Source organism: Pigmentiphaga humi (assembly GCF_900606115.1).
Classification (GTDB): Bacteria; Pseudomonadota; Gammaproteobacteria; order Burkholderiales; family Burkholderiaceae_B; genus Pigmentiphaga; species Pigmentiphaga humi.
The window spans coordinates 56,005-113,675 of the sequence record NZ_UWPJ01000039.1 but is presented as its reverse complement, the minus strand read 5'-3'; the positions used below and the strand labels follow the sequence as shown (position 1 = coordinate 113,675).

The 57,671-nt window shown below is 67.1% G+C and carries 48 protein-coding genes (2 of these 48 only partly in view); 16 read left to right on the top strand and 32 right to left on the bottom strand.

Going from position 1 to position 57,671, the window contains the following annotated elements; all coding sequences use genetic code 11:
• Positions 1–194, top strand: partial view of a VOC family protein gene (locus tag PIGHUM_RS22175; RefSeq protein WP_124081893.1) — the final stretch only. The gene continues 220 nt to the left of window position 1, outside the view; 194 of the gene's 414 nt are visible here — the last part of the coding sequence; its start codon lies beyond the left edge, outside the window; its stop codon occupies positions 192–194.
• Between the two features lie 28 nt (positions 195–222).
• Here the strand turns inward: PIGHUM_RS22175 and PIGHUM_RS22170 are convergent, their stop codons facing one another.
• The 16 genes from PIGHUM_RS22170 to rpsB all read right to left on the bottom strand — a co-directional run bounded on the left by PIGHUM_RS22170 (position 223) and on the right by rpsB (position 16,119).
• Complete coding sequence (locus tag PIGHUM_RS22170; RefSeq protein ID WP_124081892.1) at positions 223–1,017, bottom strand: TrmH family RNA methyltransferase; 795 nt, start codon at positions 1,015–1,017, stop codon at positions 223–225.
• Positions 1,014–1,652, bottom strand: coding sequence for a ribonuclease HII (gene rnhB, locus PIGHUM_RS22165; protein ID WP_124082022.1), 639 nt, complete (start codon positions 1,650–1,652; stop codon positions 1,014–1,016). Before rnhB ends, PIGHUM_RS22170 begins: the two co-directional genes overlap by 4 nt.
• Before the next feature lie 37 nt (positions 1,653–1,689).
• Positions 1,690–2,814 carry a lipid-A-disaccharide synthase gene (gene lpxB, locus PIGHUM_RS22160; RefSeq protein WP_124082021.1) on the bottom strand — a complete coding sequence of 375 codons (1,125 nt, stop codon included), beginning with the start codon at positions 2,812–2,814 and terminating at the stop codon, positions 1,690–1,692.
• Positions 2,815–2,855: 41 nt separating this feature from the next.
• Positions 2,856–3,644: an acyl-ACP--UDP-N-acetylglucosamine O-acyltransferase gene (gene lpxA, locus PIGHUM_RS22155; protein WP_124081891.1), complete on the bottom strand. Its 789-nt coding sequence runs from the start codon at positions 3,642–3,644 to the stop codon at positions 2,856–2,858.
• Between the two features lie 14 nt (positions 3,645–3,658).
• A complete protein-coding gene (gene fabZ / locus PIGHUM_RS22150; RefSeq protein ID WP_124081890.1) occupies positions 3,659–4,105 on the bottom strand; it encodes a 3-hydroxyacyl-ACP dehydratase FabZ in 447 nt (148 codons plus the stop codon).
• A gap of 55 nt (positions 4,106–4,160) precedes the next feature.
• A complete protein-coding gene (gene lpxD, locus PIGHUM_RS22145) occupies positions 4,161–5,279 on the bottom strand; it encodes a UDP-3-O-(3-hydroxymyristoyl)glucosamine N-acyltransferase (RefSeq protein WP_124081889.1) in 1,119 nt (372 codons plus the stop codon).
• A gap of 43 nt (positions 5,280–5,322) precedes the next feature.
• Positions 5,323–5,898 carry an OmpH/Skp family outer membrane protein gene (locus PIGHUM_RS22140; RefSeq protein ID WP_124081888.1) on the bottom strand — a complete coding sequence of 192 codons (576 nt, stop codon included), beginning with the start codon at positions 5,896–5,898 and terminating at the stop codon, positions 5,323–5,325.
• 136 nt (positions 5,899–6,034) lie between these two features.
• A complete protein-coding gene (gene bamA, locus PIGHUM_RS22135) occupies positions 6,035–8,329 on the bottom strand; it encodes an outer membrane protein assembly factor BamA (RefSeq protein WP_425466749.1) in 2,295 nt (764 codons plus the stop codon).
• Positions 8,330–8,444: 115 nt separating this feature from the next.
• Positions 8,445–9,776 carry an RIP metalloprotease RseP gene (rseP, locus tag PIGHUM_RS22130; protein WP_124081887.1) on the bottom strand — a complete coding sequence of 444 codons (1,332 nt, stop codon included), beginning with the start codon at positions 9,774–9,776 and terminating at the stop codon, positions 8,445–8,447.
• 36 nt (positions 9,777–9,812) lie between these two features.
• Entirely contained in the window at positions 9,813–11,030 is a 1,218-nt protein-coding gene (dxr, locus tag PIGHUM_RS22125) for a 1-deoxy-D-xylulose-5-phosphate reductoisomerase (RefSeq protein WP_124081886.1), read from the bottom strand.
• Positions 11,027–11,878: a phosphatidate cytidylyltransferase gene (locus PIGHUM_RS22120; RefSeq protein WP_124081885.1), complete on the bottom strand. Its 852-nt coding sequence runs from the start codon at positions 11,876–11,878 to the stop codon at positions 11,027–11,029. The genes dxr and PIGHUM_RS22120 overlap by 4 nt, the downstream gene beginning before the upstream one ends.
• 4 nt (positions 11,879–11,882) lie before the next feature.
• Positions 11,883–12,665, bottom strand: coding sequence for a polyprenyl diphosphate synthase (uppS, locus tag PIGHUM_RS22115; RefSeq protein ID WP_124081884.1), 783 nt, complete (start codon positions 12,663–12,665; stop codon positions 11,883–11,885).
• Between the two features lie 73 nt (positions 12,666–12,738).
• Entirely contained in the window at positions 12,739–13,299 is a 561-nt protein-coding gene (frr, locus tag PIGHUM_RS22110) for a ribosome recycling factor (RefSeq protein ID WP_124081883.1), read from the bottom strand.
• Between the two features lie 31 nt (positions 13,300–13,330).
• The gene (gene pyrH / locus PIGHUM_RS22105; RefSeq protein ID WP_124081882.1) at positions 13,331–14,062 is read right to left on the bottom strand and encodes a UMP kinase; all 732 of its coding nucleotides are present in this window, start codon (positions 14,060–14,062) and stop codon (positions 13,331–13,333) included.
• Positions 14,063–14,251: 189 nt separating this feature from the next.
• A complete protein-coding gene (gene tsf, locus PIGHUM_RS22100; RefSeq protein WP_124081881.1) occupies positions 14,252–15,133 on the bottom strand; it encodes a translation elongation factor Ts in 882 nt (293 codons plus the stop codon).
• 239 nt (positions 15,134–15,372) lie between these two features.
• Positions 15,373–16,119, bottom strand: a complete 747-nt coding sequence (gene rpsB / locus PIGHUM_RS22095) for a 30S ribosomal protein S2 (RefSeq protein WP_124081880.1) — start codon at positions 16,117–16,119, stop codon at positions 15,373–15,375.
• 478 nt (positions 16,120–16,597) lie between these two features.
• Here rpsB and map point away from each other — a divergent pair, with 478 nt between their 5' ends.
• The 4 genes from map (at position 16,598) to gstA (ending at position 23,418) form a co-directional block, all read left to right on the top strand.
• Positions 16,598–17,410 (top strand): type I methionyl aminopeptidase, encoded by an 813-nt coding sequence (map, locus tag PIGHUM_RS22090; protein WP_124081879.1) that lies wholly within the window; start codon positions 16,598–16,600, stop codon positions 17,408–17,410.
• Positions 17,411–17,423: 13 nt separating this feature from the next.
• Positions 17,424–20,024: a [protein-PII] uridylyltransferase gene (locus tag PIGHUM_RS22085; protein WP_124081878.1), complete on the top strand. Its 2,601-nt coding sequence runs from the start codon at positions 17,424–17,426 to the stop codon at positions 20,022–20,024.
• A gap of 213 nt (positions 20,025–20,237) precedes the next feature.
• The gene (locus PIGHUM_RS22080; protein WP_246013434.1) at positions 20,238–22,757 is read left to right on the top strand and encodes a glycogen/starch/alpha-glucan phosphorylase; all 2,520 of its coding nucleotides are present in this window, start codon (positions 20,238–20,240) and stop codon (positions 22,755–22,757) included.
• Positions 22,758–22,815: 58 nt separating this feature from the next.
• Positions 22,816–23,418, top strand: coding sequence for a glutathione transferase GstA (gene gstA, locus PIGHUM_RS22075; RefSeq protein WP_124081876.1), 603 nt, complete (start codon positions 22,816–22,818; stop codon positions 23,416–23,418).
• A gap of 119 nt (positions 23,419–23,537) precedes the next feature.
• Here gstA and PIGHUM_RS22070 read toward each other — a convergent pair whose 3' ends face one another.
• The 4 genes from PIGHUM_RS22070 to smc form a co-directional block, all read right to left on the bottom strand.
• Positions 23,538–24,311 carry an S-methyl-5'-thioinosine phosphorylase gene (locus PIGHUM_RS22070; RefSeq protein WP_124081875.1) on the bottom strand — a complete coding sequence of 258 codons (774 nt, stop codon included), beginning with the start codon at positions 24,309–24,311 and terminating at the stop codon, positions 23,538–23,540.
• A 34-nt stretch (positions 24,312–24,345) separates the two neighbouring features.
• Positions 24,346–26,403, bottom strand: coding sequence for an NAD-dependent DNA ligase LigA (gene ligA / locus PIGHUM_RS22065; RefSeq protein WP_124081874.1), 2,058 nt, complete (start codon positions 26,401–26,403; stop codon positions 24,346–24,348).
• Between the two features lie 136 nt (positions 26,404–26,539).
• Positions 26,540–27,628 (bottom strand): cell division protein ZipA C-terminal FtsZ-binding domain-containing protein, encoded by a 1,089-nt coding sequence (locus PIGHUM_RS22060; protein WP_124081873.1) that lies wholly within the window; start codon positions 27,626–27,628, stop codon positions 26,540–26,542.
• 72 nt (positions 27,629–27,700) lie between these two features.
• Positions 27,701–31,231, bottom strand: a complete 3,531-nt coding sequence (smc, locus tag PIGHUM_RS22055; protein ID WP_124081872.1) for a chromosome segregation protein SMC — start codon at positions 31,229–31,231, stop codon at positions 27,701–27,703.
• A gap of 172 nt (positions 31,232–31,403) precedes the next feature.
• On the opposite strand from smc, the gene queF reads away from it, so the two are divergent.
• Both queF and lplT read left to right on the top strand, forming a co-directional pair.
• Positions 31,404–31,823, top strand: a complete 420-nt coding sequence (gene queF, locus PIGHUM_RS22050) for a preQ(1) synthase (protein WP_124081871.1) — start codon at positions 31,404–31,406, stop codon at positions 31,821–31,823.
• A 199-nt stretch (positions 31,824–32,022) separates the two neighbouring features.
• Positions 32,023–33,330, top strand: a complete 1,308-nt coding sequence (gene lplT / locus PIGHUM_RS22045; protein WP_124081870.1) for a lysophospholipid transporter LplT — start codon at positions 32,023–32,025, stop codon at positions 33,328–33,330.
• A gap of 6 nt (positions 33,331–33,336) precedes the next feature.
• Here lplT and PIGHUM_RS22040 read toward each other — a convergent pair whose 3' ends face one another.
• From PIGHUM_RS22040 to PIGHUM_RS22025, 4 genes are read right to left on the bottom strand one after another with little or no spacing between them, the layout of a single operon-like run.
• Positions 33,337–34,221, bottom strand: a complete 885-nt coding sequence (locus PIGHUM_RS22040; protein ID WP_246013432.1) for a uracil-DNA glycosylase — start codon at positions 34,219–34,221, stop codon at positions 33,337–33,339.
• Positions 34,211–34,741, bottom strand: a complete 531-nt coding sequence (rimI, locus tag PIGHUM_RS24290) for a ribosomal protein S18-alanine N-acetyltransferase (protein WP_124081868.1) — start codon at positions 34,739–34,741, stop codon at positions 34,211–34,213. The genes PIGHUM_RS22040 and rimI overlap by 11 nt, the downstream gene beginning before the upstream one ends.
• On the bottom strand, positions 34,738–35,514 hold the full coding sequence (gene tsaB / locus PIGHUM_RS24285) for a tRNA (adenosine(37)-N6)-threonylcarbamoyltransferase complex dimerization subunit type 1 TsaB (protein WP_124081867.1): 777 nt from the start codon (positions 35,512–35,514) through the stop codon (positions 34,738–34,740). The genes rimI and tsaB overlap by 4 nt, the downstream gene beginning before the upstream one ends.
• Before the next feature lie 46 nt (positions 35,515–35,560).
• On the bottom strand, positions 35,561–35,962 hold the full coding sequence (locus PIGHUM_RS22025; RefSeq protein WP_124081866.1) for a hypothetical protein: 402 nt from the start codon (positions 35,960–35,962) through the stop codon (positions 35,561–35,563).
• A 121-nt stretch (positions 35,963–36,083) separates the two neighbouring features.
• Between PIGHUM_RS22025 and ompR the strand changes: the two genes are divergently transcribed.
• Genes ompR through PIGHUM_RS22010 form a run of 3 tightly spaced genes read left to right on the top strand, consistent with a single transcriptional unit; the run spans position 36,084 to position 38,791 of the window.
• Positions 36,084–36,812, top strand: a complete 729-nt coding sequence (ompR, locus tag PIGHUM_RS22020; RefSeq protein ID WP_124081865.1) for an osmolarity response regulator transcription factor OmpR — start codon at positions 36,084–36,086, stop codon at positions 36,810–36,812.
• Positions 36,813–36,833: 21 nt separating this feature from the next.
• Positions 36,834–38,192 (top strand): ATP-binding protein, encoded by a 1,359-nt coding sequence (locus PIGHUM_RS22015; protein ID WP_124081864.1) that lies wholly within the window; start codon positions 36,834–36,836, stop codon positions 38,190–38,192.
• Between the two features lie 47 nt (positions 38,193–38,239).
• Positions 38,240–38,791, top strand: coding sequence for a redoxin domain-containing protein (locus tag PIGHUM_RS22010; RefSeq protein ID WP_124081863.1), 552 nt, complete (start codon positions 38,240–38,242; stop codon positions 38,789–38,791).
• A 41-nt stretch (positions 38,792–38,832) separates the two neighbouring features.
• On the opposite strand, the gene PIGHUM_RS22005 is transcribed toward PIGHUM_RS22010, so the two are convergent.
• Together PIGHUM_RS22005 and PIGHUM_RS22000 are read right to left on the bottom strand one after the other, a co-directional pair.
• Positions 38,833–40,371 (bottom strand): M28 family peptidase, encoded by a 1,539-nt coding sequence (locus PIGHUM_RS22005; RefSeq protein ID WP_160142391.1) that lies wholly within the window; start codon positions 40,369–40,371, stop codon positions 38,833–38,835.
• A gap of 100 nt (positions 40,372–40,471) precedes the next feature.
• Positions 40,472–42,703 (bottom strand): RelA/SpoT family protein, encoded by a 2,232-nt coding sequence (locus PIGHUM_RS22000; RefSeq protein ID WP_124081861.1) that lies wholly within the window; start codon positions 42,701–42,703, stop codon positions 40,472–40,474.
• 81 nt (positions 42,704–42,784) lie between these two features.
• Between PIGHUM_RS22000 and PIGHUM_RS21995 the strand changes: the two genes are divergently transcribed.
• Positions 42,785–43,636, top strand: a complete 852-nt coding sequence (locus PIGHUM_RS21995) for a M90 family metallopeptidase (RefSeq protein WP_124081860.1) — start codon at positions 42,785–42,787, stop codon at positions 43,634–43,636.
• A gap of 24 nt (positions 43,637–43,660) precedes the next feature.
• On the opposite strand, the gene PIGHUM_RS21990 is transcribed toward PIGHUM_RS21995, so the two are convergent.
• The 6 genes from PIGHUM_RS21990 to PIGHUM_RS21965 all read right to left on the bottom strand — a co-directional run bounded on the left by PIGHUM_RS21990 (position 43,661) and on the right by PIGHUM_RS21965 (position 50,573).
• A complete protein-coding gene (locus PIGHUM_RS21990; protein ID WP_124081859.1) occupies positions 43,661–44,008 on the bottom strand; it encodes a RidA family protein in 348 nt (115 codons plus the stop codon).
• Positions 44,009–44,166: 158 nt separating this feature from the next.
• Positions 44,167–45,066 (bottom strand): alpha/beta fold hydrolase, encoded by a 900-nt coding sequence (locus tag PIGHUM_RS21985; protein WP_124081858.1) that lies wholly within the window; start codon positions 45,064–45,066, stop codon positions 44,167–44,169.
• 183 nt (positions 45,067–45,249) lie between these two features.
• Complete coding sequence (locus PIGHUM_RS21980; RefSeq protein WP_124081857.1) at positions 45,250–47,652, bottom strand: DNA internalization-related competence protein ComEC/Rec2; 2,403 nt, start codon at positions 47,650–47,652, stop codon at positions 45,250–45,252.
• Between the two features lie 110 nt (positions 47,653–47,762).
• Positions 47,763–48,593 (bottom strand): TatD family hydrolase, encoded by an 831-nt coding sequence (locus PIGHUM_RS21975; RefSeq protein WP_124081856.1) that lies wholly within the window; start codon positions 48,591–48,593, stop codon positions 47,763–47,765.
• 38 nt (positions 48,594–48,631) lie between these two features.
• A complete protein-coding gene (locus PIGHUM_RS21970; protein ID WP_124081855.1) occupies positions 48,632–49,312 on the bottom strand; it encodes an ABC transporter ATP-binding protein in 681 nt (226 codons plus the stop codon).
• Positions 49,305–50,573: a lipoprotein-releasing ABC transporter permease subunit gene (locus PIGHUM_RS21965; protein WP_124081854.1), complete on the bottom strand. Its 1,269-nt coding sequence runs from the start codon at positions 50,571–50,573 to the stop codon at positions 49,305–49,307. The genes PIGHUM_RS21970 and PIGHUM_RS21965 overlap by 8 nt, the downstream gene beginning before the upstream one ends.
• 127 nt (positions 50,574–50,700) lie before the next feature.
• Between PIGHUM_RS21965 and PIGHUM_RS21960 the strand changes: the two genes are divergently transcribed.
• From PIGHUM_RS21960 to PIGHUM_RS21940, 5 genes are all read left to right on the top strand, one after another.
• Complete coding sequence (locus tag PIGHUM_RS21960) at positions 50,701–51,837, top strand: hypothetical protein (protein WP_124081853.1); 1,137 nt, start codon at positions 50,701–50,703, stop codon at positions 51,835–51,837.
• Positions 51,816–53,531, top strand: coding sequence for a single-stranded-DNA-specific exonuclease RecJ (gene recJ, locus PIGHUM_RS21955; protein ID WP_124081852.1), 1,716 nt, complete (start codon positions 51,816–51,818; stop codon positions 53,529–53,531). The genes PIGHUM_RS21960 and recJ overlap by 22 nt, the downstream gene beginning before the upstream one ends.
• Positions 53,532–53,583: 52 nt before the next feature.
• Positions 53,584–54,688 (top strand): peptide chain release factor 2 gene (prfB, locus tag PIGHUM_RS21950; RefSeq protein ID WP_124081851.1). Its coding sequence is split into 2 segments (ribosomal slippage): positions 53,584–53,664 and positions 53,666–54,688, totalling 1,104 coding nucleotides; the frame shifts between segments, so codons are not numbered across the junction.
• 40 nt (positions 54,689–54,728) lie between these two features.
• Entirely contained in the window at positions 54,729–56,258 is a 1,530-nt protein-coding gene (gene lysS, locus PIGHUM_RS21945; protein WP_124081850.1) for a lysine--tRNA ligase, read from the top strand.
• Between the two features lie 171 nt (positions 56,259–56,429).
• Positions 56,430–57,671: the 5' portion of a serine hydrolase domain-containing protein gene (locus PIGHUM_RS21940; protein WP_124081849.1), read on the top strand. It continues 90 nt past the right edge of the window; only the first 1,242 of its 1,332 coding nucleotides appear in the window; it begins with the start codon at positions 56,430–56,432; the stop codon falls past the right edge of the window.

Genomic DNA, 57,671 nt, shown 5'->3' with positions numbered 1-57,671 from the left:
TCATCCTGCAGTTGGACGACTGGCAGGCCTTGGCCGGCCGGCTGCAGGCCGCGGGCACGGCGTTCGTGCTGGAGCCGCAGGTGCGCTTCCAGGGCCAGCCGGGCGAACAATCGACCATGTTCTTCCTGGACCCGTTCGGCAACCCGATCGAGGTCAAAGGGTTCAAGAGCTTCGAATCGGTGTACGCGGCCTGAGGCCGCGCCCGGCCACCCACCCTGGCGGTCAGTCGGCCAGGTAGCGCCGCCGCTGCTCGAACAGGCAGACCGCCGCCGCGGCGGCCACATTGAGCGACTCGGCGGCGGGTTCCTGCGGGATGCGCACCCGCCAGGCCGCGGCGGCCTGCAGGTCGGCCCGCACGCCCTGCCCTTCATTGCCGAACACCCAGGCGGCCTGCCGGGGCAACGGCACCTGGTAGAGGTCGACGGCGTCGTCGAGGGTCGTCGCCGCCAGCGGCACGGCGAGTCGTTCCAGCAGCGCACCCAGGTCGACCCGCTCGTGGATGGCCAGCGAGAAATGCGCGCCCTGGCCCGAACGCAGCACCTTGGGCGACCATGCGAAAGCCGTTTCTTCCGAGAGGAAGACGCGGCGCACGCCCGCCGCCGCGCACGTGCGCAGGATGGAACCGACATTGCCTGGGTCCTGGATGCGATCGAGCAGCACGCAAGACTCCGTCACCCGCTCCGGCATCGGCGGCGCCGGGGTATCGATCACGAAGACCACGCCCTGCCCGGCCTGGACCTGCTCCAGGTCGTCGATCAGATTGCCGTCCAGCCACACCTGCAGGTCTTGCGGCACCTGCTCGCGCAAAGCCCGCACTTCGGCGCTGGCGCGCTCGCCCTCGAGGCGCCGGGTGTCGAATAGCGCCTGGCGCGGCAACCCCTGCCACTGCAAATAGGCTTCGCACAAGTGCACGCCTTCGAGCAGCGACATGCCGGCGTTGCGCCGCGCCTGGCCGTGCTGGGCGAGTTTCCGCAGCGACTTGAACAAAGCGTTGTCGCGCGAGGCAATGCGTTTCACGGGTAGGAATCCGTATCGCGCAGCAAGCTTCTGCGCACCGGCTCGAAGCTGCGCCGGTGTTCGGGGCAAGGGCCGTGTTCGAGCAGGCAGCGCAGGTGATGGGGCGTGCCGTATCCCTTGTGCCGGTCGAAGCCGTACATGGGGTAGACCTCATGCAGACGCACCAGCTCGGCGTCGCGCGCGGTCTTGGCGAGAATAGACGCCGCCGAAATGGCCTGCACCTGGGCATCGCCGCCGATGACGGTCTGGACCCGGCAGGACAGCGCCGGCGCGCGGTTGCCGTCGATCTGCACCAGGTCGGGCGGCAGCGCCAGTCCCTCGACCGCCCGGCGCATGGCCAGCATGGTCGCGTTCAGGATGTTCAGGGTGTCGATCTCGACGACGCCGACGCTGGCCACGCACCAGGCCCGGGCACGCTCGCGTATCAGCGGCGCCAGCTCGTCGCGGGCCTGCTCGGACAGCACCTTGGAGTCGTTCAGCCCATCGATGGGACGCTCGGGATCCAGTACCACCGCCGCCGCATAGACCGGCCCGGCCAGCGGGCCGCGGCCGGCTTCGTCCACTCCGGCGACGATCATGGACAGCAGCGCCGCCGCATCGAAGACGCCCGCCAGGTCCGGCCCGGGCGACTCCATCGCAGCCCAGCCGAAATCGGTCTGCACCCAGCCCTTCTCAGCCATGGCCCGCCACCTCCAGAATGGCCTGGCTGGCTAGCGCCGGCGTATCGCGCACGAGGTCGTCGTGCAAGGCGCCGAAACGCGTCTCCAGGCGCTGCCGGGCGGCGTCGTCGGTCAGCGCCTGCCAGGCCGCGGCGGCCAGCGCCTCGGGCGTGGCCGCATCCTGCAGCAGCTCGGGAACCACAGTCTCCCGGCACAGGACGTTGGGCAGGCCGACCCAAGGCAGGTAGGCCTGCCGGCGCATGATCCACCACGACAGCCTGGGCAGCACGTACGACACCACCATGGGGCGCTTGAACAATGCGGCTTCCAGGGTGGCCGTGCCGCTGGCCACCAGCACGGCGTCGCAGGCGGCGAGGATGTCGTGCGAGCCGCCGACTACGACGTGCAGGTTGTCCAGTCCCCCCAGTGCCTGGGCGTGGGCTTCGAATTCCCGCTGGCGCTCGGCATTGGCCATCGGCGCCCAGAAGCGCAGCGCAGGGTCGCGCGCCTGCAGCAGCCTGGCGGCAGCCAGGAAGCGCGGGGCGAGGTGCCGGACTTCGCCCGCGCGGCTGCCCGGCATCAGCGCCAGGACCCGGTCCTGCTGCGCGATGCCCAGGCGGGCGCGGGCACCGGCGCGGTCGGGCACGCGGGCGATGACGCGCGCCAGCGGATGGCCGACGTAGGTAACCGGCACGCCGGCGTCCTGATAGATCTTTTCTTCGAACGGGAACACCACCAGCATGTGCGAGACGGCAGCGCGAATGGTGTTGATGCGCTCGCCGCGCCAGGCCCATAGCGAGGGCCCGATGAAGTGCACGGTGGGAATGCCGCCCTCGCGCAGGGCCCGCTCCAGGCCGAAGTTGAAGTCGGGCGCGTCCACGCCGACGAAGGCCGCCGGCCGCTCGGCCAGCCAGCGTTCGCGTACCGCGCGGCGTATGCCCAGCAGTTCCGGCAGGTGCATCAGCACGTCGGCATAGCCGTTGACTGCGAGCTTCTGCATGGGATACCAGGCGTCGAACCCGTGGGCCTGCATCTTGGGCCCGCCGATGCCGGCCAGGGCGTAGGCTGGCGCACATTCGCGCAAGGCCTGGACCACGGTGGCGGCCAGCAGGTCGCCCGACGGTTCGCCCGCCACCATGCCGATGGAGGGCTGGCCCGCTGATGACACGCCCGCCTCCGTCAACGCACGATACCGCGCGTGGCGGTATCGAGGAAATCCAGCAGGGTCTTCAGCGGAGCATCCAGCTCGGGCTCCTGCGCTCGCCTGGCCTGGAGCGCGGCGCGCGCCTCATCCAGCGTCAGTCCCTGGCGGTACAAGGTCTTGTAGGCTGCGCGCAAGCCCGCTATCTGCGCGGAAGTGAAGCCCCGCCGCTTGAGCCCTTCGACATTGATGGCCGCCGGGCGGGCAGGACTGCCTGCGGCGGTGACGAAAGGCGGCAGATCCTGCAGCAGCGTCGCATGGACGCTGGTCATGGCGTGCGCGCCGATCTTGACGAACTGGTGTACGCCGGTCATGCCGCCCAGGATGACGTGGTCGCCGATGTGCACGTGTCCCGCGAGCTGCGTGCCGTTGGCCAGGATGACGTGGCTGCCCAACTGGCAATCGTGCGCGACGTGCACGTAGGCCATGATCCAGTTGTCGTCGCCCAGGCGCGTGACACCGGCGTCCTGGACGGTTCCTGTGTTGATGGTGCAGCTTTCGCGAATGGTGTTGCCGTTGCCGATCTCCAGCCGCGTGGGTTCGCCGGCGTATTTCTTGTCCTGCGGCGCCGCGCCGATGGAGCACGACGGGAAAAAGCGGTTGTCCCGGCCTATCGTGGTATGGCCGTCGATCACGCAATGCGGGCCTACTTCGGTGCCGGCGCCTATGCGCACGCTGGAGCCGACGATGCTGAAGGGGCCTATCGTCACGCCGTCGTCCAGCTGGGCGGCCGGATCGACGATGGCTGTGGGGTGTATCCTCGCCACGCTCGACTTCCGCCTCAGGGCTCGAGCACGCGCATGGTGCACATCAGGTCGGCTTCGGCGGCCACCTGGCCGTCCACCAGGGCCTTGCCGTTGTACTTCCAGATGCCGCGCGAGCTACGCTCGACGTTGACTTCGAGGCTGAGCTGGTCGCCGGGCACGACCGGCCGCTTGAAGCGCGCGCCGTCGATGCCGACGAAGTAGTACACGGTGTTGTCGTCGGGCTTCTTGCCGGCCGCGGTGAACGACGTGATGGCGGCAGCCTGGGCCATGGCCTCCAGGATCAGCACGCCCGGCATGACCGGGTGATGCGGAAAATGGCCGGTAAAGAACGGTTCGTTGAACGATACATTCTTGATCGCGCGAATCGATTCCCCGGGTTTGACGTCGATGACCCGATCGATCAGCAGCATCGGGTAGCGATGCGGCAAATGGTCGAGTATCCCCTTTATGTCCATTTCCATACGAATTTCCAATGTGCTTGGTGCGTGGCGGCCGCCACCCGCGTCCGCCCGCTTTCTACTTCTTTTCGAGAGCCTTGAGGCGCTTGGCCATCGTCGCCAAATGCCTGACTGCCACCGCATTGCGCTCCCACTGCGCATGCTCGGTCATCGGAAAGAAACCGGTGTACTGGCCCGGCTTGTCGATGTTGCTATGCACCGGCGTAGCAGCCGAGATGAAGACATCATCGCCGATTTTCAGGTGCCCGCCTATCATGGCGGCCCCGCCGATGGAGCAGCGCTCGCCCACGGTCGTCGACCCGGCGATACCGACACACGCCGCCATCGCGGTGTGATCGCCGATCCGGCAGTTATGGCCGATCATGATCTGGTTGTCGATCTTGACGCCATTGCCGATGAGCGTGTCGTCGAGCGCGCCGCGGTCGATCGTGGTGTTGGCGCCGACCTCGACGTCGTCGCCCAGACGCACGCCGCCGAATTGCGGGATCTTGGTCCAGGCGCCCTTGGCGCGGGACGGATCGGGCGCGAAGCCGAAGCCGTCGTCGCCGAGCACCGCACCCGACAGGATCACGCAGCGCGCGCCCATGCTGACCCCCCGGTACAGCGTGACACGCGGATGGAGCACCGAATCGGCGCCGATGCGGCAGCCGGGGCCGACGTAGCAGCCGGCGCCTATGCTGGCCCGCGGGCCGACGGCGGCGCCGCTCTCGATCACCGCCAGCGGCCCCACGTGCGCACTGGGGTCGACGCTGGCGTCGGGCGCCACGACCGCGGACGGATGGATGCCGCCTGCCGGCAGCGGATGAAGCTGGCTTTCGAACCACTGCCCGATCCGGGCGAACAGCAGATACGGGGCGTTACAAATGATCAGGATCAAGGCTTCGCCGGCGCGCCCTGCCTCGGCCAGCATGGCGCGGTACGCCTGGGCGACCTCGGCCGTGACCAGCACCGCAGCCGCCTGGGCCTCGGCAAGCTGCGCCTGGTAGCGCGGATTGGCGACGAAGCTGATTTCCTGCGGCCCTGCCCGCTCGAGGTTGGCGATGCCTGCGACGCGTATCTCGCCGGCAGGCACTTGCGCGCCCCCCTGCTCGATCGACCACGTCAGGCCGCTGGTATCGGTTTCCTCGAGCAGCCGTTGCAATACCGGCGCCTTGGACGGGTCAAGCAATATGGGCATTCGGAACTCGCGCGAACGGCAGGAACGGAAAACGGCTGCGCAATTACTTGGCGCCGCCGTTCAACGCTTTGAGCACCTTGTCGGTGATATCGACGCGCGGGCTGACCACGACGGCTTCCTGGAGGACCAGGTCGTAGTTTTCCTGCTCGGCGATCTGCTTGATCACACGGTTGGCTCGCTCGAGAATCTGCGACAGTTCCTCGTTGCGGCGCTGGTTCAGGTCCTCTTGGAACTCGCGGCGCTTGCGCTGGAAATCCTTGTCGAGGTCGCTCAGCTCGCGCTGGCGGCGGGTGCGGTCGGACTCCGACATCACCGCGCCGTCCTTGTCGAGCTGTTCGGACATGGTGCGCAGGCGCGCCGCCAGATCCTGCAGGTCGGCATCGCGCTTCTTGAAGTCGGCTTCGATCTTGGCCTGCGCCGCCTTGGCCGGGGCGGCATCGCGGAAGATGCGCTCGGTGTTGACGAAGCCTATCTTGACCGGAGCCTGCGATGCAGCCTGTGCATGAGCCGCGCCGACTGCAGCGCTGGAAAGTACCAGCGCCGCCAGCACCCGGCCGGCACCCCTGACAGCGGAAGAGGCGGTCAGACTGGTGGCAGATGTCGAAAACTTGCGGATCATTTAATTCTCGCTAGGAAGGTAGTCGTATATTTTGCCATCAATGGCGCGGCCCGTAGCAACCGATCGGCGCCCTGCAGTGGAAATGGTTGTAGCAGAAAACTTCCGGGCGGGCTCGCCTGCCGCGCCCGGCGTAACATCAGAAGCCGGTACCGATCTGGAACTGGAAGCTTTGCGTCCGGTCGTTGGATTTCGCGTTCAGCGCCTTGCCGAACGAAATCTTCAGCGGCCCGATGGGCGATTGCCAGCTCAGGCCGATACCCGCCGAGTAACGCAGCTGGCCGAGGTTGATGTTTTCGTCGTCGGCGTAGACGTTGCCGGCGTCGGTGAACAGGAACCAGCGCAGCGTGCGGTCCTGCTGGGTGCCGGGGAACGGCAGCAGCAGTTCGGCATTGGCGATCACGCGCTTGGCGCCGCCCAGGCTGTCGCCGTTCTTGCTGTCGCGCGGGCCCAGGCCGCCGCCGGCGTAGCCGCGCACCGAACCGATGCCGCCTGCGTAAACGTTCTTGAGCAGCGGATAGGGGCGGCCGCCAAAGCCCTTGCCGTAGTCGACCTGGCCGTTCAGCGCCAGGGTCAGGCTGCGGGTAATGGGCCAGAAGTACTGATGCTGGTAGCTGCCCTTGTAGTAGCGCAGATCGCCGAACAATGAGGATTCGGCCGCGGCGCGCTGGTAGGTGCCGCGCGTCGGGGCAAGCGCGCTGTCGCGCTTGTCGTTGCTCCAGCCCACCGAGAAGATGACGGCGTTGCTGCGGCCGCCGAACGTATTGACGTAGTCGATGTAGCGCTGCGGGCTGCTGTCGTACAGCTCGATGTCGTTGGCTTCCAGCGTGGCGCCGAAGAACACGCGCTGGGTCTCGGTGAACGGCACGCCGAAGGTCATGCCCGCACCCATGGTCTTGATGCGGTAGTCGCCGGTGTTGATCGACAGCGGACGCAGCGTGCGGTAGTAGACGCTCGTGGAACGGCTGATGCCGTCCTGCGTGAAGTACGGGTTGGTCTGGCTGATCGCGATCGTGCGATAGGTCTTGCCGGTGTTGATCTCGATACCCGCGGTGGTGCCGCTGCCGAAGATGTTGTCCTGGCTGATGCCCGCCGTCAGCACGACCTTGTCGGTGCTGCTGAAGCCGGCGCCCAGGTTGATCATGCCCGTCGGCTTTTCCTGCACGGTCACGTTGACGTCGACCTGGTCGGGCGTGCCCGGCACCGGCGGCGTTTCGAGGGTCAGGTTCTGGAAATAGCCCAGGCGGTCGATGCGGTCGCGCGACAGCTGGATCTTGCCGGCGTCGTACCAGGCGCTCTCGAGCTGGCGCATTTCGCGGCGGATCACCACGTCGCGCGTGCGCGTATTGCCGCCGATGTTGACGCGGCGCACGTAGACGCGCCGGTTGGGATCGACGAAGAAGGTGATGGAGGCGGTCTTTTTCTCGCGGTCCACCTGCGGCGTCGCGTTGACGTTGGCAAAAGCATAGCCCAGCTTGCCCAGGTGGTCGGTGATGGCCTTGCTGGAGCTGTTGACCTTCTCGGCCGAGAAGGTCTCGCCGGCCTTGACCGCGATCAGCTTGTTCAGGTCCTCGTCCAGGCCGAGCAGGTCGCCGGCCAGCTTGACGTCGCTGACCGAGTACTTCTCGCCTTCGGTGATCGACAGGGTGATGAAGATTTCCTTGCGGTCGGGCGAAATGGTCACCTGCGGCGAATCGACGTTGAATTCCAGGTAGCCGCGGTTCATGTAATAGGACCGCAGGGTCTCGATGTCGCCCTGCAGCTTCTGGCGCGAATACTGGTCGGCCTTGGTGTACCAGGTCAGCCAGCCCGGCGTGGTCAGCTGCAGCTGGTCGAGCAGTTCGCTCTCGCGGATGGCCTTAGCGCCGATGATCTTGATGCCGGCGATGTGGGCGACGTCCCCTTCGAACACGTCGAAGGTGATGCCCACGCGGTTGCGCTCGAGCGGCGTGACCGTCGGGACGATCTCGACCGAGTACTTGCCGCGCGCCAGATACTGCCGCTTGAGTTCCTGTTCAGCGCGCTCGAGCAAGGCGCGGTCGAAGATGCGAGCCTCGGCGAAGCCCACTTCGGCCAGCGACTTGAGCACGTTGGCCGATTCGAACTCGCGCATGCCGTTGAAGGAGATCGATGCGATCGCAGGCCGTTCGTCCACGATCACCACGACGACGTCGTTCTCGACCTCGATGCGCACGTCGCGGAAGAAGCCTGTGCCGTAGAGCGCCCGCACCGCCTGCGTGGCCTGCTCTTCGGTGAAGCGCTCGCCGACCTTGACCGGCAGGTATCCGAACACGGTTCCAGCTTCGGTGCGCTGGATACCCTCCACCCGGATGTCCTTGACGATGAAGGGATCGAAAGCATAGGCCAGCGGGGTGATCGCCATGGCCAGCAACATGGACAGCAGACGCGGCATGCGCCGGGTGCGGTTGGTCATTCGTAATCCCGGATTTCTAACTGATTGAGTGAATTGCGAAACCGCGACGCGGAGCGCGCCCCGGCTGCGGAGCCGCGGACCGCGAAAGGGGCGAGGCGAAAGTCGCTCATGAATCCTAGGTCAGCAGTCGCGTAAAGTCGTTGAACAAGGCAACGGCCATCAGCACCATCAGGATGCCGAAACCGGCGCGCTGCCCCACTTCCATCCAGCGTTCCGGAGGCGGGCTGCCCCGGATGATCTCGACGAGATAATACAGCAGGTGCCCACCGTCCAGCATGGGTATGGGCAGGAGGTTGAGCACGCCCAGGCTCACGCTGACCAGCGCCAGGAAGGCGATGTAGGCCTCCAGCCCGATTCTCGCGGTCTGGCCGGCATAGTCGGCGATCGTAACCGGACCGCTCAGGTTGCGCAGGGAAACGTCGCCGACCAGCATCTTGCCCAGCATGCGCAGCGAGAACCAGGAAACTTCGGCAGTGCGCTGGGCGCCCATCGCCAGGCTTTCCAGCGGACCGTGGCGCACCGTGATCAATTGGACGTCGCCGCCGATCTGGGCGCCGATGCGACCCACCGCGCGCCCCTCGACCTGCTCTTCACGCGGCAGCACGTCCACCGACACGGCGGCGCCGTCGCGCAGCACCGCCAAGCGCAGCGGCAGGCCGGCGTGCTCCTGGATCAGCCTGATCAACTCCGGCGCCGAAAGCCCGTCCCGGCCGCCCACGCCGACGATGCGATCGCCCTCGCGCAGCCCCGCCTCGGCAGCGGCGCTGCCCGCCAGCACGCCGCGGACCACGGGCTTGGGCGCGGCCAGTTCGAAGCCTTCGCGGCCCAGCACGTCGCCTTCCATATTGCCCAGATCGGCGCGGGAGAAATCCACGCTCCGGATCCGCTGTTCGCCCGAAGCGGTCTGCACCTCGACCTCGGACCGGGCCCGGTCCGTCATTCCCTTGAGCAGCATCCAGCGGGCATCGCCCCAGGTCGCCACGACGGCCGAGTCGATCGACACGATGCGGTCGCCGGACTGGATGCCGGCCATGGCCGCCGGGGTGCCGGATGCGGGGGGGCCCAGCACGGCCGCCGGCTCCTTCACGCCGACCATGTTCAGCGTGGCGTACAGCAAGGCGGCCAGCGCCAGGTTGAACACCGGGCCGGCCGCGACAATGGCGATGCGCCTGGCCACCGGCTGGGCATTGAACGCCCGGCCGCGCTCCGCGGCGGGAACGTCGCCTTCGCGTTCGTCCAGCATCTTGACATAGCCGCCCAGCGGAATGGCCGACAGCGCCCACTCGGTGCCATGCCGGTCGGTACGGCGGCACAACACTTTGCCGAAACCCACCGAGAACCGCAGGATGCGCACGCCGCAGGCGCGCGCCACCAGGTAATGGCCCAGTTCGTGGATCACTACCAGAATACCCAATGCGACGGCGAACGCCGCCAAAGTCAACAACATGGAAATCTCCTTGCCGCAGCGCCGCCGCGCACCGGCTCAACGCGCCCCTGTCACGCCCAGCCGGGCGAGCGTTTCGCGGGCCCGTTCCCGCGCCTGGGCGTCGAGATCGAGCAGACCGTCGAGCGAGCCCAGCGCATCCCCGGCGCGCGGCCAGTCGCCAGCGAGCACGGATTCGATGATAGCCGCGATTGCCGTATAGGGCGCCGCACCCCGCAAAAACGCTTCGACCGCGATTTCATTGGCAGCGTTCAGCGCCACACAGGCGCCCTGCCCTGCCCGCAACGCCTCGAAAGCCAGCCGCAGGCAGGGAAAACGCGCCAGATCGGGGGTTTCGAAGTCCAGCCGGCCGTGGCGAGCAAGATCCAGCGGGCTGACGCCGGCAGGCGTGCGCTCGGGGAAGGCCAGTCCGTAGGCGATGGGCGTCCGCATGTCGGGCTGTCCCAATTGGGCCAGTACCGAGCCGTCCTCGTATTCCACCATGGAATGGACCACGCTCTGCGGATGGATCAGGACTTCGATGCGCTCGGCGGGCATGGCGAACAGCCAATGCGCCTCGATGACCTCCAGCCCCTTGTTCAGCATGGTGGCCGAATCGACCGAGATCTTGCGTCCCATGGACCAATTGGGATGGGCGCACGCCTGCTCGGGCGTAACCCCGGCCAACTCGCCCAGCGGCCGGATACGGAACGGACCGCCCGAAGCGGTCAGGAGCAGCCGCCGCACGCCCGGCGCGGGCGCAGCCGGCGCCGAGGCCCTGCCGGCATGCGGCAGGCATTGGAAAATGGCGTTGTGCTCGCTGTCTATGGGCAGCAGTTCGGCGCCGCTGCGGCGCACCGCATCCATGAACAGCCTTCCGGCCACGACCAGCGCTTCTTTGTTGGCCAGCAGTACGCGCTTGCCCGCCTGCGCGGCGGCAAGCGCCGATGGCAGGCCGGCGGCGCCGACGATGGCGGCCATGACGGTATCGCTGGCGGAATCGGCCGCGGTATCGGCCAAGGCCTGCGCGCCGACACGGATCTCGGGCAGCCTGGCGCGTCCCTGCCAGGCTGCGGCAAAGCGCGCACGCGCCGCATCGTCCGGCACCACGACCACCGCGGCCTGGCTGGCGGCGGCCTGCGCGGCCAGTTGTTCCATCCTGCTGTGCGCGCTCAGCGCATGGACGCGATAGCGCTGCGGGTGACGCGCGATGACGTCGAGCGTGCTGACGCCGATCGAACCGGTCGCCCCGAGGACGGTAACTGTGCGGAAACTCATGAGAGCAGTACGGCCAGCGGCAGCACCGGGATCAAGGCGTCGATGCGGTCCAGCACGCCGCCATGGCCCGGCAGCAGGCGGCTGGAATCCTTCACGCCGGCACGCCGCTTGATCAAGGATTCGAACAGGTCGCCGGCAATGGACAGGACGGCCAGCACGATGGCTACCGCCAGCGCCCCGGCCCAGCCCCAGCGCGCCACCAGGGCCGCGCCGAAAGTGGCGGGGAAACAAGCGCTGCCCAGCACGAAAACGACCGACCCGGCCACGCCGCCCAACGCGCCCTCGCGCGTCTTGCCCGGACTGATGTGCGGCGCCAGCTTGCGCTTGCCCACCGCGCGGCCGACGAAATAAGCGGCGATGTCGGCGATCCAGACCAGCGCCAGCAGCGTCAGCAGGAATACCACCCCGCGCCCGAATCCCGCGATCAGCGCCGACCAGGCCGCCAACAGGGCGAACGGCGCGAGCAGGGTCAGCCAGGGATTGCGCGGATCGGCTTCGGCGCTGGCGCGCAGCAGCATGGGCACGAGCACGAACATCCACACCAGCGATACCGCGATCCACAGGCCACGCCAGAACAGCGCGCCTTCTCCCGCCGCCAGGTCGGCCGGCCCGGCATGCCAGCGCCAGGCCGCCAGCCCGGCACCCAGCGCGACACCGGCAAGCGCCGCGGGAAGATTGGCCCGCGCCACGCCCCCGCGCGGCGCCAAGGTCAGGCGCCACCATTCCCAGAGTGCGCATCCGACGAACAAGGCCATTAGCAATTCGAACGGCAGCGGGTTGCCGAGCGACAGCACGCCTGCCAGGACGATCAGCAGGACGACGGCGGTGATGACGCGTTGTCCGAGCATGGGTTCAGCTACCGTTGGAAACGTGGGGAGCCGCCTGGGCCCGCACCTGCGCGCTGGTGCGGCCGAAGCGGCGCTCGCGGCCACGATACGACTGGCAGGCCAGGTCGAGCTGGGCCGCATCGAAGTCGGGCCAATAGCAGTCGGTGAAATACAGCTCGGTATAGGCGAGCTGCCAGATCAGGAAGTTGGAAATGCGCTGTTCGCCGCCGGTGCGGATGAACAGGTCCGGCTCGGGGGCGTAGGCCATCGCCAGGTAGGGAGCCAACGCCGATTCGTCCAGCAGTTCCGGCCGGGCGGCCAGTTCGGGCCGTGCCGCCAGCAGGCGGCGCGTAGCCTGGAGGATATCCCAACGGCCGCCGTAATTGGCGGCGATGGTCAGCGTCAGGCGGTCGTTGTCGCGAGTGCGCGCCTCGACGTCGGCGATCAGTTCGCGCAATCGCGGTTCGAAGGCCTCGATGTCGCCCACCACCTTGAGCTTGATGCCGTTGCGGGCCAGCCTGGTGACCTCGCGCTCGAGCGCATGCACGAACAGCCGCATGAGCAGCGAGACTTCCTCGGCCGGACGGCGCCAGTTCTCGGAACTGAAAGCGAACAGCGTCAGGTATTCGATGCCGCGCACGGCGCAGGCCTCGACCACCGCGCGCACTGCATCGACTCCTTTCTTGTGGCCGGCCACGCGCGGCAGGAAGCGCTGCGTCGCCCAGCGGCCATTGCCGTCCATGATGATCGCCACGTGCCGGGGCACGGCGTCGGCTTGCGGCACGCCAAGGGTGGTACTCAATCCCATATGCAGCAAACCTTGAAGTGGGTCGCACCGCAAAGCGGTGCGGGGCGCGGACGATAGACGGACAAGAGCGGTCTCAAACCGTCATGATCTCCGCTTCTTTCTGGCTCACGAGCTTGTCGATCTCGGCCACAAAGCGATCCGTGAGCTTTTGCACGTCGTCCTGGGCGCGGCGTTCCTCGTCTTCGGAAATGTCCTTGTCCTTGACCAGGCGCTTGAGCTGTTCGTTGGCGTCGCGGCGCAAGTTGCGCACGGCGACCTTGGCGTCCTCGCCCTCGCTCTTGACCACCTTGGTCAGTTCGCGGCGGCGCTCTTCGGTCAGCGGCGGCATGGGCACGCGGATCAGATCGCCCATGGACTGGGGATTCAGGCCCAGATCGGACTCGCGGATGGCCTTCTCGATCACCTGGGCCATCTTCTTTTCCCAGGGCTGCACGCTCAAGGTGCGGGCATCGATCACGCTGAGGTTCGCGACCTGGCTCAGCGGCACCATGGAGCCGTAGTAGTCGACCTGGACGTGGTCCAGGATGCCGGCGCTGGCGCGGCCCGTGCGGATCTTCGACAAATTGGCCTTGAGCGTCTCGATGGACTTGCCCATTTTGGTTTCGGCGTTTTTCTTGACGTCGGAAGCGCTCATCGCGGTCTCCTGCTAGATTCTGAACAGTCGGTCAAACATGCACCAGCGTGCCTTCGTCGTCGCCGGAAACGACGCGCTTCAAGGCACCGGGCTTGTTGATCGAGAAAACCTTGATCGGCAGCTTCTGGTCGCGGCACAGCGCGAACGCGGTCGCGTCCATGACTTCGAGCCGGCGCACGATGGCCTCGTCGAAGCTGATGCGGCTGTAGCGCGTGGCGGTAGGATCTTTCTTCGGATCGGCCGAATAGATGCCGTCGACCTTGGTTGCCTTCAAGACGATTTCGGCGCCGACCTCCGCGCCGCGCAGCGCGGCGGCGGTGTCGGTCGTGAAAAAGGGATTGCCCGTACCCGCGGCGAAAATGACGACCTTGCCCTCTTCCAGGTAGCGCAGGGCCTTGGGGCGGATATAGGGCTCGACCACCTGCTCGATGGTCAGCGCGGACTGCACGCGGGCATCGATGCCGCGGCGCTTGAGCGCGTCCTGCAGCGCCAGCGAGTTCATGATGGTCGCCATCATGCCCATGTAGTCGGCGGTGGCGCGGTCCATGCCCTGGGCACCGGGCGCCACGCCGCGAAAAATGTTGCCGCCGCCGATCACCAGAGCCAGCTCGACGCCCAACTCGGCCACTTCGGCGATTTCCTCGACCATGCGGCCGATGGTTGCGCGGTTGATACCGAACGCATCGTCACCCATAAGGGCTTCACCCGACAGCTTGAGCAGTACGCGCTTGTACGCCCCCGTTTTCGCATCAGATGCGTTCATTTCCACCGTCATACGTACTCCCGCGCAATCTCAGCCTGGTCCGGCATACTCGTCGCCCCGATTCGCCCGCGGCGAACGCCCCGGCAGGAGCGGAGGAAACCCGGGGCGCCCGGCATTCCTCTGGATACTACCGGAACAGCGTGAACGGCACGTTTAGCCGCTCCTCCCGCTGTTCCGCACCACTTTTGCTCAGCTCCGGGCGGCAGCGGCCTGGGCAGCGACTTCAGCCGCGAAGTCGGTGGTCTTCTTCTCGATGCCTTCGCCCACGACGTACAGCACGAACTGCTGCACGGCCGAGTTCTTGGCCTTGAGGATCTGCTGGACCGTCTGCTTGTCGTCCTTGACGAACGGCTGAGACAACAGCGTAACCTCTTTCAGGAACTTCTGGATCGAACCGTCGACCATCTTGGCGACGATCTCGGCCGGCTTGCCCGATTCGGCAGCCTTCTGCTCGGCCACCGAACGCTCGCGCTGGATGTCGTCCTGGGAAACGCCGGAGGCATCCAGGGCCTTGGGCTTGGTCGCGGCCACGTGCATGGCGAGGTCCTTGCCCAGGGTGTCGTCGCCCGAATACTCGATCAGCACGCCGATGCGGCCGCCGTGCACGTACTGGGCCAGCTTGTTCTCGGTCGCGATGCGGGTGAAGCGGCGAACGCTGATGTTCTCGCCGATCTTGCCGACCAGGGCGGTACGCACCGACTCCACGGTGCCGTCACGGAAGGCCAGCTCGGACAGCGCGGCGACGTCGGCCGGCGCAGCCTTGGCGATCAGTTCGGCGATGTCGCTGGAGAACTGGACGAAATCGTCGTTCTTGGCAACGAAATCGGTCTCGCTGTTGACTTCGACGGCAACGCCGGTCTTCTGATCGGGCGACACATACACGGCCACCAGGCCTTCAGCGGTGACGCGGGCGGCAGCCTTGCTGGCCTTGCTGCCCAGCTTGACGCGCAGGATTTCCTCGGCCTTGGCCAGATCGCCATCGGCTTCCGTCAGCGCCTTCTTGCACTCCATCATGGGGGCGTCGGTCTTCTCGCGCAGTTCCTTGACCATTGCTGCGGTAATAGCGGCCATGATTACTCCTGACATGCGCCGCCCCAGACGGACGGCGACAAAAATTATTTAAAAACAAGGGGCGAAGCGCCCCTGTAGAACCATCACCCGCAACCCTGAGGCTGCTCCCCCAGACGTCCCGCAATCAAAAACAACGCCACAACACAGCGCTGCTTTCAACCCAGGGCACCGCGGATCCGACTTTGCCGGTCCGCCAGTGCCGCCCCCTGGGGGGCGCGCGTAAGCGCGTACGGGGGGCCTTATTCCTCTTCTACCTCGACGAACTCTTCGTCGCCTTCGGTCACGGCATCGACCACGCCTTGCAGGGCCTGGTCACGGCCTTCCAGGACGGCATCGGCCACGCCGCGGGCATACAGCACGATCGCCTTGGAGGAGTCGTCGTTGCCCGGGATGACGTGGGCCACGCCGTCGGGCGAGTGGTTGGTATCGACCACGGCGACGACGGGAATGTTAAGCGTCTTGGCTTCGGTGACGGTGATCTTGTGGTAACCAACGTCGATGATGAAGATCGCGTCCGGCAGGCCATTCATGTCCTTGATGCCGCCGATGGACTTGTTCAGCTTGTCCATTTCGCGCTGGAACATCAGCGCTTCTTTCTTGCTCATGCGCTCGGTGGCGCCTTCGGCCTGCATGGCTTCCATGTCTTTCAGGCGCTTGATCGAGGTCTTGACCGTCTTGAAGTTGGTCAGCATGCCGCCCAGCCAACGGCTGTCGACATAGGGCATGCCGCAGCGCTGGGCTTCTTCGGCGATGATTTCGCGGGCCGCGCGCTTGGTGCTGACGAACAGGATGGTGCCGCCCCGAGCCGACAGCTGGCGCACGAACTTCAGCGCATCCTGGTACAGGGCCAGGGTCTTCTCGAGGTTGATGATGTGGATCTTGTTGCGATGGCCGAAGATGTAGGGGGCCATCTTGGGGTTCCAGAAGCGGGTTTGGTGGCCGAAGTGGACACCGGCTTCCAGCATTTCGCGCATGCTAACGGACATATGAGCTCCGAGGGTTAGGTCTTGCGCCGCATCAGCACCTGCCGCGCTGCTTCCCTATGATCCTGGAAGAGCGAACCGGCCGGCACCCTGGATGACACGGCGCGCGATTGGTCAACGATTGTTTGAAAAACGCTTTGAAAACTCTCTTCCGAAAAGAAGAAAGCCTTTAATTCTACTATTTTCCGGGCACGGTGCTCAAGCCGCCCTCTGTAACGCAACGCCATCCCGCACATCGTCGGCATATTTTGTTACACAAAACATGCCGACGATGTGCCGACTCCCTTCCGTTCGCCCCGATTCGCGCAAATTTGCCCGGCCGGGCATCGCTTCCGGCCGCTGCATCGTGGAAAATAGCGGATGTAATCGTTCCCGCCGGGCCTGCCGGCCTCGGCGCCCGCCTCCGGCCGGGCCCAGGCGCGCGACCCACCCGGGACGAACGGCGGCGACGCCTCGCCGCCCTGCATTGGACAACCGAACCATGACCATCAGTATCAAGACCGCCGACGAGATCGAGAAAATGCGGGCCGCCTGCCAAGCCGCCGCCAGCGTGCTCGACTTCATCGCCCCCCACGTGAAACCCGGCGTCACTACCGGCGAGCTCGACCGTCTGTGCCTGGAATACATGACCGACGAGCTCGGCGTGAAGTCCGCCACCATTGGCTACGCGCCCCCCGGCTACCCGCCGTTCACCGGCGCCATCTGTACGTCGGTGAACCACCAGGTGTGCCATGGCATCCCCGGAGCCAAGGTGCTCAAGAACGGCGACGCCCTGAACATCGACGTCACCATCATCAAGGATGGCTGGCACGGCGACACCAGCCGCATGTACTTCGCAGGCGAGCCGTCCGTCCTGGCGCGCCGCCTGTCCCAGGTCACCTATGAATGCATGTGGCTGGGCATCGAGCAGGTCCGCGCCGGCGCCTGCCTGGGCGACATCGGCCATGCCATCCAGAAACACGCCGAGAACCACGGCTACAGCGTGGTGCGCGAATTCTGCGGCCATGGCATCGGCCAGGTTTTCCACGAAGATCCGCAGGTGCTGCACTACGGCAAGCCGGGCACCGGCCAGCAGTTGCAGGCCGGCATGATCTTCACCATCGAACCGATGATCAACGCGGGCCGGCGCGAGATCCGCGAATTGGCCGACGGCTGGACCATCGTTACCCGCGACCACAGCCTGTCGGCGCAGTGGGAACACACCGTGGTCGTGACCGACGCCGGCTACGAAGTCCTGACGGTATCGCCCGGCATGCCGGCGCCGCCCGCCTTCGTCGACGCCAAGGCGGCCTGATCCCCGAGTCCCCATGCCCACCGCCCTCGTAAATCCACCCGTACAGCGGGACCTGCGGGAACTGCGCGACACCATGCGCGCGCAGCGCGAGCAGGCCATCGAGACCTACCGTGCCAACCTGCGCGCGGACAGCCTGCTCACCGAGTTGCGCCGCATCGTCGACCGCACGCTGGTCGCGCTGCTCGAGATCAATCCGCTGCCGTCGGGCGCGGCGCTGGCCGCGGTGGGGGGCTATGGCCGTGGGGAACTCTACCCTTATTCCGACGTCGATGTGCTGGTGCTGCTGCGCCAGCCGGCCGACGCCGAGGACGAGGCCCGCATCGGCGGCCTGATCACCGCGCTCTGGGACATCGGCCTGGAGCCTGGCCACAGCGCACGCACCATCGAAGAATGCATGGCCGAGGCAGCGCGCGACATCACGGTCGAGACCGCTCTGCTCGAGGCCCGCTACTTGGCCGGCAGCCATGCTTTGATGCGCCGCTTCGAGACGGCCATGCAAGGCCGGCTGGACAAACGCGCATTCTTCCACGACAAGCTGCTGGAAATGCAGCAGCGGCATACCAAGTACAACTACACGCCCTACGCGCTCGAGCCCAATTGCAAGGAATCTCCCGGCGGGCTGCGCGACCTGCAGGTGATACTCTGGATGGCGCGTGCCGCTGGCTTCGGCAAGACCTGGGCGCAGATCGCCCGGGCCGGCCTGCTGACCGCCGACGAGGCGCGCCACCTGCGCCGGGCCGAGCAGGCATTCAAACGCCTGCGCATCGAACTGCACCTGCTGACCCGGCGCCGCGAAGACCGCCTGGTATTCGACGTGCAGCCGGCCATGGCCAAAGTCTACGGTTTTGCCGCAGGCGGCCCGCGCCGCCCCAGCGAAATGCTGATGCAGCGCTATTACTGGGCCGCCAAGCTGGTCACCCAGCTCAACACCATCCTGGTGCAGAATCTCGAAGAACGCCTGTTCTCGAGTCCGGACCAGCAGGCCCAGCCCATCGACGAGGATTTCTGCAGCCGGCACGAACGGCTGGACATGTATCGGGACGACGCTTTCGAACGCAAGCCCGTGCTGCTGCTGCGCGCGTTCCTGGTCATGCAGCAGCGTCCCGAGCTCAAGGGCATGTCGGCCCGCATGCTGCGCGCCATCTGGCATGCCCGCCGCCTGATCGACGCCCAGTTCCGGCGCAACCCGGTCAACCGCCACCTGTTCCTGTCCATCCTGCAGCAGCCGCGAGGCATCGTGCACGAATTGCGGCGCATGAACGACCTCAGCATCCTGCCGCGCTACCTGCCGCCGTTCCGGCGCATCGTCGGCCAGATGCAGCACGACCTGTTCCACGCCTATACCGTGGATCAGCACATCCTGATGGTGGTGCGCAACCTGCGCCGCTTCACGATGCCCGAGCATGCGCACGAATACCCGCTGTGCAGCCAGTTGATGGCCAATTTCGACCAGCCCTGGCTGCTCTACGCCGCCGCGCTGTTTCATGACATCGCCAAGGGCCGCGGGGGAGACCATTCCGTCCTGGGCTCGGCCGAGGCGCGCAAGTTCGCGCGCGCACACGGCCTGGGCAAGGAAGACGCCGAACTGCTCGAGTTCCTGGTGCACGAACACCTGACGCTGTCCTCCGTGGCGCAAAAGAAAGACATCTCCGACCCCCGCGTCGTCCAGGAATTCGCGCAGAGCATGGGCGACATCCGCCACCTGACCGCGCTCTACCTGCTTACCGTGGCCGACATACGCGGCACCAGTCCCAAGGTCTGGAACGCGTGGAAGGCCAAGCTGCTCGAAGACCTCTTCCTGAAGACCCAGCGCACGCTGGGCGCCGGACGCCCCGACCCCAAGGCCATTCTGGAGAATCGCAAGGCCGAGGCGCTGGGCGCCCTGCGCCTGGCCGGCCTGACCGAGGACGCCCATGAAGAATTGTGGAAACAGCTGGACGTCGCCTATTTCCTGCGCCACGAAGCCCCCGAGATCGCCTGGCAGACCCGCCACCTGTACAACAAGGTCAACAGCGCCGAGCCGATCGTGCGCGCGCGCGTCGCCCTCATAGGGGAAGGCTTGCAGATCGTGGTGTATGTGCACGACCAGCCCGACCTGTTCGCCCGCATCTGCGGCTATTTCGACGAACGGCACCTGAGCATCCAGGACGCCCGCATCCATACCACCCGCCATGGCTGGGCGCTGGACAGCTTCGTCGTTCTGGCGCCGGGCACGCCGAGCGAACAGCGCTCGCTGCTGAGCCTCGTCGAGCATGAGTTGACGCGGAGCCTGGCCGACTCGCGTGCGCGCGACCAGGCGGCAGGCAGTCCCGCCGTTCCGCTGGGCCCCCGGCAATCGCGCCAGTCGCGCATGTTTCCGATCACCCCCACCGTCGAGCTGCGGCCCGACGAGCGCGGGCAATCGTGGATACTCAGCGTCACCGCCTCGGACCGCACCGGACTGCTGCACGCGCTGGCGCGCACCTTTGCCCAGCATCGCATCAACCTCAAGACGGCCAAGGTCATGACGCTGGGCGAACGCGTGGAAGACACGTTCCTGATAGACGGCGGCGCACTGAACAACCCGCGCAGCCAGATCCAGTTCGAACAGGATCTGCTCGAAGCGCTGCAGTAGGGGGGCGCCTTCCGCGCGCCTGTCACGTTCCCGATGTAACTTTTCTCCTGCGCCGGCGTACACAGGCCTAACGAATTGAAAGCACGGCTTGCGCCGCACGGATTTGCAACGCAACAATAGGTTTGCAGCATCCGGTCCCGCCTCCTGCGCGGGCCGGTTCCGCCCAGCCGCCCGCAGCGCACTGCAAGCGCCAAAACTATGGGAGCCCTGCCCGTGTCCGCACCTGCCCCGCTACCCTCCTCCAGCATCGACGACGAACGCACCTCGTTCTCCAGGGAAGGCCTCAAGCGGGCCTTTCTCGATCACCTGTACTACACCATCGCCAAATTTCCCAAGATCGCCGGCAAGAACGATTTCTACCTGGCGCTGGCGCATGCTGTCCGCGACCGCAGCCTGCAGCGCTGGCTGAGCAGCTCCGCCCAATACAACCAGGCCGCGCCGCGCACCGTCGCCTACCTGTCCGCGGAGTTCCTGATGGGACCCCACCTGTGCAACCAATTGATCAACCTGGGCTTGGCCGACACGGCACGCGAAGTCCTCGCCGAGATGAAGCTCGACTATGGCGAGATCCTGCGGCAGGAAGAAGAACCCGGGCTGGGCAACGGCGGCCTGGGCCGGCTCGCCGCCTGCTTCCTCGATTCCCTGGCGACCCAGCAGATCCCCGCCTTCGGCTACGGCATCCGCTATGAATACGGCATTTTTTTCCAGACCATCATCGATGGCTGGCAGGTCGAAAATACCGATAAATGGCTGCGCTACGGCAATCCCTGGGAAATTCCGCGGCCGGAGTGGTCGGTCGAGGTCAAGCTGGGTGGACGCACCGAGCCCTACAACGACGATGCCGGGCGGCTGCACGTGCGCTGGGTCCCCGAAAAAACGGTGTCCGGGGTGCCGTGCGACTACCCCATTCCGGGCTACCACGTGAACACGACCAACACGCTGCGCCTGTGGCGCGCGGAAGCGACGGAAGCCTTCGATTTCTCGGTGTTCAACCGCGGCGACTACCTGGGCGCGGTCAACAAGAAGGTGACCTCGGAAAACCTGACCAAGGTGCTCTACCCCAACGACGAGACCACCCAGGGCAAGGAGCTGCGCCTGGAACAGCAGTATTTCTTCGTCTCGTGCTCGCTGCAGGACATGCTGCGCATCCACCTGGCGCGGGGTAGCGCGATCGCCGAATTCGACCGCAAGTTCGCGGTCCAGCTCAACGACACCCATCCTGCCATCGCCATCGCGGAACTGATGCGCCTGCTCGTGGACGAACACCTGCTGCCGTGGGAGCGGGCCTGGGGCATCACCACGCGCACGTTCTCCTACACCAACCATACGCTGCTGCCCGAGGCGCTCGAGCGCTGGCCGCTGGCGCTGTTCGAACGCATCCTGCCGCGCCATCTCGAACTGATCTACGAAATCAATGCCCGTTTCCTGAACGACGTGCGCATTCATTTCCTCGGCGACGAATCGCGCATCGCGCGCCTCTCGCTGATCGACGAGACCGGCGAACGCTACGTGCGCATGGCGCACCTGGCCTGCGTGGGCAGCCATGCCATCAACGGCGTGGCGGAACTGCACTCCGAACTGCTCAAGAGCGACCTGCTGCGGGACTTCTACGAACTGTGGCCGCAGAAGTTCAGCAACGTCACCAATGGCGTGACACCGCGCCGCTGGCTGGCGCTCAGCAACCCGCGCCTCACGGCATTGGTCACGCGCGCCATCGGCGACGCCTGGATTACCGATCTTCCGCGCCTGCGCCATCTCGAAGAACACCTGGACGATCCCGCCTTCCGCGAGGACTGGCGCGCCGTCAAGCGCGCCAACAAAGCCGATCTGGCGGCCCTGCTGCTGCGCCGCACCGGCGTGAAAGTGAACCCGGACTCGATGTTCGACGTGCTGGTCAAGCGCATCCACGAATACAAGCGCCAGCACCTGGCCGTGCTGCACATCGTCACGCTCTACCTGCGGCTGAAATCGGGCCGGGCACGAGACCACCAGCCCCGCACCTTCATATTCGGCGGCAAAGCTGCGCCCGGCTACCACACGGCCAAGCTGATGATCAAATTCATCACCTCCGTCGGCGAAGTGGTCAACAACGACCCCGACATCCGCGACCTGCTCAAGGTCGTCTTCATCCCCAACTTCAACGTGACCCAGGGGCAGTGCATTTATCCGGCCGCCGAGCTGTCCGAGCAGATTTCGCTCGCCGGCAAGGAGGCCTCGGGCACCGGCAACATGAAGTTCGCGATGAACGGCGCGCTCACCATAGGCACGATGGACGGCGCCAACATCGAGTTGCGCGAGCAGGTCGGCGCGGAGAATTTCTTCCTGTTCGGGCACACTGCCGAGGAAGTCCGGCAGATCAAGCAGGCGGGCTACCGGCCCATGGACTACTACCAGAGCCACAGCGAGCTTCACGCCTGCCTGGACCTGATCCAGAGCGGCTTCTTCTCGCGCGGCGATCCCGAATTGTTCCGTCCTTTGCTGGACGACCTGCTTCAACGCGATCCCTACCTGCTGCTGGCCGACTACCAGTCCTATATCGAATGCCAGGAGCAGGTCACCCAGGCCTACCAGGACACGGAGGCCTGGACCCGCATGTCCATTCTCAATACCGCGCGTTCGGGCAAGTTCTCTTCGGATCGCAGCATCCGGGAATACGCCGAGCGGATCTGGAAGGTCCGACCGACGCCGGTGACCCTGCTCAACGGTAATGAACTCGAGCAAACACTGAAGTGATTCCGGTCCCGGGCGGTGCGACAATAGGGACTTTCCGTCTCAACCCCAGCGAGGCACCATGAAGCTCTACTACACGCCCGGCGCCTGCTCGCAGGCGCCCCACATCGCCCTACGCGAAGCCGGTCTCGAATTCACGTGGGAAAAGGTGGACCTGAAAGCCAAAGTCACCGAAAACGGCACGGACTACCGCACCATCAACCCCAAGGGCTACGTGCCTGCGCTGGAAGTGGCTCCCGGCATCGTCATGACCGAACTGGCCGTGCTCCTGCAATACCTGGCCGACCTGGTGCCCGAACGCAAGTTGGCGCCGCCGCCGGAAAGCGCCGAGCGCTATACATTGCAAACCTGGCTGGTCTTCATCGCCACCGAGATCCACAAGGGTTTTTCGCCGATGTTCAAGCCCGGGCTTTCCGACGAAGGCAAGGACATCTTCAAGAACATCCTGTTCACCCGCCTGGACTACGTCAACGCCGAACTGGCCAAGCGCGAATACCTGATGCCTTCGGGTTTCTCGGTGGCCGACATCTACCTGTTCGTCACCACCGGCTGGGCGCCGCGCCTGGGCGTAGACCTGTCGCGCTGGGACGCTCTCGTGGCCTTCCGCGAACGCGTGGCCAAGCGTCCTGCCGTCCAGGCTGCGCTGCAGGCCGAAGGCTTCTAGGGAAGACCACCCCCTACCCGCTTACGCGGGCCCCCTCGAGGGGGCGGCACTGGCGGACCGGCAAAGCCGGATCCGCTGTGCCCTGGGCAGTACCCAACCTCTGTAGGCCAGGTCGGGGGCTATGCGGAGCCGGCCGGCCGTGAGCCGCATCCCGAGCCCACCACGGCGCCGAGGATGCGATGCACCTCGTGCATGCTCACGTCGACCACGTCGCGCATGCCGCCCAGGGAGATTTCCGTGGTGCTCGCGCCTTGGCCCGCCGCCGCATTCGTGACCAGGCACAAGGCCGCGTAGTCGAGTTGCAGTTCGCGCGCCAGCGCGGCTTCGGGCATGCCGGTCATGCCCACCATGTCGCAGCCGTCGCGTCCCATCCGCCGGATCTCGGCCGCGGTTTCCAGGCGGGGGCCTTGCGTGCAGCCATAAACGCCGCCATCCACTACTGCGATCCCGCATCCGAGCGCCGCTGCGAGCAGCTCGCGCCGCATCGCCTCGCTATACGGCTGGGTCATGTCCACATGGACGACGGACTGGTCGCCGCCCTCGAAAAACGTCTGATCGCGGTTGGTGGTGTAGTCGATGATCTGGTCCGGCACTACGATCGTGCCGGGCACGAACGATTCGGAAATCCCGCCGACGGTCGCCACCGATACGATCCGGCGCGCGCCGACTTCATGCAGGGCCCACAAGTTGGCCCGGTAGTTGATGCGATGCGGCGCGATCGTGTGGCCGTAGCCGTGGCGCGCCAGGAAGACGATCTCTTCTTCGCCCTCGCCGATTCGGCCGTAGGTCAAGGCGCCCGACGGCTCGCCGTAAGGCGTGCGCACGACCTTCCTGTGCGTAGCCACCATGCCCGTCAGATGATAGAGCCCCGTGCCTCCGATGATTGCCAGCATGTGGTTTCCTTTTTGCGCGGGCCGCGGCCCGCTGTCAAGCCTGCAACAACGCCTTCAGGCCGTCCTCGTCGAGCACGGCGATGCCCAGTTCCTGGGCCTTGGCCAGTTTGCTGCCGGCGTCCTCGCCGGCGACGACGTAGTGGGTCTTTTTCGACACCGATCCGGTCACTTTGCCGCCGGCGGCGCGGATCAGGTCGGCTGCCTCGTCGCGCGTCAGGGTCGGCAAGGTCCCGGTCAGGACAAAAATCTTGCCGCCGATCGGCCCTGCGGTGCGGTCGACCACGGTTTCGGTTCCCGGCTCCACGCCATTGCGCAGCAGTTCCGCAACGACTTCGCGGTTGTGCGGCTCGGCAAAGAAGCGGTGGATGGAAGCCGCCACGATCGGCCCCACGTCGGGCACCGCCAGCAGTTCGTTTTCCGGAGCGTTCATGACGGCATCCAGCCTGCCGAAACAGCGGGCCAAGTCGCGCGCCGTGGATTCGCCCACGTGGCGGATGCCCAGCGCGAACAGGAAACGCCCCAGCGGTGGCTGGCGCGTGGCCGCGATCGCTTCGATCAGGTTGCGCGCCGACTTCTCGCCCATGCGGTCCAGCCCGGCCAATTCTTCCTCGGCCAGCGTGTAGAGATCCGCCAAGGTGCGGACCCGGCCCCGCTCGACCAGTTGGTCGATCAGCTTCTCGCCCAGTCCCTCGATGTCCAGCGCGCGGCGCTGCGCCGCGTGCCACAGCGCCTGCTTGCGCTGGGCGGCACAGAACAGTCCGCCGGTGCAGCGCGCGATGATTTCCTCCTCCGGACGCTCGATGGCCGAGCCGCACACCGGGCATTCGGTGGGCATGACGAACTTGCGCGCATCCGCCGGCCGCCGATCCGGCACCGCGGTGACCACCTCCGGGATCACATCGCCGGCGCGGCGGACCACCACCGTATCGCCGATGCGCAAATCCTTGCGCTCGATCTCGTCTTCGTTGTGCAGTGTGGCATTGGTGACCGTGACGCCGCCGACGAAGACCGGCTTGAGGCGCGCGACGGGTGTGATCGCCCCGGTGCGTCCCACCTGGACTTCGATATCCAGCAGCTCGGTCGTCGCTTCCTCGGCCGGGAATTTGTGCGCAATGGCGAAGCGCGGCGCCCTGGACACGAAGCCCAGCCTGCGCTGGTCGTCGAGCCGGTTGACCTTGTAGACCACGCCGTCGATATCGTACGGCAGGCCGGTGCGCACTTTCTCCACATGGCGATAAAACGCGAGCAGCTCCGCCGCGCCGCTGGCGACGCGGCGCTCGCGGTTAACCGGAATGCCCAGTTGCTGGAGCCAGTCCAGCATGCCGGCCTGCGTATCGAACGGCGGCTGGTCCGCCGCGGCATCGGCCATGCCGGGCGCCACGCCACGGATTTCACCCCAGCCATAGGCGAAAAAGCGCAGCGGACGCCGTGCGGTAATGCGTGGATCGAGCTGGCGCAGGCTGCCTGCCGCGGCATTGCGCGGATTGATGAAGACCTTGTCGCCCGTTTCGCGCTGTGCGTCGTTGAGCCGTTCGAAATCCTTGCGGAACAGCAGCACTTCGCCGCGCACCTCGAGCACTTCCGGCACCGGACCGTGCAGCGTCAGCGGAATTGCCCGCACCGTGCGGATGTTCGCGGTGATGTCCTCGCCCGTCTGGCCGTCGCCGCGCGTGGCGGCGCGCGCCAGCCGGCCGTGTTCGTAGCGCAGGCTCACCGCCAGCCCGTCGAGCTTGAGCTCGCAGACGTAGTCGACGGACTGCTCCGTTTCCAGGCCGTCGCGCACGCGCTTGTCGAAGGCCTCGATGTCCTCGTCCTCGAACGCGTTGTTCAGCGACAGCATGGGCACGGCGTGACGCACGGAGCCGAATGCCGACAGCGGCGCGCCGCCTACCCGCTGGGTAGGCGAATCGGACGTGGCCAATTGCGGATGGGCTTGCTCCAGCGCGACCAGTTCGGCAAACAGCGCGTCGTATTCGGCATCGCTGATCAGGGGATCGTCGAGCACGTAGTAGCGCATGTTGTGCAGCGCCAACTCCGTGCGCAACTCGGCGACCCGCTTGGCAGCCTGGTCGAATTCGTAATCAGCGGACATCTCAATATTTTCCATCGCACGAAAGGGTGCGGCGCGCCCCTTCGACCCAGGATGCGGTGGATCCGGCTCCGCCGGTTCACCCCGCATCGCCCCCTCCAGGGGGCCCGCGTCAGCGGGTAGGGGGGCTTTCCCCGGTCTAGCTGAATACGCGCAGAGCCCGCAGGGAACCCGCCTTCAGGCCGGAATGCTCCAGACGCTCGTACAGCCCCAGCAATTGCTTGTCGATCGCGGTTTCGGCCCCATCGGCCAGCGGGCGGCCGTTGTCGTCCACCACCGAGGCCTCCAGGCGCCCGGCCAGGCCGCGCGCCACCTCGGCCATCCTGGCGAAGCCATGCTCGTCCGCCGGCGCGCGCGGCACGTCCAGGATCAGGCTCAACTGGGCGATGGTCGCCGGCCCGGCCGATCCCAGCGACACGCCGTCGCTGCGTCCGAGCGAAAAGCGCGCGGCGCCGTTCTGGTCCACCCAAGGCAGGCGGCCGTCGTGGATGGAGGAGAAACCCGCTTCGCGGGCGGCCGTCAGCACATCGCCGGACGACCAGCGGCGGCTGCTCGCCACCAGCGTCAGGCCGACCTGCGCATCCAGGGCGGCGCAGACCGCATCCAGCTTGCCTGCGCGCTCCAGCACGGCCTGGGTGTCGCTGGCTTCGACGGTACCGTCGAAGCGATCGGCCAGCACCCGCGAGCGCGACAGCGCCTCGGCCCATTCTCCGGCGCTCAGCGGACCGCTGCGATTGGCCAGCAGCACCGCCACCTGGACCGAGGCATAGCTCTCGCCGCTGCGGATCGCGGCGCGGTGCAGGCCCTCGGTAGTTTCGGCGAAAACGCGCAGGGTCTTCTGGCCCGCATGGCGGATGCCCTGCGTGAAGGCGGCCAATTCCTCGCCCGGCACCGGCTCCAGGAAAGACACGTCGATCACGGTCTCGCAAGCCTCGTCCGCCTCCTCGGCATCATGCTGGTGCGCGGGCTCGGGTGCAGCCGCATGGGCATCGAACCCGCCCACGACGTTGCCCGGTTCCGGCGCCGCGGCGCCCAGCCCGGGCTCGCGTCGAGCGCCGCCTGCCTGATGCGCCGGCTCCGCGCCATGCAGCAAAGGATCGGACCCGGTATCGGGGAAACCTTCCTGTATGTGTTTGCGGGCGCGGCGGTCCTGCCACCAGTTCAGGCCAAGCACGACGACGATGGCCAGCACGCCAAGGGCGATGAGCCCGGTTTGTAGATCACTCATTGTTGTATTCCCGAGGGCGGGCAGGTGGGTAAGCGGCCGGAAGACCGGCTGCCGGCTCGTCGTTCGGCCTCATCAGGCAGCCTCGACTGCAAGTTGCATGGCCGAATCGATGTCGACGGCCACGATACGGGATACACCCTGCTCCTGCATGGTGACCCCGACCAGTTGATGCGCCATTTCCATGGCGATCTTGTTGTGCGAAATGAACAGGAACTGCGTCTGTTCGCTCATGCGGCGGACCAGATTGGCGTAGCGCTCGGTATTGGCGTCGTCCAGCGGCGCATCGACCTCGTCGAGCAGGCAGAACGGCGCCGGATTGAGCTTGAACATCGCGAACACCAGTGCGGTCGCGGTCAGGGCCTTCTCGCCGCCGGACAGCAGATGGATGGTGCTGTTGCGCTTGCCCGGAGGCTGCGCCATGACCTGTACGCCGGCATCGAGGATCTCCTCGCCCGTCATGACCAGTTTGGCCTCGCCGCCGCCGAACAGCGACGGGAAGAGTTCGCCGAAGTTGCGGTTGACCGTATCGAAGGTCTCCTGCAGCAGCTGGCGGGTCTCGCGGTCGATCTTGCGGATCGCGTCCTCGAGCGTGTCGATCGCGGCCTGCAGATCGCTTTGCTGGGTGTCGAGATAGGTCTTGCGCTCGCGCGAGGCGTTCAGCTCGTCCAGGGCGGCCAGGTTGACCGCGCCCAGCGCGGCGATCTCGCGCCCCAGGCGCTGCACCTCGGACTGCAGCCAATTCGCGCGCTGCCATTCCTTGGGCAGCGCATCCAGCTCGGCGCCCAGGGCGGCGAGATCCAGCTCCTGGCCGGCCAACTGCTCGGCGTACTGCTCCTGCCCCAGACGCGCGGCCTGCTCCTTGAGCTGCAGTTCGGTAATGCGGCCGCGCTGCGGCTCGAGCGAACGCTCGATCGCCAGCCGCTGCTCGTCCCCCGCGCGCAGCTGCGCATTCAGGTTGTCCATTTCGATGCGGGCACGCGCCAGCACCTGTTCGCGTTCGCTGCGCAGGTTCAGCGCGCCCTGCAGGCCGGCCTGGGCCGCGACGTCGTCCAGCACCCGAAGCTCCTGCTGCACCTGCTCCGCATCGGTCGCGGCGCGGCGGCTCTGGTCGCCCACGAGTTGCAGCGTACGGCGCAGTTCGTCTATCCGGGCACGCAGGCCACGCTCGGCGAAACCCGCTTCCTGGGCCGTGCGTTCGAGTTCGCGCAGCTGGTCGCGCGCGCGCTGCACATCGGCTTCGCGCTGCTCCTGCGCCATTTGCGCGTCCTCGAAGGCCGATTGCTGGTCGCCGAGCTGGCCGTCGAGCATCTCGAATCGCGCCTCGGCTTCTTCCTTGCGGATGCGCGCTTCTTCCTCCTGGGCTTCCAGTTCCGAGCGCTCGTCCTGGATGCGCGCGGCGCGCTCCTCGGACTGCGCGGCCTGCTGCGACAGCTTCGAATGCTCGAGCTGGATGGCGTGCAGGCGCTGCGTGACCTCGGCCAGCCGCTGGCGCGAGGCCGGCAGGGCCTGGGCGACCTGCTGGTAGGCCGCCTCGGCACGCGCGACCGCCGAGCGGGCTTCATCGGCGATCAGCTGCTGCGCCTTCAATTGGCGCTGCAGGTTCTCGATTTCCTGCTGGCGCGCCAGCATGCCGGCCTGCTCGGAATCGGGCGCATAAAAACGCACGCTGTGCCGGCCGATCAGGTGGCCTTCCTTGACCACGAACTGCGCGCCGTCTGGCAACTGCTCCCGGGCCGCCAGCGCCTGGGCGGCATCGGCGAAGACGTAGACGTCGCGCAGCCAGTCGGCCATCAGCGCGCGCAGCCCCGGATCCGTGATGCGCAGCAGCGACAGCAGCGGCGTCAGAGACGCCGCCGCGGGCGCCGGTGTAGCCGCCGCGGGCATCTGATAGAAGGCCAGGCGAGCCGGCGGCGCGTCGCCGAAGAAAGCGCGCGACCAGTCGAGGTTGCTGACCTCGAGCGCGGCCAGCCGCTCGCGCAGCACCGCTTCCAGCGCGGTTTCCCAGCCGGGTTCGACGTGCAGCTTCTGCCAGAGGCGGCCAAGCTGCGACAGTTCATGCTTTTCCAGCCAGGGATGCAGGGCGCCCTGCTTCTGCACGTCCTGCTGCAGGCGCGTCAGCGCCGACAGGCGGGCCTCGATCTGCGAAACCGCGGTAGCTTCCTTCTGCACGGCTTCCTGCGCCTGGCGCCGCCCGGCGTCGACCTGCGGCAATTGCTCTTCGAGCACGGCCAAGTCCCGCTGGGCCTGGGCGACCTTCTGCCCGGTATCGGCGAGGTCGCCGGTGAGCTGCTCGAGCCGCGCCGGATCGGGCCGCTCGAGACTGCGTTCTTCCTGCTGGAGGCGCTCGCAGCGCTGGGAGAAGGCCTGAAGTTGCCGATCGGCCTCGCGCTGCTCCTGTGCCGTCAGCGCCAGGCTCTGCTCGACCTGGGACAGCGCGGCGCGCATCTGCGACAGTCCGGCGGAGGCGTCGCGCACGCGCCCCTCGACATCGGGCAACCGGGCCTGCGCCTCTTCGGCAGCGATGCGCGCCCCTTCCGCGCGCGCCTCGCCCACGGCGAGATCTTCCTCGGCCTGGGCGAGCTGTTCGCTGCCGGTTTCGTGCTGTTCGCTCCACTGGACGATCTGCTGCTGCAACTGGGCCAGCTGCGCCTGCATGCGGTTGCGCGACTCGACCACGTACTTGATCTCGGCCTCGAGCCGGCTGACCTCGGCATTGGCCTCGTAAAGCCCGCCCTGCGCCGCGTGCACGGCGTCGCTGGCCGCATAGTGGGCCTGCCGCGTGCCTTCGAGCTCGGCCTCGAGCCTGCGCAGCCCGGACATCGCGCCTTCCAGCTCGGTCTGCGCCTGCTCGATAGCCAGCGCATAGCGCATGCGGTCGGCATCGGCCTCGCGCTTCTTGAGCAGCCACAGGAAACGCTGCTTCTGCTCGCTGTCGGCCTGGAAACCCTGGTAGCGCTGCGCCACCTCGGCCTGGGCCTCGAGCTTCTCGAGCTGGGTGGACAGTTCGCGCAGGATGTCCTCGACCCGGGTCATGTTCTCGCGGGTGTCGGACAGCCGGTTCTCGGTCTCGCGGCGGCGCTCCTTGTAGCGCGACACGCCGGCGGCTTCCTCGAGAAACACCCGCAGTTCGTCGGGGCGCGCCTCGATGATGCGCGAGATCATGCCCTGCCCGATGATGGCGTAGCCGCGCGCGCCCAGGCCGGTGCCCAGGAAGATGTCATGAATGTCGCGGCGCCGGACCTGCTGGTTGTTGACGAAATAGCTGCTGGTGCCGTCGCGGGTCAGCACGCGCTTGACGGCGATCTCGCCGTACTGGCTCCACTGGCCGGCGGCCCGGCTCTCGGAATTGTCGAATACCAGTTCCACCGACGACCGCGCGGCCGGCTTGCGGTTGACCGAGCCGTTGAAGATCACGTCCTGCATGGACTCGCCGCGCAATTCGGAGGCCTTCGATTCCCCCAGCACCCACCGCACCGCGTCGATGATGTTGGACTTCCCACAGCCGTTGGGACCCACGACGCCTACCAGTTGGCTAGGCACCTGGATGGACGTGGGGTCGACGAACGACTTGAAACCTGCGAGTTTGATCTGGGTAAGTCGCACCGGGAAACGAAGCTAAGATGAAAAAAGTGAAAACGAACCCGCCGTTCCGGCCCGGGGGCGCGCGAAGCGCGTAGGGGGTGGGCCCTATAATACCAAAGGGTCATCGGCAAGGTTATGCCAGGCACTGCCGCCCGGCCTGTTTTTTCATTTTCGTTACGTAAATTTCAGCCCCATGCCATCTCAGCCCAGCAAGACGCTCGACACCTTCCCCAACCCCAGCCCGGGCCGCGATTTCCAGGTCCATATCGAGGTCCCCGAATTCACCTGCCTGTGTCCCATGACGGGCCAGCCCGATTTCGCCGTCCTGATCATCGACTACATTCCCGACCAGCTCTGCGTCGAACTCAAGAGCCTGAAGCTCTACACCTGGAGTTTCCGCAACGAAGGCAAGTTCCACGAAGCGGTCACCAACGAGATCGCCGACGAACTCGCACGCACCCTGGAGCCCCGCTTCCTGCGCATCACCGCCAAGTGGTATGTGCGCGGCGGCATTTTCACCAACGTCGTGGCCGAACACCGCAAACCGGGCTGGGAACCTCAGCCGGCCGTACCGCTCCAAGAGTTTGCGCCAGGCAGCAACATCCGCGGATGATGCGGGTCTCCGGGTAAGTCCCAGCGGCTGCATGCGCGTATCGACACGAGCGCATCGCCTGCGCATGCTATAAAACCAGCGCTACGATGCGCGGCTTCGCGAAGGCGGACTTATCGCGGGGCAGCACGAGCCGCAGTGCAATGCCGAGTGCGGCACGCATCCGATCCACCGACCTGGCATACGAGTCCACGCACCACTGATGAAACGCGGCTTTTATCTGATCATGGCGGCGCAGTTTTTTTCGTCGCTCGCCGACAATGCGCTTTTCATCGCCGCCATCGCGCTGATCCAGCAACTGGACGGGCCGGACTGGATGACGCCCATGATCAAGTGGTCGTTCGCGCTGGCCTATGTGCTGCTGGCCGCGTTCGTGGGCGCATTCGCCGATTCGTTTCCCAAAGGCAAGGTGATGTTCGCCACCAATGCGGTGAAGATCATCGGCTGCCTGACCATGTTCGGCCACGCCAGCCTGGGCCTGCCCGCGGAACACCAGGTCTATACCGTGCTGGGAGCCTATGCGCTGGTGGGCATAGGCGCCGCCGCCTACTCGCCGGCCAAGTACGGGATCATCACCGAACTGCTGCCTCCGGAGCAACTGGTCAAGGGCAATAGCTGGATCGAAGGGCTGACCGTGGTGTCCATCATCCTCGGCGTCGTCCTGGGCGGCGCGCTGATCAGCCCGAAGGTTTCGAGCTGGCTGCTGTCGTTCGAAGCCGGCCTGGACCTGCAGACTCCCGCCGAAGCGGCCATCGTGGTCATCGCGGTCGTCTACTTCATTGCCGCGATTTTCAACCTGCTGATCCCGCATACCGGCGTGGACTACCCCCAGCAGCAGCGCAATCCCGTCAAGCTCATGACGGCTTTCGGCTGTTTCGTGGCCACGCTGTGGCGCGACAAGCTCGGCCAGATCTCGCTGGCGGTCACGACCCTGTTCTGGGGCGCCGGCGCCACGCTTCAGCTGATCGTGATCGAATGGGGCCGCGTGCAGCTCGGCCTGCCGCTGAACAAGGCCTCCATCCTGATGGGCGTGGCTTCCGTCGGCACGATACTGGGGGCCATGCTGGCCGGGCGCGTGCCGCTGCACAAGGCGCTGTGCGTACTGCCCATGGGCGTGGCGATGGGCCTGGTCGTGATGCTGATGCCGCTGGCCCACTCCTCCTGGTCCGTCTATACCCTGCTGATCGCCATCGGCGGACTCGGCGGATTTTTCGTGGTGCCGATGAATGCGCTGCTGCAGCATCGCGGCCACGTCCTGCTCTCCGCCGGCCATTCCATCGCGGTGCAGAACTTCAACGAGCAGCTCAACATCCTGCTAATGGTGGCGGTCTACTCGCTGATGCTGGGCATGCACCTGCACATCAACACCATCATCATCATCTTCGGCACGCTGGTCGCGGCATTGATGGTGATCATCATGGCCTGGAACCGCCACAACCACCGCAAGCATCCCGGCCTGGACCACGTCATCGGCAGCCACGCGCACGGCACCGCGCTGCAGCAGGAATAGGGCTGCTCAGGCGCCGCCCACCGACAGCGCCAGCAGCAGATCCTGCCAAGTCTTGGTTTTCTCCGCGGGGCTGCGCAGCAGATAGGCGGGGTGATAGCTGACCACCACCGGCACCGGGCGCCCCTGGACCTCGATCTCGTGCACCCGTCCACGCAGGCTGCCGATGCGGGCATCGGTGCCGAGCAGCGTCTGGGCGGCGAAACGCCCCAGCACCAGGATCATCTCGGGCTGGATCAACGCGATCTGGCGCATCAGGTAGGGACTGCAAAGCGCGACTTCTTCCGGCAGCGGATCGCGGTTGCCGGGCGGCCGGCACTTGATGACGTTGGCGATGAAAACATCGGCCTGGCGCGTTCGGCCGATCGCCGCCAGCATGCTGTCGAGCAGCTTGCCCGCCCGTCCGACGAAAGGCTCGCCCAGCTTGTCTTCCCGCTCTCCCGGCGCCTCGCCGACCAGCATCCAGCGCGCGCGGCGCGACCCCACGCCGAACACCGTCTGGGTACGGCCCTTGCACAGGCCACAGGCTGTGCAATCCTTGACCAGTGCCTGCAAGACATCCCACGCCTGGTCCGGGTCGTCGGGCAAGTCCAGCCCGTCGTGCGCCTGGGATCCAGGCAAGACGGACGGCTCGGCGGCGTCCATGGTCTGCATGACGGACATATCGAGCGCCTCAGCCTGGGCCGGTTCCGTTTCGGCTCGCAGCGCCTCGGGTTGGACGCCCTCCTTCCCTGTTGACTGCGCCGCTTCCTGAACGGAGGCTGCCTGCTTCGCATCGTGCGGCGCGGCGCCTGCCGGAGCCGCTCCAGGCAGGTTCCACACCCGCTCGATGCCCAGTTCCCGCAGCCATGCGCGGCGTATCGGGTCGATTCGCACGGTGCCGTCAGTTGCCATGATGGCCGCCTCCCGTCGCGTCATCCAATTGCTTGCGCATGACGATGGCGTCTTCCCTGCCCCGCGCCGCCGGGTAATAGCCGCGGCGTACACCGATATTGGCGTAGCCGGCGCGCTCGTACATGGTCTTGGCCCGTCCGTTGGAAGGCCGCACTTCGAGCAGCAGGCTGCGCGCGCCGGCAATCGCCGCGCGCAGTTCGAACCAGGCCAGCAGCTTGCGTCCCAGGCCGCGGCCGTGCACGTCCGGCGCGATGCTGATGTTGAGCAGATGCGCCTCGTCCAGCACCATCATGGAAACGAAATACCCTCGCAGGCGCGCGCCGTCGCGCACCACCCAAGCTTCATAGCCGGACCGGAGCGAATCGGCGAAATTGCCCCGTGTCCACGGAAAAGGATAGATCAGGCGCTCGACCGCATCGACTTCGTCGAGGTCGATCTCCTGCATGGGCCGGCACGCCTGCCCCCAGTCTTCCAGGATGCGCGCGACGTCGCTGCCTGCAAGCTCCTGCGAGGCGCTCATGACACGCTCCCAGGCCCGGCGACGCGGGGATTGCCTCCCAGGCCGGCCTCGCGCTCCGACGTCGTGAATGCCACCTTGTCGCGCACGTACAACGGCATCGCATGCTCGGGCGCGATGGCCTCGTTGCGCAGGTAGGCGCCATGCGCCAGGCGCGCCACCGCCGCTGCGGTCGGCCGCGACGGCCAGGCGCGTTCCTCGGGCCCGAAATCGGCGAAGACTTCCGGATAGGCGGCCGCGGCATCGCCGCACACGCGCAACGCCATCCTGCTCCCTCCCCGTTCGGCGACCTGCGTGCGCAGCCATGGCGCGAGCCCATCTCCGCCGGTCAGCTGCGGCGCCAGCAAAGGCTCGACCGCGCCGGCATCGAGCGCGCGATAAATCGCCAGATAGATTTCCTGCATGCGCGCGTCCATGGCCACTACCACCGCCTGGCCCGCGGCATCTTCCAATTGCGCGGCAACCGCCGCATGCGACACCACCGGCAGCAGCGGCCGGTCCAGCGCGAAGCCCAGGCCCTGCGCCACGCCGCAGGCCACCCTCAGGCCCGTGAAGCCGCCCGGCCCCTGGCCGAACGCGATCGCATCCAGCGCGCTGCGCGCCAGTCCGGCTTCGGCCAGCACTTCCTGCACCATCGGCAACAGGCGCGCGGAATGCTCCTGCACGCCCTGATGCTCGCGTTCGAGGATGTCCAGACCGCCGGTGTCCGTGGCGCGCAGCAAGGCGACGCCACACCAGGCGGATGAAGTTTCGAGGGAAAGAATATGCAGCGACATGGGCTGCAATTGTAAGACCAGACGCGCGATCGCCGCAGGCCCGGGCTCAGTGTTTGCTCTTGCGGTAGGGTTCGTAGACTTCTTCGGTGGCCCGCTGGATCTCCTGGCGCAGCTCCAGGCGCTCTTCCTGCGAAAGCTTGCGCGACACCTGGCCGCGCTCGGCCGGGTTGACCGGACCTGCCCAGGAAGACTCCATGGCCGCGCGCATCACGCCTCCATTGCCGGCGGGCTCGACCACCGAAGGCCGGGGCGGCAGCGTGACCGGGGCCGGCGGCGCAATGCGCGCCACGCTGCCCGGCCGGGGACTCGCCTCGGCCTCGGGTTGCTGTCCACGCACCTGCCCGGTGGCTGCCGTCGCGGCCAGCACGGCAATCACCAGGGCAAGCCCGCCCAGCACGATGGCAGCGCCGGAACCCAGGGCACGCGGGGATGGGGATGGAGTGTTCACGGGCCCAATCATACGACGTCTCTTTGAGCGCATCCTAGTGCGAGCGTGTCGAAAATCCCATTTATGTAACAACCAATGTCCCTCTCTGGATCGCCTCGGACTCCTCCGTTACATTTGCGCCATGTCACTAGCCAACGCCCCCAAAAAAATCCTGGTCGTCGACGACGATGTCAGGTTGCGCGACTTGTTGCGCCGCTATCTCGCTGAACAAGGCTTCTCCGTCTGGGTCGCGGAAAACGCCCAGACCATGAACAAGCTTTGGCAACGTGAACGGTTCGACTTGCTCGTACTGGACCTCATGCTTCCGGGTGAGGATGGCCTATCCATTTGCCGCCGCCTGCGCGGGGCGCGCGATGCGACACCCATCATCATGCTGACCGCGAAGGCCGAGGATGTAGACCGTATCGTGGGCCTCGAAATGGGCGCCGACGATTACCTGCCCAAGCCGTTCAATCCGCGCGAACTGCTGGCCCGCGTCAATGCGGTGCTGCGGCGTCGCGGGCCGGACGAGCATCCCGGCGCGCCGAGCCAGGACAACGAATCCGTGTCCTTCGGCCCCTATGTGCTCAACCTGGCCACGCGTACGCTGACCCGCGACAACGAGCCCGTGGCCCTCACCACCGGCGAGTTCTCGGTGCTCAAGGTGTTCGCCCGCCATCCCAAGATTCCGCTATCGCGGGACAAGCTGATGGAACTGGCGCGCGGCCGCGAGTACGAGGCGTTCGACCGCAGCCTGGACGTACAGATCTCGCGCCTGCGCAAGCTGATCGAACCCGATCCCGCCAAGCCGGTGTTCATCCAGACGGTGTGGGGCCTCGGCTACGTCTTCGTACCGGACGGGGGCGGTTGATAGCTCGCGCATAAGCCATTCATGTCGGTCGCTCTGCGCGTCGCCTCCCGGCTGGGCCTGTTCAGCCGCACCTTTCTGCTGCTCACCGTGTTGATGACGGCAAGCCTGGCCGCGTGGCTCCAGGCTTTCCGCAGCATGGAGGTCGAGCCGCGCGCCCAGCAGGTCGCGCAGCAGATCGTCACGGTCGTCAACATCACCCGTGCGGCGCTGATCCACTCGGCACCGCAGGAGCGCCGCTACCTGCTGCTCGACCTGGCCACCAACGAAGGCATACAGGTCTATCCCCACGAGAAGGACGACCTCACCGTACCGCTGCCTGACCGCCAGGTCCTGCAGCGCGTCGAGGAGCAGGTGATCGACCGTCTCGGCGCCGATACCGTCGTCGCCTGGGAGGTCAACCGCATTCCCGGGCTGTGGGTCAGCTTCTCCATCGACGACGACGACTACTGGATGGTGGTCGAGCGCGATCGCGCCGAGCGCGTGCCCGGCGTCGAGTGGCTGGGCTGGGGCGCCGCCGCGCTGCTGCTGTCGCTTCTGGGCGCCGCGGTCATCGTGGGATTCGTCAACCGCCCGCTGTCGCGCCTGTCGCGCGCCACGCTGGCGCTGTCGCGCGGCGAAACCCCTCCCCCGCTGCCCGAGAGCGGCCCCGAGGAAATCCGCCGGGTCAATACCAACTTCAACCGTATGGTGGAAGAGCTGGATCGCGCCGAAGCCGATCGCGCGCTGATGCTGGCCGGCATCTCGCACGACTTGCGCACGCCGCTCGCCAGGCTGCGCCTGGAGATCGAACTGAGCGGGGTTTCCGAAGCCAGCCGCGACGCGGTAGACGAAGATCTCGCGCAGATCGACCGCACCATCGGGCAATTCATGGAATATGCCCGGCCGGCCAACTCGCCCGACCGCAACAACGACATCTCCGAATTGATTTCCGAGATGACCGAGCGCGAGTGCAGCCACACCGAGACCCTGGGCGGCACCTTGCAAGTCGGCATCGCACCCAACCTGTGGGCGCGCATCGCATCGGCCGACCTGCAGCGCGTGGTCGGCAACCTGCTGGAGAACGCGCGCCGCTACGGCCACCTGCCCGACGAGCCACCGCACATAGAGTTGCGTGTCGCGGCACAAGGCAGCAACGTGCTGATCGATGTCTCCGACCGCGGCCCCGGGGTGCGGCCGGAAGATGTGCCGCGCCTGCTGCGGCCCTTCACGCGCGGCTCGGATGCTCGCACCAACGCCGGCGGAGCAGGCCTGGGCCTGGCCATCGTCAAGCGTCTCCTGCTGCGCGCCGGTGGTACCCTGAACCTGATCAACCGGGATGGCGGCGGCCTGACTGCCCGCATCACGCTGCCGGCCGCGCAAAGACCTATCGAGAGCAAGTGAAGCGGATGATGCGTCCTGCGCGGCGGCGACACTCCTGAGGAGCCCGCATGAAAAGCATCGGAACCAAGCTCGACCCCTTCAAAGTCACCAGCGTCAAACCAGGCTTCAATCAACCCGAGGAGGATGGCGGATCGGCCTTCGAAGTGCTGACCGAGCGCTCCTTTCCAGGAAAGTGGAAGGTCGTCTACTTCACCGCCAAGGATTTCTCGGCCATTTGCGGCGCGGAAATCGCCGGCTTCGCCGCCCTCGCCGACGCCTTTGCGGCATGCGGGGCCGTGCTGCTGGGCGGCTCGGTGGACAACGAATACGCCAAGCTCGCGTGGCGCCGCGAATCCCCTGTGCTGTCGCGACTGAATCATCACCAGTTTGCCGACAGCGCCGGCGTGCTGGTCGACCAGTTGGGCGTGCGCGATCGCATCGAAGGCGTGGCGGTCCGGGCGACCTTCATCATCGATCCCGACAACACGATCCAGCACGTTTCGGCCAACAATCTCAAGGCCGGCCGCAATCCTGACGAGACGCTGCGCATCCTCCAGTTGCTGCAAAGCGGCGACAACGCGCCGGCTCATCGCCGTGCGGGCATGCCCGGACAGCCCTGACGAGAGGGCTGCGAGGTTCCGGGCGCCTCCAGACAGCCGCCCTATCGCAGTGGCTTCAGATGACGCGGCCGCATGTCCGCTGGCGGCACGTAGGCCGGGCCGGCCGTCTTGGAAAAAGCCTGCCTGCCGGCGGAGGCGGGGCGCGGCTGCAGCGGTTCGTTGGCGAAATGCAGCGTGACGGCGGCCACCGCGGCGCTGTTCAAGGCGAATGCGTCCCGGTCGATATTGGACAGGTTGTCGCAAGCCTTGTGGTAGCAGGGATCGAAGTCCATGCCCGCCGTGCCTCCCCATAGCGCGGCCTGTTCGGCGCTCTTGGCGTCGTCTCCGCCCGAGAAGACACCGCCGGCGGGAATCCCGTGCTCAATGAAAGGTCCGTAATCGGAGCGGCCGTCGAAATCCGTACCCTGGACGGGCTTGCCCCGGGCGGCGTAGAAATCCTCGAATGCTTTTTCGATGATTTCGGACCCGGCGGGCCCAGGCCCTTCGCCTTTGCCGTCCGAGTTATCGCCGTCGTAGATGAAATAGCCGGGGTTGGGCGAGCCCAGCATGTCGAAATTCAGGTACATGGCGATCCGGTCGCGCGCTTGATCGGACAGGCTCTCGACGTAGGCGGCCGAGCCCAGCAAGCCCAGCTCTTCGGCGCCCCAGAGCGCGAAACGCAGCCTGTTGCGCGCTCCGGCCTTGGCCAATTGCACGGCGGTTTCGAGCACCGCCGCGGAACCCGAGCCGTTGTCGTTGATGCCGGGGCCGTCCCGTACCGAGTCCAGGTGGGCGCCGACCACGACGACCGTATCGGCGTTGCCGCTGCGGCTGTCGGCGATCAGGTTGTAGGTAGTGCCCTCGGAACGCAGGCCGGCGACCTTGACCCGCAGCTCCAGGCCCGCTGCCGCCACCAGTTGCTCGCCCGCTTCCATGGCGATCGCAACGACGGGCAGTTCGATCTGTGGTTCATGCTCCAGCGCGCCGCCGAAACCGCCAGGCTCGTTGTTGTAGACCACCACGGCTACCGCGCCGGCAGCCTGGGCCAGCCCGGCCTTGGTGGTGAAACTGCACTCTCCGCGCCTGATCAGGGCTACGGAGCCGGCGGAGAAAGCGGCGAAGTCGCCCGCGTTGCACCCGAACGCGGGAACGGCCTGCGCCGGCGCCGTCACGTCGCCCGAGCCGGAAAACTCCATGGAATCATTGTCGATCGCGGCGGCAGGAAGCGGCGACACCCGGCTCAACACGCTGGGCTCCACGTCTTCGTATGCGGAAAACGGGAAGGACTGGCGCTCGACCTGGTAGCCCGCGCCTTCGAATATGCGTTGCGCATAATCGACCGACGCCAGATAGCCCTCGGTGCCGGAGGTACGCGTCCCGCCGTTGCGCATGGCAATGTCGTACCAGGCCTCCAGGTGCGCCATGACGCCGTCGAGCGTCATGCACTCCAGCACCCGCGCCTCGGTATCGTTGGCGCGTTCGCCGCAGGACAGCGGCACCGGATCCACCGCCCCGCTGCCGCCACATGCGGACACCGCCAGTATCACTGCCAGCGCGCAGGCGCGCAGCGCGGCTCCCCGTTCCAGGATCGCTCCAGGCATTCGTTCCCCCCTCGATACCGGCGCCGCATGAAACCTAGAGGCCGGCACGATCAGCTGTCTCATTAATGTTGAGCAAATGTAACTCAACGGGGAACCAGTGTCAGCGGCGTTCTGCCTCCAGCACGCCCGCGACCTCGCGTATGCTCGCCAGCGCCCGGGTCAGGTGCGCGCCATTGCCGACCTCGGCGGTGAACACCATTCGCGCCGAGCCCTGCTTGCTCTGGGTGTTGACGCCGATGACGTTGATGCGCTGGCGCGCGAATACCTCGGAGATGTCGCGCAGCAACCCGTGACGGTCGCTGGCCATCACCACGATGTCCACCGGGTAGACGGCGTCGCTGGTCTCGCCCCAGGCGACGTCGATAATCCGTTCGGGTTCGCGCAAGGCCAGCGCACGAAAGCTCTTGCAGTCGCTGCGGTGAATGGACACGCCGCGGCCCCGGGTGACGAAGCCCGAGATCGGATCCGGCGGCGCAGGCCGGCAGCACTTGGCCAACTGGGTAAGCAAGGCGTCGACCCCGACCACCAGCACGCCGCTCTTGCCCGCATGCACGGCGCTTTCTGGACGGCTGTCGCGCGTCAGCGCCGACAGGTCGGGCTCCTCGGCGGCGGGCGGCGGCGCTTCGAAAGCGCTGGCAACCTGCCGTACGCTGAATTCGTCCTTGGCCAGCGCCACGCACAGATCGTCGGTGCAGGCAAAACCCAGTTGCTGGGCCAGTACTTCCAGGTTGGTGGCGGTTTTGCCCAGCCGCTGCAATTCCTTTTCGAGCATGCCCTGCCCCTGGGCGATGCGCTCCTGGATGTCGATGGCGTTGAACCAGGCCCGCACCTTGGCCCGCGAACGCTGGCTCGCCAGGTAGCCCAGTTGCGGGTTGAGCCAATCGCGCGACGGACCGCCCGACTTGGCCGCGATGATCTCGACCGTCTGTCCGGTGCGCAGCCGCGTGTTGAGCGGCACCATCACGCCATCGACCCGCGCCCCCCGGCAGCGGTGGCCCAGATCGGTATGAACCTGGTAGGCGAAATCCACCGGCGTCGCCCCGGGAGCCAATTCGATGACGCGCGCCTGGGGAGTCAGCACATAGACATTGTCGGCCAGCGCCTTGAGCGCCGACTGGCCCAGTTCGTCGTCGACCTGTACGTCGTCTTTCCAGGCAAGCAACTGGCGGATCCAGCTCAGCTTGCGGTCGTACTCGGAGTCCGCGCTGACCTTGCCGCCCTTGGCGCCCGCCTCTTTGTAGCGCCAATGCGCCGCCATGCCGTATTCGGCGAACTGGTGCATCTCGTGCGTGCGGATCTGCACCTCGAATGGCCGGCCGTTGTCGTCGTAGACCACCGTGTGCAGCGAACGGTAGCCATTGGGCTTGGGGCGCGAGATGTAATCGTCGAACTCGTCGGGCACCGGCGACCACAGGTGGTGGATCAGCCCCAGCACGGTATAGCAGGTGCGGATGTCGTCGACGATGATGCGCAGCGCCCGCAGGTCGTAAAGCCCGGAAAAATCCAGGTTGCGGTTGCGCATCTTGTTCCAGATGCTGTAGATGTGCTTGGGCCGCCCGGTGACGTCGGCCTCTATTCCCGCTGCCGCCAGGGCGTCGCGCACCCGGGCGATGGCATTGGTGATGAAAGCTTCGCGCTCGACCCGCTTTTCTTCCAGCAGGTATGCGATTTCCTTGTACTTCACGGGCTCCAGGAAACGGAAAGCGGTGTCTTCCATTTCCCACTTGACCTGCCAGATGCCAAGGCGGTTGGCCAGCGGAGCATAAAGCTCGAGCGTCTCGCGCGCCAGCGCCTCGGGCAACGGCACCTTGTTCTGGGCATGCCAGCGCAGCGTCCGCAGGCGCGAGGCGAGCCGCATCAGCACGATGCGCAGGTCGGCCGCCATCGCCAGCAACATCTTGCGCAGCATCTCGGCCTGCGCGCCGCTGCCCGCCGCGGCGTCGCTGGCATCCCGCGTCACCTGGCCGAGCCGGATCAGCGCACGATACCCCTGCACCAGCCTGCCGATCTCCGGCCCGAAGCGGGCCATGACGGCATCTTCGCCTGGCCGTGCGGCGTCCTGCGCTCCCACGGCGATCGCAAGCAAAGCCGCCATCCGCGTATGCACGTCCACCTGCAGGCCGGCCAGGATCACCACCACGCCGGCGGCATGCCGGGCCGGCGCCTCGCCCTCGGCGCTCAGCGTCCGCGCGTAGCGCGTCTGCGCCCAGTCCAGCGCCTGGCGCAGGTCCTGCTGGGCGGCGTCGGACAGGCCCGCGGTAGCGGCCTGCCACCAGTCGGGATCGAAGATCGCCGACAATACGCCGGAAGCGTCGAAGGCAGGTTCGTTCATCGTCTTAAACTTCCAGGCTGTGCCGGCGTCCACCCGGCCGGCACGGTACTCTCGTCACTCTCGCACCAGGAACGTCATTGTATGTTGGGATGGCTTTTTGCCCGCGGCGCCTCGAAACACCGCACCGCGCGGATGCAGGCGCGCATCGATACGGAATTATGGACCCAAACGCTGGCCGCGCATCCCTTCCTCGCCCGCCTGCTGCCTGAGCAGCAGGCGGCCCTGCAGGCCCGCGCCGCCTGGTTCCTGGCGAGCAAGGCCATGACCGGGGCCGGCGGCCAGGAGGTCACCGACGAAATCCGCCTGTCCATCGCCGCCCAGGCCTGCCTGCCCATTCTGAACCTGGCTCCGTCGCTGTACGACGGCTGGTCGGAGGTCATCGTCTACCCGAGCGGGTTCCTGATCCCTCGCGCCGATGTGGACGAGGACGGCGTCGTGCACGAGTACGTCGAAGAAGCCGCGGGCGAGGCCTGGGAGGGCGGCCCGGTCGTTCTATCCTGGGAGGACGCCGGTCCCGATGGCCTGCGGCCGCCCGGGTTCAACGTGGTGGTGCATGAATTCGCCCACAAGCTCGACCTGCAATACGGCCAGGCGGACGGCATGCCCAGCCTGCACGCCCATCCCGACATCAAGCCGCGCCTGTGGCGCACCGTGCTGGAGCGCAGCTTCGATGCCCTGGTAGATCAGCTGGAACGGATCGAGGCGGCCATCCCGCCCGACATCGACCCCGAATCGGAAGCCGCCGATGCGTGGTATGCGCAGTTGCCGCTCGATCCGTACGCGGCAACCGACGAGGCGGAATTCTTCGCGGTCAGCTCCGAGGCGTTCTTCGTCCATCCCGCCCCGCTGCAGGCGGCCATGCCCGAGTGGTACGGCCTGCTTGCACGCTACTACCGGCAGGATCCGATGGCGGCCCCGGGCTTGCCGCGTTGAACCTCCGGCCTCGAGCCGCCGCCGTCACACCGCTGCGGTCACCATGATCTCGACCTTGTACTCCGGGGCAGCCAGCTTGGCTTCCACGGTGGCGCGGGCAGGCGTATTGCCGGCCGGCACCCAGCCATCCCAGACCCCGTTCATCGCGGCGAAATCACCGATGTCGGCCAGGAAAATCTGCGCCCGCAGGATGCGGGTCTTGTCGGTGCCGGCGGCGGACAGCAGCTTGTCGATGGCAGCCAGCACCTGGCGCGTCTGGCCGGCGGCGTCCTGGGAGGGATCATCGGCCACCTGGCCGGCCAGATAGGCCACGCCGCCGTGGACGACCATTTCGGACATGCGTTTGCCAACGCTGAAGCGCTCGATGCTCATGGTGTTTCCTCGCTGTGAAGCATATTTGGAGGCGCAAGCATAGCAGGCTCGGCGGGCGCTTCGTGAGCACGGCGCGGCTGCCTGCGCGGTCTTCCGGAACCTTTCTAGGCGCGGCCCCGCCGCCGCTCCCGGTGATGCCGGCGCAGAGGCCGCCGACGCTACGCTTGCCCGTCCAGGAAACGCTCGGCGACCTCGATCTGCGCTGCGGTCATGAACGTGGGCGCATGGCCCACGCCGGGAATCTCGACACTGCGGGCCTGGGGGTTCCGGGCGCACATCTGCTCGACGGTTTCCCGCGACAACAGGTCGGACTGCTCCCCGCGCGCCACCAGGACCGGGCACGCGATATTGCCGTACACATGCCACAAAGCAGCTTCGGCTGCCAATACCGCGGCGGGGTCGATGGTCGCGAAAGCCTGCGCGATGGCCGGATCGTAGTGCATGCTCCAAGGGCCGTCCGGCCCCTCGACCTGGCGCACGACGTGCTCGGTCAGCGCGCGCCATTGTTCCTCGGAATGCGGCCCGAACGACGCCGAGACGGTACTCACGTAAGCCTGGGCCTCGGCGAAGCTGCCGAACGTGGGCGCCTTGCCCAGGTACTGCCCGATGCGCAGCAACGCGGCCGGATCCAGATGCGGGCCGACGTCGTTGAGCACCAGCCGGTCGATGGGCGAATTCTGCAGGCCCGCCAGGGCCATGCCGATCAGGCCGCCCATGGAGGTGCCGAACCAGTGCAGCGTCTCGGCCTGCAGCCGCGCCAGCAGCGGCATCATGTCGGCGACGTATTGCGGAATGGTGTAGTAGGCCGGGTTCGCGAGCCAGTCCGAACGGCCGCGGCCGACTACGTCGGGGCATACGACCCGGTAACGGTCCGACAGGCGCCTGGCCATCGCGTCGAAATCGCGGCCGGTGCGCGTCAAGCCATGCGCGCACAGCAGCACCTGGTCGTTGGCGGGATCGCCCCACTCCCAATAGGCCATACGATGCAGCCCGGCCGGGCTCAGGCAGGTCACGTACTGCAGGCGCGGCTCTCCGTCAGGCTGCATATGGGAACTCATCGGGACACTCCTCGCACGATAACGACGCCGAGGATTGTAGCCCCCCTACGCGCTGACGCGCGCCCCCCAGCGGGCGGCGCAGGCGGACCGGCGGAGCCGGATCCGCGGCGCCCTGGGTCGGGACTCGTATTTTCATGCAGCGGCGGTTTGCTCTGCGGCGCCTGCGCTGCAAAACCAAGCACATCATGGCCGCCAATGCCAATAGCGCCGCCGCGCTTCGCGCTCGCGCGCCACGGCCAGGCCGCCGGCACGCGACTCGAACACCAGCGCGCCGTGGACGTCGGTACGATGGAAAATGCTGCCGGCACGCTCCCATCGCTTGACGACATCCGGATGCGGATGCCGATAGCGGTTGAGGTAGCCGGCCTGCGCCACCACGTGGGCTGCGCCGCTGGCCGCGGCCAGTTCGGCGCTGGAAGAACCGCGCGAGCCGTGATGCGGCGCCGCCAGCACATCGACGGCCAGGTTCTCCCGCCGCGCCAGTTCCCGCTCCTGCGCAATGCCTATGTCACCGGCGAGCAGCGCCGCATGATGCGCCCCGCGCAGCCTCAGGACGCAACTATTGGCGTTGCGGTCGCGCGGCGCGGCGTCGGGCGCCCCAGGGCGGGGATGCAGGAAGACGAATTCGACGCCATCCAGGACCCATCTCTGCCCGGCCGTGCAACGCTCGAAGGGCACCTGCGCCGCGGGCCCGCCGGGAGACATCGAGTACGAGGCGCGCAAACGCCTGGCCGGCAGCGCCGCCAGCACGGATTCGAGGCCGCCGGCATGGTCCGCGTCGGCATGCGTGACGATCAGCTCGTCGAGCGCGCGTATGCCGCGCGCCCGCAGGTAAGGCGCGACGACGCGGGCGCCGGCATCGGCCGCCGCGCCATAGCGCGGCCCGGTATCGTAAAGCAGCACCGAACGCGCGGTCTCGATGACGATGGCGCTGCCCTGCCCCACGTCGAGCATAGCAAGGCGCCAATCGCCCGGCCCCGGTCGGGACGGCCGGTAGACCAGCATGGGCAACAACAGCACCAGCGCCCATCCACGGCCGGGCAAACCGCGCGGTTGGAGCGCCCACAGCGCTCCAGCCAGGCCTGGCGCCACCAGCCACCACGGCGGCACCGCGAGTTCGTAGGCCGCGAAAGGCAGCCCGGCCAGCCATTGCACCGGCTGCATCAGGGCGGCGAAAACGCCGTGGGCCGCCGCCGCGCACGCCGCCGCTGCCCAGCCCATGCCGGGCAGCGCGCAGCATGCGAGCGCGGCCAGCGCAAGCGGGGTCACCAACAGGCTGACCACCGGGATCGCCAATGCATTGGCCAGTGGCGCAACGACGGATACCTGCTGGAACATCAATGCCAGCAAGGGCAGCAGCCCTATCGTCAAGGCCGCCTGGGCCCGCGCGCCTTCGCGCCATCCGGACGCCAGACGCGTGCGCCACGGCCGGTCGCGCGAATCGTCCTGCCTGAAACGCCACCTCCCGCTGCCGCAGACGATCAGCAAAGCGACCGCGCCGAACGACAGCCAGAATCCCGGTGCCAGCGGGGCCCAGGGATCCAGGGCGCATACCAGGGCCCCCGCTGCCGCCAGCACCCGCGAACCGGACAGGGGCAGGCGCAGCATGGCCGCCAGCGCCACGACTCCGAGCATGAAGAAGGTGCGCTGCGCCGGCACGCCCCATCCCGCCAACAGGCAATACAGCCAGGCTGCCAGCAAGGCCGCGCCGGCCGCGGCAACCTGCGCGGGCTGGCGTTCGGCCAGCGCCAGCCCGCGCCACCGGCAGCGTTTCCAGGCCAGCAGCGCCACCCAGCCGGCCAACGCCGCCAGCATGGTCACGTGCAGGCCGCTGATCGAAACCAGATGCGTGATGCCGGTACGGGCGAAAGTCTCCCAATCCTGCCGCGCCACGCCGGCCTGGTCGCCTATCGCCAATGCCACCAGCACAGGGCCATAGCGCCGATCGGCCAACACGCGCTGCAGCGCCTGCCTGCCGACGTGGCGGACGCGTTGCACCAGCACGCCGGCATCGGCGCCAGGTTCGTCGGCGAGCAGCACGGGTACGCCGCGCAGCGTGCCGGTGGCGCGGATGCCGTGCTCGAACAGGTAGGCCTCGTAGTCGAAACCATGCGGATTCAGGCTGCCGTGCGGGCGTTTGAGGATCACGGTGCCGCGCCACCGCAGGCCTGGCGCCACTAGTCCGGGTCCGGGCGCATACCAAGCCAGTTGAATGTTTGCAGGAACGCCCTCGGGCGGCGCCAGTATGCGCGCTTCGAAGCGCTGGCCGCCATCGGTGCGCGCAGCCAGGCCGGTCACCCGATATTCCAGCGGCAGCGGCAGATTCTCCTGATCCGGCGACAGGACCTCCTGCAGCCGCAGGTCTATGCGCGCCAGGGCCAGGCTGCTGCCCGCGCAGCACGCGGCAAGCGCGAACAGCCCGCCGCGCGCCCAGCGCGGCGCCCCGGCATGCCGGCGCACCAGCCACGCCAGCCCGGCACATCCCGCGCACCCGGCCAGCAGCGCAGCCCATGCAGGCGGCACGGCGGGCAACAAATGCACCCATGCGGTACCCGATACAAACGCCACCAGCGCGATACGCCCCATGCTCTCCCCATCCCTGGAGGCATGGTAGGCAAGGAGCGGGCAACGCGCATCCGTACCTGGGACGCTCCGGTCCTATACGGCCATGCGGCGCCGCCGCTGCGAAGCCCGCGTCAACGCGCAGGGGCTGGGTTTCCCGCCTGGGATGGGCCTGCCAGACGCGGTAGCACCCGCATCGCGTTGGCCGTCGTCGCAGCGGCCACCCCGGCCTCGTCCAGGCCGCGCAGTTGCGCCAGCACCTGCGCCATGCGCGGCAATTCGAACGGCGCATTGCGCCGGTTCTCGCGCTGCAGCCACGCCGGCGGAATGTCGGGCGCGTCGGTTTCGAGCACCAGGGCCTCGAGCGGCATGCCTTCCGCCAGCCTGCGGATGTTGCGGGAGCGCTCATAGGTCATCTCGCCGCCCAGCCCGAGCGCGAACCCGCGCTGCACGAACAGGTCGGCCTGCTGGCGGCTGCCGTTGAACGCATGGGCGATGCCGCCCGGCACGTCGATCCGCCTCAAGTACTTGAGCAGGACGTCTTGCGAGCGGCGCACGTGCAGCAGCACCGGCAGGTCGAACTCGGCCGCCAGTTTCAGCTGCGCCTGGTAGAAATGCTCCTGCCGGGCACGCGGCGCGCCGCTGGCGATGGACTCGACGAAGAAATCCAGCCCGATCTCGCCGATGGCCACGAAACGCGGATCGGGCAGCGCCGCGATCACCGCCTCGCGCAGGCGCGCCAGGTCGCCATCGTCGGCTTGCATGACGAAGAGAGGATGGATGCCGAGCGCATAGGTCCCGCCATCGATCTCGTGCGCCAGGCCGCGTACCACCGCGAAGTTGTCCCGCGCCACGGCGGGAATCACCACGCGCGCGACGCCGGCTGCGCGCGCACGCGCCCATACTTGCGCGCGATCGTCGTCGAATTCGCCGGCATCCAGATGGCAATGGGTATCGATCAGCATGGAACCACTGTACCGCCAAGGGCGGTGCCGCGCACGCCTCAGACCAGCAGGCCGTCGGCCATGCGCAACTGCCGGTCCGCCAACGCCGCCAGCTCCGCATCGTGGGTCACGATGACGAAAGCCATGCCGAGCTCCTGGTTCAGGCGCTTGAGCAGCGTGAACACGTCGCGCGCGGTATGGCGATCCAGGTTGCCGGTAGGTTCGTCGGCCAGCACGCAAAGCGGCTTGGTCACCAGCGCCCGGGCCAGCGCCACGCGCTGGCGCTCGCCCCCGGACAACTGGCCGGGATGATGCTGCGCGCGCGCCGCCAGGCCTACCTGGTCCAGCATCTCGGCCGCGGCCTTGCGCGCCTGGGCGCGGTCCATCCTGCGCACGACGAGAGGCATGGCGACGTTGTCGAGCGCGGAGAATTCGGCCAGCAAATGGTGGAACTGGTAGACGAAACCCAGGCTGCGGTTGCGCGCCAGGCTGCGCTGGCGTTCGTTGAAACCGGCCACCGCCTTGCCGTCGAGCAGCACTTCGCCCGAGGAAGGCCGGTCCAGCAGGCCCAGCACATGCAACAGCGTGCTCTTGCCCGACCCGGATGCGCCCAGCAGCGCCACCATCTCGCCTTGGCGCACCTGCAGGTCCACGCCCCGCAGCACGGTGACGGCCACGCCCCCTTCCGCGTAGGTCCTGGCGATGCCGCGCCCTTCCAGCACGATGCGACGGTCAGTCATGGCGCAGCACCTCCGCCGGTTGCAGCCGCGACGCGCGCCAGCTCGGATACAGGGTGGCCAGGAACGACAGCACCAGCGAGGTCACGCCTATGGTGACGATGTCTGGCAGGCGCGGATCGGACGGCAGCTCGGTGATCAGGTAGATGTCCTTGGGCAGGAACTGGATGCCCAGGATGTGTTCGATGGCGGGCACGATGACGTCGATGTTGTAGGCGATCAACGTGCCGCCCGCCACGCCCAGCAGCGTGCCGATCACGCCGATCAGCGCGCCCTGGACCACGAAGATGCGCGCGATCTCGCCCGGCGTGGCGCCCAGCGTGCGCAGGATGGCGATGTCCGCCTGCTTGTCGTTGACGGCCATGACCAGCGAGGACAGCAGGTTGAACGCGGCCACGGCGATGATCAGCGCCAGGATCAGGAACATCATGCGCTTTTCGGTCTGCACCGCGGCGAACCAGGTGCGGTTGTTGCGCGACCAGTCGGCCGCGATCAGATTCGGCGGCAGCCCCTGCGCCAACTCGCGCGCCACCCTCGGCGCCTGCTGCATGTCGGCAATGCGCAACCGAACCCCGCCTATGCCGCTGTCGCGGAACAGCCGCGCGGCATCGTCCACGTTGACGAAGGCCAGGCCGGAATCGTATTCGTAGTGCCCCACCTCGAAGATCCCGACCACCGTGAACTGCCGCATGCGCGGCGTGAAGCCGGCCGGCGTGACCGAGCCCTGCGGCGCCAGCATGAGAACGGGGTCGCCCATCCCCACGCCCAGCCCCTGCGCCAATGCGCGGCCCAGCACGACGCCGTAGCTGCCGGGAGCCAGCGCATCGAGCGAGCCCGCCACCATGTGATCGGCCACCTCGGACACCGAGCGTTCCGGCTGCGGCTCGACGCCGCGCACCTGCACGCCGCGCAGCACCTGGTCGCGCGCCAGCATGGCCTGGGCCGCCACATAGGGCGCCCCGGCCACGACCTCGGGGTGTTTCCTGGCCTGCGCGACCAGTTCCTGCCAATCGGCCAAGGCCGCGCCGCGATCCCCGCTGACGGGATAGATCTCGATGTGCGGCAGCACGGAAAGCATGCGGTCCCGGACTTCCTTCTGGAAGCCGTTCATGACCGACAGCACGATGATCAGCGCGGCGACGCCCAGCCCGATGCCGGCCATGGATGTGGCGGCAATGAAAGAAATGAAGCGATCGCGTTGCCGCCCGCGGCCGGATCGCGTGTAGCGCCAGCCTATCCAGAATTCGTAGGGTATTTTGAGCACCGCTGCATTGTAGCCGCCCCGTACGCGCTTCGCGCGCCCGGCATGGCGAGACTCGCGCGGTGCGACAGCCTACAATACGGCCACCGCCTGGCAAACTGCCCGGGCGCCGTCAGATTTCGTCTATCCCGTGTCCGCTTCGTCCGCCTCCCTCACTCTCTTGCTGCCCGGCCTGTTGACCGATGCCGCCATCGCGCCCGAACTGGCGCGGCAACTGGAGGGGCTGCCGGGTGCGCGTACCTTGCTGTCGTGGCTGGGGGCAGCGACGCCGCGGGAAGAGGTTTTCGTGCCCTTTGAAGCCGGCTGCACCGCGCGGGAATACTGGTGGCTGCGGCGTGCGGGCCATGTTCCTGCCGAAGGGGGCAAGCCCGGCTCCGCGCTTGCCCCCTTGCTCGCAGGCAATCAGCAGGACGACGCTCCGGTCTGGCTGGCCGAACTGGCGCACATCCAGGTGGGACGGCACGGTCCGGTGCTCGCGGATACCGCCACGCTCGCCGCCTCGGAACAGGAAAGCGCCGAGCTGCTTGCCGCCGCGCGCCCCATCCTGGACGAACACGGCATCGTGGTGGCGGACGTCCAGCCCGGGCGCTGGCAATTGCGGCTGCCGGTGGGCATGGGCCTGCATACCGGCACGCCGGACGCCGTGGCGGGCGCCGCGCTGGATTTCTGGTGGCCGCGCACGGAGGCCTCGCGGCCGTGGCGCAAGCTGCTCAACGAAATCCAGATGAGCTGGCATGAACACCCCGTCAACCTGGCACGCGAACGCCGCGGCCAGGCGCCCGTCAATGCGCTGTGGCTGCACGGCGGCGCCCTGCCCTGGGCGCCATCGTGGCCTGGCGGCCGGCCCGCCTCGATCGGCGGTCCGGAAGCTTGGCTGCATGCGCTGGCGGTTCGCAGCGGGCTTTCCTGGCTGGATACGGGCGCGATGGAAAGCGGGCAGGCCGTTCCTGCGCCGGCGCGAAGCAGCGGGCCGGCGGCAGACCCGGCCACGCTGGCAGGCGCGGTGCTGGAACTGCCCCACCTGGCCGAGCCGGAGCGCGCCGACGACTGGCGCGCCTGGCTCGACGCCCTGCCCCGCCTGGAACAGGAGTGGCTGGCGGCGCTGGGCCAGGCGCTCGCATCCGGCCGTCTGCCCTCCCTCACCCTGGTGTTGCCGGGCCGCGAACGGCTCGTCACGCTGCACATCGAACCGCGGCCGCGCCTGCTGCGCTGGCTGCCGCAAACCCGACACGACTGGAAACGCTGGTGGCTGCCCCGAGAATCCTGACCCGCCGCCCCGACCAGGAGGCCCAGCGCCGCCTGGAACGGGCCGGCATCCATCCCCTGCTGGCCCGCCTGTGGGCCGCGCGCGGCGTCGCCGTGGCCGCCGAAACCGCGCCCGACTGGTCGGCCATGCTCAATCCGGGCCTGCTGACCCATGCGGGCCGGGCGGCCTCGCTCCTGGCCGATGCCATTGCCGCGCGCAAGCGCCTGCTGATCGTCGCGGACTACGATTGCGACGGCGCCACCGCGTGCGCGGTCGGCCTGCGCGGCCTGCGCATGCTCGGCGCGGTCGTGGACTTCCTGGTCCCCAACCGCTTCGAAACCGGCTACGGCCTGTCGCCGGCCGTAGTCGAGCTGGCCTGCCGCCATCCCGCCGGCAAACCCGACATCCTGGTCACGGTGGACAACGGCATCGCCAGCCTGGACGGCGTGGCAGCCGCGGGCGATGCCGGCATCGACGTCGTCATCACCGACCACCACCTGCCCGGCGACGTGCTGCCGGCGGCGCTGGCCATCGTCAATCCCAACCAGCCCGGCTGCGGCTTTCCGTCCAAGAACCTGGCCGGCGTCGGCGTCATTTTCTATCTGCTGCTGGCGCTGCGCGCCGAACTGCGTGCGCGCGGCGCCTTCGGCCCCGACAGCGGCCCGCGCCTGGACGCGCTCACCGACCTGGTGGCGCTGGGCACCGTGGCGGACGTCGTCAAACTGGATGCCAACAACCGCTTGCTGGTGGCGCAAGGCCTCAAGCGCATCCGCGCGGGCCGCATGCAACCCGGCGTGCGCGCGCTGTTCGCCGTCAGCGGCCGCCAGCCGCGCGAGGCCGCTACCTTCGACCTGGGCTTCGCGCTCGGCCCGCGCATCAACGCCGCCGGCCGCCTCGCCGACATGAGCCTGGGCATACGCTGCCTGGTCACCGACGATGAGGACGAGGCGCTCGCACTGGCGCGCGAACTGGACGCAATGAACCGCGAACGCCGGGAAATCGAAGCCGGCATGCGCGACCAGGCCCTGGCCTCGCTCGATGCGGTGCCGGCGGCGTCCACGGCCAGCCTCTGCGTCTACGACCCCTCCTGGCACCAGGGCGTGGTGGGGCTGGTGGCCTCGCGCCTGAAAGAACGCTTTTGGTGCCCCACACTCGCCTTCGCGCCAGCCGGCGACGGCGAGCTGCGCGGCTCCGGGCGCTCGGTGCCCGACGTGCACCTGCGCGACGTACTGGACCTGGTGTCCAAGCGCCATCCGCAACTGATACGCAAATTCGGCGGCCATGCCATGGCAGCCGGCCTGACACTGCACCAGGACGACTTCCCCGCCTTCACGCCGGCCTTCGATGCCGCCGTACGCGAACTGACCGGGCGCAGCCGCTTCGAGCCGGCGCTGGAAACCGACGGCCCGCTCGAAGCCGATTACGCCAACGCCGAGGTCGCCGCCCTGCTCGACCAGCAGGTCTGGGGCGCCGGATTCCCGGCGCCTGTCTTCATCGACACCTTCGTCATCCGCAACCAGCGGCTGGTGGGCGAGAAACACCTCAAACTGGCGCTCGAACGCGGACACCAGCGCTTCGACGCCATCTGGTTCGGCCGCGCCGAAACCCTGCCCCCCGCCGTGGAGCTGGCCTACCGGCTGACCCTGAACAATTGGAACGGCATGGTCTCGGTGCAGTTGGTCATCGAACACGGGCAGGCGTCGGCGCAAGGGTAAACCTGTACGCTAAAATAATAGGTTGACCTGAAAAATATCCGGAATCCACGACATGGAAGCAGAACGCCTCAACCAACTCCAAGCGCAACTCCAGGACCTGGCTGCCCGCACCCAGGACCTTCGGAGGTATCTTTGACTACGATGCCAAAGACGAGCGCCTGCAAGTCGTCAACGCGGAACTAGAAAGCCCGGACGTCTGGAACGATCCCAAGCACGCCCAGGACCTGGGCCGCGAGAAAAAAGCGCTGGAAACCGTCGTCCAGACCATCAATGAGATCGACTCGGGCCTGGCCGACGCCTCCGAGCTGTTCGAGATGGCCGCCGCCGACGACGATGACGCCACGCTCGAATCCATCGCCGCCGATGCCGACGGCATCGAGGAAAAGGTCGGCGGCCTGGAATTCCGCCGGATGTTCTCCAACCCGGCCGACCCGCTCAACTGCTTCCTGGACATCCAGGCCGGCGCCGGCGGCACCGAGGCGCAGGACTGGGCTTCCATGCTGCTCCGCCAGTACCTGAAGTATGCCGAGCGCAAGGGCTTCAAGGCCGAGATCATGGAAGAATCCGAAGGCGAAGTGGCCGGCCTCAAGTCCGCCACCATCAAGCTCGAGGGCGAATACGCGTTCGGCTACCTGCGTACCGAAACGGGCGTGCACCGCCTGGTGCGCAAGAGCCCTTTCGACTCGTCGGGCGGCCGCCACACCTCGTTCGCCAGCGTATTCGTCTATCCCGAGGTCGATGATTCCTTCGAGGTGGAGGTCAATCCCGCGGACATTCGCGTCGATACCTTCCGCGCCTCGGGCGCCGGCGGCCAGCACATCAACAAGACCGACTCGGCGGTGCGCATGACGCACGTTCCGACCGGCATCGTCGTCCAGTGCCAGAACGACCGCTCGCAGCACCGCAACCGCGCCGAGGCGATGCAGATGCTCAAGTCCAAGCTGTTCGAACTGGAAATGCGCAAGCGCATGGCCGAGCAGCAGAAGATGGAAGACTCCAAGACCGACGTGGGCTGGGGCCACCAGATCCGCTCGTACGTGCTGGACCAGAGCCGCATCAAGGACCTGCGCACCAACGTCGAAATCTCCAACACCCAGAAGGTGCTGGACGGCGATCTCGACCCCTTCATCGAGGCCAGCCTGAAGCACGGCGTCTGAGCACCGGACGACATCCGACATTATTGACCCGACACCCATCATGACCGACAACCGGCCCACCACGCCCGAACCCGCGCAAGACGAAAACCAGATCATCGCCGAACGGCGCGCCAAGCTCGCCCGCCTGCGCGAGGCCGGGCCGGCTTTCCCCAACGATTTCGTGCCCGCCGACCGCGCGGCCCGGCTGCACGAACAGTACGACGAAAAAGAAAAGGAAGCGCTGGAAGCCGCCGGCATCCCGGCAAGCGTGGCCGGCCGCATGATGCTCAAGCGCGTGATGGGCAAGGCCAGCTTCGCCACCCTGCAGGACGCCACCGGCCGCATCCAGATCTACCTGAGCAAAGAGCTCCTGGGCGCGGAAGTCTACGACGCCTTCAAGCATTGGGACATCGGCGACATCCTGGGCGTACGCGGCACGGTCTTCAAGACCAACAAGGGCGAGCTATCGATCCAGGCCACCGAACTGCGCCTGCTGACCAAATCCCTGCGCCCCCTGCCCGACAAATTCCACGGCATCGCCGACCAGGAAATGCGCTACCGGCAGCGCTACGTCGACCTGGTCATGACCGAATCGACGCGCAACACCTTCGTCGCCCGCAGCCGCGCCATCGCCTCCATCCGGCGCCTGATGACCGAGGCCGGCTTCCTCGAAGTGGAAACGCCCATGCTGCACGCCATCCCCGGCGGCGCCGCGGCCAAGCCCTTCACCACCCACCACAACGCGCTGGACATGTCCATGTACCTGCGCATCGCGCCCGAGCTCTATCTCAAGCGCCTGATCGTGGGCGGCTTCGAGCGCGTGTTCGAACTGAACCGCAACTTCCGCAATGAAGGCGTCAGCCCCCGCCACAACCCGGAATTCACCATGATGGAGTTCTATGCAGCCTACGGCGACTACCGCTGGCTGATGGACTTCACCGAACAAATCGTTCGCCAGGCCGCCGTCGACGCCACCGGCAGCGCCAAGGTGACCTACCAGGGCCGCGAAGTCGACCTGTCCCGGCCCTTCGACCGCCTGACCATTGCCGAGGCCATCCACAAGTACGCCGAGCCCGGCTACACCGATGAGCAGTTGAACGACGAAACCTTCCTGCGCGCCGAACTCAAGAAACTGGGCGCCCACGTCGAAGGCCCCCAACTGGCCCGCGCAGGCCTGGGCGCGCTGCAGCTGGCGCTGTTCGAGGAAACCGCCGAAGCCAAGCTGTGGCAGCCGACCTACATCATCGACTACCCCGTGGAAGTGTCGCCGCTGGCGCGGGAATCCGATAGTCGGCCAGGCGTTACCGAGCGCTTCGAACTGTTCATGGTCGGACGCGAGATCGCCAACGGATTCTCGGAACTGAACGATGCCGAAGACCAGGCGGAGCGGTTCCGCAAGCAGGTCGAGGCGAAGGATGCGGGAGATGAGGAAGCGATGTACTACGACGCCGACTACATCCGCGCGCTGGAGTACGGAATGCCGCCGACCGCGGGGTGCGGCATCGGGATCGACAGACTGGTGATGCTGCTGACGGATAGCGCCAGTATTCGGGATGTGATCCTGTTCCCCCATCTGCGTCGCGAGGACTGACCGGGCCCGCCGTCCCGCTGCCGATCTGAAAAGCGCTCCTTCGTGGAGCGCTTTTTTTTCAGAGCTGCAACCCTAGCTGCGGGGTCTTGCCCACGCCCTTCGCCCGAAAGAACCTGCACCGCCGAAAATCCTCGTACTCTATATCGTCGCCCTGCATCACAAGGAACCTCCATGGACACGCCGACCCGGCAGCCATCGCCCGCCCTGGCCGCCCTGCTGTCCATCCTCGCGACCGGCACCGCCCTGGCGGCCGCCCCTTCGCCCGCCTACCCCGACGCCGACGCCAGCGACCCAGCCAGACTCCGCTGGATGGCCGGCTCGCCTCCGCCGCCCGACCGCCTCCTGCGGTTCGACGACGGCTCTTATTTCCGCTTTCCCGCACTGCGCTGGAGCGTCTCCAACTTCCGCCAGCTCATGCCTACGGTGAACGTTTCGCGCGGGCTGAGCGCCCCCGCGCCGCTGCCGCGCGCCTTGCGCGACGACATCGACGATGTGGTTTTCCAGCCGATGGGAGCCAATCGGCCCATGAGCTGGAAGGAATCCTTGAAAGCCAACTACACCGACGGCATCGTGGTGTTGCACAAGGGACGGATCGTCTACGAGCGCTATTTCGGGGTGTTGAATCCCCAGGGCCAGCACGGCGCGATGTCGGTGACGAAGTCTTTCGTCGGTACGCTGGCGGCGATGCTCGTGGCCGAAGGCGAGCTGGATCCGTCGCGCCGGGTGGCCGGGTATGTGCCGGAGCTGGGGTCGTCGGCCTTTGGCAATGCGACGGTCCGTCAGCTAATGGACATGACGACCGGCATCCGTTTCAGCGAGGACTATGCCGATCCGGATGCCGAGGTCTGGGCACATGCGGCCGCCGGCAATCCCTTGCCCAAGGCGCAGGACTACACCGGGCCGCGCAGTTATTACGAGTTCCTCCAAACGGTGAAGCCCGAAGGCCGGCACGGGGAGGCCTTTCACTACCGGACGGCCAACACCGATGCGCTGGGCTGGGTTCTCGCCCGGGTCAGCGGCCGCTCGGTGGCGCAGTTGCTGTCGGAACGCGTCTGGAGCCGGCTGGGCGCCGAGCAGGATGCCTACATGACGGTCGATTCGACGGGCACGCCTTTCGCGGGAGGCGGTTTGAATACGGGTTTGCGCGATCTGGCGCGTTTCGGCGAGATGATCCGGAACAATGGCTTCTTCAACGGCCGGCAGGTTCTTCCCGCGGCCGCTGTGGCCGACATCCGCCGCGGCGGGGATCCGGCGGCCTTCACCCAGGCGGGCTATACCCTGTTGGCGGGCTGGACGTATCGCGACATGTGGTGGGTGACGCACAATGCGCACGGCGCTTTCGCCGCGCGCGGCGTGCACGGCCAGGCGCTGTACATCGATCCGAAGGCGGAAATGGTGATCGCGCGTTTTGCC

Bases quoted from the DNA above. Each gene is read 5' to 3' on its own strand.
- rnhB (WP_124082022.1), bottom strand. From the start codon at position 1,652: ATGGAGTCGCCCGGGCCGGACCTGGCGGGCGTCTTCGATGCGGCGGCG.
- lpxB (WP_124082021.1), bottom strand. From the start codon at position 2,814: ATGGTGGCGGGCGAACCGTCGGGCGACCTGCTGGCCGCCACCGTGGTC.
- fabZ (WP_124081890.1), bottom strand. From the start codon at position 4,105: ATGGAAATGGACATAAAGGGGATACTCGACCATTTGCCGCATCGCTAC.
- lpxD (WP_124081889.1), bottom strand. From the start codon at position 5,279: ATGCCCATATTGCTTGACCCGTCCAAGGCGCCGGTATTGCAACGGCTG.
- PIGHUM_RS22140 (WP_124081888.1), bottom strand. From the start codon at position 5,898: ATGATCCGCAAGTTTTCGACATCTGCCACCAGTCTGACCGCCTCTTCC.
- bamA (WP_425466749.1), bottom strand. From the start codon at position 8,329: ATGACCAACCGCACCCGGCGCATGCCGCGTCTGCTGTCCATGTTGCTG.
- rseP (WP_124081887.1), bottom strand. From the start codon at position 9,776: ATGTTGTTGACTTTGGCGGCGTTCGCCGTCGCATTGGGTATTCTGGTA.
- dxr (WP_124081886.1), bottom strand. From the start codon at position 11,030: ATGAGTTTCCGCACAGTTACCGTCCTCGGGGCGACCGGTTCGATCGGC.
- PIGHUM_RS22120 (WP_124081885.1), bottom strand. From the start codon at position 11,878: ATGCTCGGACAACGCGTCATCACCGCCGTCGTCCTGCTGATCGTCCTG.
- uppS (WP_124081884.1), bottom strand. From the start codon at position 12,665: ATGGGATTGAGTACCACCCTTGGCGTGCCGCAAGCCGACGCCGTGCCC.
- frr (WP_124081883.1), bottom strand. From the start codon at position 13,299: ATGAGCGCTTCCGACGTCAAGAAAAACGCCGAAACCAAAATGGGCAAG.
- pyrH (WP_124081882.1), bottom strand. From the start codon at position 14,062: ATGAACGCATCTGATGCGAAAACGGGGGCGTACAAGCGCGTACTGCTC.
- tsf (WP_124081881.1), bottom strand. From the start codon at position 15,133: ATGGCCGCTATTACCGCAGCAATGGTCAAGGAACTGCGCGAGAAGACC.
- rpsB (WP_124081880.1), bottom strand. From the start codon at position 16,119: ATGTCCGTTAGCATGCGCGAAATGCTGGAAGCCGGTGTCCACTTCGGC.
- map (WP_124081879.1), top strand. From the start codon at position 16,598: ATGACCATCAGTATCAAGACCGCCGACGAGATCGAGAAAATGCGGGCC.
- PIGHUM_RS22085 (WP_124081878.1), top strand. From the start codon at position 17,424: ATGCCCACCGCCCTCGTAAATCCACCCGTACAGCGGGACCTGCGGGAA.
- gstA (WP_124081876.1), top strand. From the start codon at position 22,816: ATGAAGCTCTACTACACGCCCGGCGCCTGCTCGCAGGCGCCCCACATC.
- PIGHUM_RS22070 (WP_124081875.1), bottom strand. From the start codon at position 24,311: ATGCTGGCAATCATCGGAGGCACGGGGCTCTATCATCTGACGGGCATG.
- ligA (WP_124081874.1), bottom strand. From the start codon at position 26,403: ATGTCCGCTGATTACGAATTCGACCAGGCTGCCAAGCGGGTCGCCGAG.
- PIGHUM_RS22060 (WP_124081873.1), bottom strand. From the start codon at position 27,628: ATGAGTGATCTACAAACCGGGCTCATCGCCCTTGGCGTGCTGGCCATC.
- queF (WP_124081871.1), top strand. From the start codon at position 31,404: ATGCCATCTCAGCCCAGCAAGACGCTCGACACCTTCCCCAACCCCAGC.
- lplT (WP_124081870.1), top strand. From the start codon at position 32,023: ATGAAACGCGGCTTTTATCTGATCATGGCGGCGCAGTTTTTTTCGTCG.
- PIGHUM_RS22040 (WP_246013432.1), bottom strand. From the start codon at position 34,221: ATGGCAACTGACGGCACCGTGCGAATCGACCCGATACGCCGCGCATGG.
- rimI (WP_124081868.1), bottom strand. From the start codon at position 34,741: ATGAGCGCCTCGCAGGAGCTTGCAGGCAGCGACGTCGCGCGCATCCTG.
- tsaB (WP_124081867.1), bottom strand. From the start codon at position 35,514: ATGTCGCTGCATATTCTTTCCCTCGAAACTTCATCCGCCTGGTGTGGC.
- ompR (WP_124081865.1), top strand. From the start codon at position 36,084: ATGTCACTAGCCAACGCCCCCAAAAAAATCCTGGTCGTCGACGACGAT.
- PIGHUM_RS22015 (WP_124081864.1), top strand. From the start codon at position 36,834: ATGTCGGTCGCTCTGCGCGTCGCCTCCCGGCTGGGCCTGTTCAGCCGC.
- PIGHUM_RS22010 (WP_124081863.1), top strand. From the start codon at position 38,240: ATGAAAAGCATCGGAACCAAGCTCGACCCCTTCAAAGTCACCAGCGTC.
- PIGHUM_RS22005 (WP_160142391.1), bottom strand. From the start codon at position 40,371: ATGCCTGGAGCGATCCTGGAACGGGGAGCCGCGCTGCGCGCCTGCGCG.
- PIGHUM_RS22000 (WP_124081861.1), bottom strand. From the start codon at position 42,703: ATGAACGAACCTGCCTTCGACGCTTCCGGCGTATTGTCGGCGATCTTC.
- PIGHUM_RS21995 (WP_124081860.1), top strand. From the start codon at position 42,785: ATGTTGGGATGGCTTTTTGCCCGCGGCGCCTCGAAACACCGCACCGCG.
- PIGHUM_RS21990 (WP_124081859.1), bottom strand. From the start codon at position 44,008: ATGAGCATCGAGCGCTTCAGCGTTGGCAAACGCATGTCCGAAATGGTC.
- PIGHUM_RS21985 (WP_124081858.1), bottom strand. From the start codon at position 45,066: ATGAGTTCCCATATGCAGCCTGACGGAGAGCCGCGCCTGCAGTACGTG.
- PIGHUM_RS21980 (WP_124081857.1), bottom strand. From the start codon at position 47,652: ATGGGGCGTATCGCGCTGGTGGCGTTTGTATCGGGTACCGCATGGGTG.
- PIGHUM_RS21975 (WP_124081856.1), bottom strand. From the start codon at position 48,593: ATGCTGATCGATACCCATTGCCATCTGGATGCCGGCGAATTCGACGAC.
- PIGHUM_RS21970 (WP_124081855.1), bottom strand. From the start codon at position 49,312: ATGACTGACCGTCGCATCGTGCTGGAAGGGCGCGGCATCGCCAGGACC.
- lysS (WP_124081850.1), top strand. From the start codon at position 54,729: ATGACCGACAACCGGCCCACCACGCCCGAACCCGCGCAAGACGAAAAC.